Consider the following 41923-nt stretch of genomic DNA (forward strand, 5'->3'; position numbering starts at 1 on the left):
CGGTGCGGTCGGCTACGCGCGCGGCCCCACCCACCGCAACCACCAGGGCCAACCCGAGGGAGCTGCTCGCCCCACGACACGGACCCACCACCAGACCGGCCCACCTGGCAGGCTGAGCCCGTGACCGTCATCAAGATCAACGCCATCACCGTCCCCGCCGAGTCCGGCGACGAGCTCGCCCAGCGCTTCGCCGCCCGCGCCGGCGCCGTCGACGGACAGGAGGGCTTCGAGGGCTTCGAGCTGCTCAAGCCCGCCGACGAGCGCACACAGTGGCTCGTGCTGACCCGCTGGCGCGACGAGGAGTCCTTCCAGGCGTGGGTCAGCTCCCCGGCGTTCGCCGAAGGGCACCGTTCGGCGGCGGAGCGTGCCGGCGGCGATGCGCCCAAGCCGGTCTCGACCCACAGCGAGATCTGGAACTACGAGGTCGCAGGCGGGTCGACCCCGGCCTGAGCCCCGGCACCCCGAGACCCGCACCAGGGGCGAGTCAGGGCGTCACCCGATGTGGTCGGGGCCCTGGTCGAGCCACAGTGGAGGCACACCACAGACCGCTGATCGAAGGAAGTGCCCCCATGAACGACATCCGCCAGAGCTTCGCCCGCCAGGGCCTGGTCCGGCCCAGCCAGCACCGCATCCTGGGCGGCGTCAGCGCCGGCATCGGGCGACGCATCGGCGTCGGTCCGTGGACCGCTCGGCTGCTCGTCGTCCTGACGATGCTGGTCCTGCCCGGCAGCTCGATCCTGATCTACCCGATCCTGTGGATCCTGATGCCCACCGAGGAGCAGGCCGCGGCGTACGGCGCCTACGCGCCGCCCGAGGGCCCGGCCGTGCCGCCGACCACTGCCTGAGCCTCGCCCGCGGGCTCCTCGATCCGCGTCGGCATGAGCAGTCCGGTCGCCAGGAGCGCCAGGGCGATCACCGCCGAGCACAGGAACACCGCCTGGATGGCGGGAGCGATCGTGCCGGCGGGGAGCGACTCCAGGTCGAGGGCGCCGCCGCCGGCGGCACCCGCGACGCGGCTGTTCACGATGGCGCCGAAGGCCGCGACTCCCACGGCACTGCCCATCGAGCGGGCGAACATGTTGGCGCCCGTCGCCACGCCGCGGTGCTGCCAGCCGACGGACGACTGCGCGACGATGACCGCCGGGCTGGCGACGTACCCGAAGCCGATGCCCATCACGAAGCACGGCAGGGCGAGCTGCCACAGGCCGCTGTCGGCGTCGACCAGGGTGAGCAGCCCGGCGCCGACCACCGTGATCGCGGCGCCCATCGAGACCGTGGCCCGGAAGCCGATCGTCAGGTAGAACCGGCCGCCGGTCGCGGCGGCGATGGGCCAGCCGATCGTCATCGACGCCAGCGCCAGGCCGGCCACGAGCGCCCCGTGGCCGAGCACGGACTGCGCGTAGAGCGGGACGTACGACGTCAGCCCGAGCATCAGCACGCCGACGATGAACGATCCGGAGGCGGCTGCATTGAGCACGCGCCGCTGGAAGATCCAGAGCGGGAGCACCGGCTCGACCGCACGGGACTCGACCACGACGAAGAGCGCGAGCAACGCGGCAGCGGCGCCGAAGATCCCGACGCCGAGGGGCGAGTCCCAGTCCCACCGCACGCCACCCTCGAGGAGGCCCAGCAGCAGCAGCGTGCCGCCGGCGGCGAGCAGGCCCGCGCCGAGGTAGTCGATGCGGTGCCTGCGACGCTCCACGCTCTCGTCGAACCGGCGCCACAGGACCCACGCCGCGGCGGCGCCGAGCGGAAGGTTGACGAAGAAGATCCACCGCCACGACAGGTAGTCGGAGAAGACGCCGCCGAGAGTCGGCCCGATGATCGAGGCCGTCGCCCAGACGCTGGCGATGTAGCCCTGCACCTTGGCGCGCTCGGCCAAGGAGTAGATGTCGCCCACGATGGTCATCCCCATGGGCTGGACGGCTCCGGCGCCGAGGCCCTGGACGAGGCGGAAGACGATCAGGGCCGGCATGCTCCACGCGATCCCGCAGAGCAGCGAGCCGAGCACGAAGAGCCCGATCCCCAGGAGCATCACCGGCTTGCGACCGAAGAGGTCGGCCAGCTTGCCGTAGATCGGGACCGAGACCGCTTGGGCCAACAGGTAGATCGAGAACAGCCACGGGAACGACGTGAACCCGCCCAGGTCGTCGACCACGGCCGGGACCGCGGTCGCCAGGATCGTGGCGTCGATGGCGACCAGACCGATGCTCAGCATCACGGCCAGCAGGATCGGACCGCGCTCGCTGCGCAGACCGACGCTGGCACGGGTCACCCGCGCCGGCGGCGTGGGCTCGGCGGTCGCGGTGGGTTCGGGGGCGGTCATCGCCACGGCAACCACGGATCGCCGCGGGTTGTTCCGCGATGGGCTGACGCCCCAGGCGCGATGGTTCCCGACGAAATGGCCCCTGCGGGGGCGTCCGGGGGGCCATTTCGTCAGGGACTGTCCCGACTCACGCCCCGATCGCAGCGACTACCCCACGGAGGCGGGAGCGGTCGACTGGGAGGGATCGGCCGCGCCCCCCTCGTGGCCAAGGGCATCCACGGCGCCGACGGCCGGCCGACCTGCCTCGGGCCCCTCGCGGAAGCCGTAGCGCTCCCACCACCGGGCCATCGGGGCCGGAGCCCACCAGTTCCAGCGGCCGAGGAGCTTCATGGTGGCGGGCACGAGCAGCGCACGGACGATCGTGGCGTCGATGAGCAGCGCCACGAGCATGCCGATGCCGAGCATCTTCATGAACACGATGCCGCTGGTCCCGAAGGCACCGATGACGACCCCGAGCAGGAGCGCGGCACTGGTGATGATCCGACCGGTCTTCTGCACGCCGGTCGCGACGGCGATCGTGTTGTCGCCCGTCCGGTCCCACTGCTCACGCACACGGGAGAGCAGGAACACCTCGTAGTCCATCGAGAGCCCGAAGAGGATCGCGAGCATCAGGATCGGGTTGGTGGCGTCGAGGAAGCCCTGCGACTCGAAGCCCAGCAGCCCCGAGAGGTGACCGTCGCTGAAGATCCAGGTGATCACGCCGAAGGCGGCACCGATCGAGAAGAGGTTCATCACGATCGCCTTGATCGGCAGGACCACCGAGCCGAAGGCCAGGAAGAGCAGCACCATCATGATGGCGACGACGATGAGTCCCATCCACGGCAGGTGGGCCGCGACGGAGTCGATCAGGTCGACGGTGTCGGCGGTCAGGCCGCCCACCAGCACGTCACCGGTGCCCGGGCGCACCTCGCGCAGCGACTCCACGATGGCCTGGGACTCCTCGGACTGGCTGTTGCCCAGCCAGGCGGCGCGCAGGAGGGTGACGTCGCCCTGCGTGGCGACCGACTGGACACCCTCCACACCCTCCACGTCGAGCACCGCGTCGCGGTAGGTGGCGACGTCGTCGGCCGAGACACCCGACAGCAGCAGGCTGGCGGTGGACTGCTCGGGGCCGAACTGCGAGTTGAGGGTGTCGAACGCCTGGTGGGCCGGCGCGTCCTGCGGCAGCACCCGGTAGTCCACGCTGCCCCACTTCGCGCCCAGGAAGGGCGAGGCGATCGCCAGGAGCACGAGGACGGTCGCGACCATCACGAGCACGGGACGGCGCATCACCGCGTGGGCGAGTCGGCCCCAGCGCTCCTCCCCGGTGGTGGTGGAGACCGCGCGGCCACGGCGCCACGGCAGCCGCCCGCCGTCGACCCGCCGGCCGAGCACGACGAGCAGCGCAGGGAGCATGGTGAGGGCCGCCAGCATCGCGATCAGCACGGCCGCCATGCCGCCGTACCCCATGGAGCGCAGGAAGGTCTGCGGGAAGATCAGCAGGCTGCTCATGGCGGCGGCCACGGTCAGGCCGGAGAAGAGCACGGTGCGCCCGGCGGTGGCGAGGGTACGGCGGATCGCGGTGCCGGCGGCGTCGGGGCCGTCCGGCAGGAGGGCAAGCTCCTCGCGGAACCTGCTGATCACGAAGAGCGCGTAGTCGATCGCCAGCCCGATGCCGATCAGCGAGACCACGTTGACGGCGAAGATCGAGACCTCGGCGACCTCCGCGATCAGGCGCAGCACCGCCAGCGAGCCGATCATCGCCAGCAGCCCGACGAGCGCGGGCATCGAGGCCGCGACCAGGCTGCCGAAGATGAGCAGGGCCAGGAGGATCACCACGGGGAGGCTGATCAGCTCGGCGCGCTCGAGGTCCTCGGAGGTGATCTCGTTGACGTCGTTGTAGACCGCGTAGCTGCCGGCGAGCTGGACCGACAGGTCGGCGCCGACCTCCTCGAGGGTGGGTGAGATCTCGTCGTAGCTGACCAGGAAGTCGTCCTGGGTCTCACCCTGGAGCGAGATGAGCACCTGGACGCTGCGCCCGTCCTCGCTGATCAACGGCGCCGCAGCCTCGGACGGCAGGTCGTAGGGGGTGACGACCGAGCTGACGGCGTCGTCGGGCAGGGCGTCCACCACCTCGCGCACGGCGCTCTCGAAGGCGCCGTCGGCGGCAGTGAGGTCGCTCCCGGCCGGAGCGGCGTAGATCGCCACGACGTCGACGGTCTGGTTGCCGAACGCCTCCTGCTCCAGGCGCAGCTCGCGGGCCGACTCGGTCGCCGGGTCGTCGAAGCCTCCCTGGCTGAGGGAGTCGAAGACCCCGATGCCGTAGGCCGCAGCAGCGATGGTCACGAGCACGCCGACCACCAGCACCCGGCGCGCCCGGCGGGCGACGATGCCTGCCCAACGATCGATCATGAGAGTCTCCTGCGTGTCCGACGAGGCGCGTCCCGTGACGGGCCTTCATTCAAGTGAACGGTGTTAATCGTAAACGGTGTAAACTCTCGTCGTCAAGCCTTCCGCGACGTCGACCGACGTCCGCTCCCCACCCCGCAGTCGAGGAACCCGTGCCGCACCTGGTCGATCCCACGCTCACCCGCCGCGAGCGCCAGCGCGAGTCGACGTACGTCGACATCGTCGCCGCCTCCCGCGAGCTGCTCGCCGAGTCACCCGAGCTGTCCTTGCGCGCCGTCGCAGCAAAGATGGGGATGACCGCTCCGGCGCTCTACCGCTACGTCGCCAACTACCAGGAGCTCGTCGACCTGGTGGCCTTCGAGATCGACAAGGCCGCGACCCTCACCTTCGCGGAGGCAGCCGACGCGCTCGATCCCGACGACGCCCCGGGTCGACTCGTCGCGGCCACGACCGAGTTCCGCCAGTGGGCGCTGGGCAACCCCCACGAGTTCGCGATCGTCTTCGCCAACCCGGTCGCCGAGGCCGCGTGCGTGCGCCGCGACCTGCTCACGCTCGCCAGCTCCGGCCTGCTGATGACCGACCTGATCCACGACGTGTGGCGTCAGCGCGGCTTCGCCATCCCCGCGATCGACGACCTGCCCGACGTCGTGCGCGCGTCCCTCGAGGACCCGCTGATTCCCGCCAAGGTGGAGGACCTCGCTCGCGAGGATCGGGGGCTGGTGTGGGTCTACATGCAGGGCTGGACCCAGCTGTACGGCGTCGTGGTGCTCGAGGTGATGGGCCACATGGATCCGCGCGTGATCGAGTCCGGCGAGATGTTCATCGACGTGATCCGCCGCTTCGCACCCACGATCGGCCTGGCCGAGGAGATGCCTCGGTTGGAGACGCTGATCCGAGAGCGGTTGGGTCGGGCACCGGGATAGCCCTGACGCAGGTCAAGGATCTCGGTGCCGAGACCTTGATTTCCGCCCGGGACTATCCGCTCCGGCCCGCCAGTACCTCGTCGACCCACACGGGGACCAGCTCGCCGGCACGACCGTGCCGGGCCTCGTCGAAGAAGTGGGTGCCCTCGCTGGGCATCAGGTTGAGCTCGAGCGTGCGGGCGCCGTGGCGCGCGGCGTACTGGACGAAGCCGGCGGCGGGATAGACCGCGCCCGACGTACCGATGGAGACGAAGAGGTCGGCCCGGGTGAGCTGAAGCTGGATCAGGTCCATGCCGTAGGGCACCTCGCCGAACCACACGACGTCCGGGCGCAGCTCGCTCACGCCGCAGCCGGGGCACGGCGGGTAGTCGCTCAGCTCGCGGGTCCAGCTCATCCGCGCCCCGCAGCCGCGGCACAGCGCCGAGCGCAGCTCACCGTGCATGTGGTGCACATGGGCGGACCCACCGCGCTCGTGCAGGTCGTCGATGTTCTGGGTGACGAGGAAGAAGTCGTCTCCGAGCACGTCCCCCAGGCGACCCAGGGCCCGGTGGGCCGGGTTGGGCTCGACGCCGGCCAACGCAGCGCGTCGGTCGTCGTAGAACCCGTGCACCACGGAGGGCTGGCGCTCGAACGCCTCGGGCGTAGCGACGTCCTCGACGTCGTGGCCCTCCCACAGGCCGTCGGAGTCGCGGAACGTCGCCACCCCGCTCTCGGCGGAGATGCCGGCCCCGGTCAGTACGACGATCCTCACACCGCAGTCCTACCAGCCGCGCAGGCCGTGACGCTCGGCCACCTCAGAATTGGCCTCGCTGCTGCTTGCCCCCGGCGACCGCCGCCACCACCGACGCGATCGCGGCGACCGTGCAGATGCCCGCCGCGATCCAGTAGCCGATGCTCATCATGTCCTCGAACTCCAGGGACACCGCGACCAGGATCGCGACGTGCGCGAGGCACAGCGCCACCCACGGCACGGTCGAGACCGCGACGTACGAGGACGCGATGACGAACGCCACCGGGGCGAGCACGACCCAGGCGATCCCGACGGCGTACGCCGTCTCTCCCTGTCGGTGCTGGAACTCGATCATCGCGACGGCGTCGCCGTCGATCGTGATCAGCAGCGCAGCCGTCACCGCCGCTGCTGCCAACGTGGCGGCGAGCGAGAGCACGCGGACGGGGTTGGTCATCAGCACGACGACCTCCGGGGAGCACCGAGAGTCATGCGGCCCAGTCTGCTCCACGACCGCGAGTCACACAGGAGGATGCACGAAGGGGGCGTGTGGACCCCGCCACGTCGGGTGCTCAGTTGATGGCCCGCAGCTCCGGCTCGGTGTCCGGCTCCTCGAGAAGTCCGTGCTGGACGCCCCACACGACGGCGTGCGACCGGGTGGGCGCCCCGATCTTGCGGTAGGCGCCCCGAATGTAGGTCTTGACCGAGTTGAGGCTCAGGTAGAGCGTCTCGCTGATCTCCTGGTTGGAGTAGCAGTTGGTCACCAGCCTCATCACGTCCACCTCGCGCGGCGAGAGGTCGGCCACGGCGGCATCGCCGTGGAGCCGGTGCCGGGGCACGACGACCAGGCGTGGCGCCGAGGGACCGGGGGCCCGGTCGCAGGCGACGGGCAGCGCGGTCATCGTCCGACCACCAGCGCCAGCACGAACGCCACTGCGGGGCCGGCGAAGAGGAGCCCGTGGCCCCAGAGCTCCTCGGACAGTCGCGAGACGGAATCGGACGTGGTGCTCGTCGGGTGGGTCATGACGTTCACGTGCCCCGTGGTCGCCACCGAGAAACCCGATGAACGTTCAATCACCCCCAGGGGTGAGTGGCCTCGTAGCCCCGCCGGCTCAGGGCAGGCCGAGCCCTTGGGGACGGCGACCCTCCCCACGTGTGTCGCACCACGACAGCTGGTGGCTGACATATCGTTCCATCTGAAGGCCAGCGGGGTTTCGTTTCCTGCGGGTTCAGGCGCCGAAGCGCTTGCGATCCAGCGTCTTGAAGTAGCCCTTCTTCAGCGCCCGCTCGGCGCTGTCCTTCGGCGTCGAGAAGAAGCCGCGCTCGGACGGAGACAGCCCAGAGGTTTCGATCTTCCGCCGGAGTAGGGCCAGCGTGCAGCACAGGTCAGCTGCCTGAAAGAGGCTGTAGTCAGCCGGAACCACCTTGCGCACCTCGACACTCAGGTGTGCGTTGAAGACGCTGTTGACGAGGTTCGTGATCTCTTTCTGACCGTTGTCGTAGTAGATGACGATGCGCTCCCAGGAACTGAAGAACTCGGAGTTCGACCGGATCAGCATGCCAAGCTCGCGTGACATCGCGCTCACGAGCCGGTCCGTGTCACCAAGCTCGCGCTTGCTGAACACCCACGAGTGGTGCGTGACCTCGCACGTCCGGACGAAGTCGACAAGCACCCGGAAGATCGATCGGCGGGATGGCATGTCGAGCAGCCGATAGTCGTGCTCTCGACGGATCAGGGGACCAGTGTGGATCGCGTGGTCTGCCGGCAAGCCACGCGTTACCAACGCGTCGTGAATCTTGTCCAAGTGCCCAGCGATGTCGTCGCTCTGGTCGTGGAAGACGAGGCTCAGCACGTAGAACGGCGAGTGCTTCTCGAAGGGGCCGAAGTCGCCGGACTCGTCGATGAAGATGCTCAACTCACGCACGACAAGGCCCCTAGAAACGACTTGAGGCGGGAAAACCCGCCTCAAGAGGGTGGCGGGGGATGTCCCCGCCTAGAGGTTGGACCAGGGCCTCTCGGCCAGCCCAGGTGCACAACTGTAACACCGGGCACCGTCAGCGCCCCACCAAACCGCACGCCCAGTCCGGTTGCGCTTCACACCCACAGGGCGGCGCAGCCGTGGCAAAGCCATGTGAAGCGCAACCGGACTGGCAAGTCACTTCTGCTCCCGCGCCGACTGACCCCTTCCCGGCGCTCTGCCAGCCGCATGTGGACCGTTTCACCAGGGATCGTTGGACCCTGCCAGCGCGCGTGGCCTGCTCGAAGAATTTCCTCAGCACGCAAGGGTACGCGATCAGGGCATGTCGTCGCCGATGTCCCCGGCCGTTCCATTTGGCCTCGAACTCAGCGCGCACGTCGTCGGCCGGAATCGCACGCGACGGGTCCGCCTTGGCACAACGCCTGGCCGTGGCCCGGCTGGAGACGGCGGGACTCAAGGTGAGGTCCTGAGCCGCCCGCACGGACGCGTCAGGGACTGATCCGCTCGCGCCAGTAGCCGGGTCGCCGCTTGGTGCGCGATCGCAACGATCGCCAACTGCTCGCCGGCGACGAAGTAGACGACGCGGTACGGGAAGCCACTGACTCGCTTGGACCGCACTGTTGGCTCCCGCTCCCAGCCCGGCCAGGCGCCCCAGGAGTCCGGTGAGTCGACCGCAGCATCGATCGCCTCGCGGACCGCGATCTCGAAACGTGCGCCGACACCGAACTCACGCTCGTCGTACAACTCGACATCAGCGACGAACTCCGCCCTCGCCTCCGGGTGGAAGTTGAAGCCACGGATCATGCGTCGCGCGCGCCCCGGCGTGCAGCTCGTCGATCCGCAAGCTCAGCAAACACGTCCTCGCCGGGAACCATCCGCACCTCGCCGCTGACGACCTCGTCGACGCGCGAGGCGATCTCTGCCGTCCACGACTCGTCCACAGACTCTTGACCGACCGCCTCGAGAGATTCGAGCAGCCGGAGCGCCACGTCCTCGCGCACCGAAGGAGGCAGGGACATCCCCGCCTCGAAGAACTCCGACGCACTTAGCGACATGCCGGGCAGTCTACGGTCCAGCTCGGACAGCCGAAAGGGATCGATCCAGCGCGTTCGGCGCCTGCCTTGAGCGGCTGTCCGCCCTGGCCCCACGCCCGGTCCAGACCGGTAGGCGGGGATGACGCAGATCGAACACTCCGACTCCTGATCGAGGGGCCACGACTGGAGGTCTCAGAATTCTTGCGGACTTCTTGCGGACTAGAGGCTCCAAATCGACCCTCAACATCGCTTTGACCTGCAGAAACGCTATCGATTCAGTAGTACCAGGGGAAGCGCGGCACGCTCGGCGGCTGCTGGTGGTCATTGACGGTATCGTCCGGCTGACCTGCGACGACGTGCCGGGAGTCGTTGGCTGTGCTCGGTCGCGGCTGGTCGTCCTGCCACATTTTCGCCACATCGAAAGCTCCCGGCATCGCGCTAGTGGCGAACCGCCTGACAGCGCTCCTTGAGCGCCCATAGACTTCCCCGCTCGGGCTGAGTCGGAGGGAGCATCAATGAAGGACGAGGTTGCGGTCGCGATCGCTGCCGGAATCATTGAGCGGCGCGAGTTGCTTCAAAGCCTCACGTTGGACCAACAAACGACTCTCCTCGAGAAGCTCTTCATGGAGTTCTTCGGCGACCTCCATACGACGCTACAGAAGTGGGCTGCATTGACCGGCCAGACCGCCCAGGTCGACACCGGTTACATCGCGCAGTTTGTCGCGTCGATCGTGCTGAAGGAGCCCGGGCAAGGCTTCCGGGGCAAAGGCGACGACCTTGCCGATGGCAGCGAAGTGAAGTCTGCGGCGATCATTTCGGGAGTTGACCGGCCACGTTGGAACCACAACATGGGCACACCAGCCCAAGACCGGACCAGGAGCAGCAAGGGGAAGGTCCTCGCGAGCGACGAGTACCTCGAATCGCCTTACCTCTTCTACCTCCTCGCCGACAGGTCGGCTTCCGACACGCACCGGCCACGAGCGATCCGGATTCGTGGCTGGCTGATCGATGCGGAGAACGACAGCGGTTGGCGCGACCTTCTCAGGCTTTATCAGAGCCAGAAGGCAGACGGGCAGTACAACCTGCAGCTGCACCCACCGGTCGCGTACGACGACGACATCGTCGTGAACACCCTCGGCAATCTGGACTTCTCCGAGGTGCTCGTCTTCGACGCTCGCGTCCTTCGTTCGGCCGATGACGCGTCCCCGCTGGTGCAGTGGGTGAAGCCTTTGGAGGACGACATCCTTCCCCAGGTGGGCAGGACGCGAGCCATTGCGTATGGGGGCAGGGGATCACGCCCGAGCAGGCTCACGGGTGCCAGCGATCTCGTTGCCGACATCGCGGTGGTCGCGCATCTGTTCCCGGATGTGCTTGGCGATGAACAGGCCGACAGATTGGCCATAGCCTCCGCCCGCGAGGTCACTGCCGAGGCAGAGACGGCCGACGATGACTAATCCGCGCTGATCCCGTAGCGCCTGAACAGAGTCGAGCGCCCTTCCTCGACGTTCCTCATCGCGTCCTGGACTTCGGCTCCCAACGCATCGAGTTCGACCTGGCCAAGTCTCGGCACGACGAGTCCGAGTACATCGCTTGCGCTGATACGTCGCCGCGAACTGGAGGTCCCGCGTCCGAGCGGCTTAAGTTGCGCCTGGACGTCCGGGTGGTAGAGCAGCCCCAGAACAGCGTAGGGATTGATCTGGGACCGGAACACGCCAAACTCGCTTGAGCAGACGACACGCTCTCTGGCTGTCGGGATGACAGCCGCACGCAACTTGGATGGGTTCAGCAGCGAGACCAAGACCTCCCCGGCATGTGCCATCTGCCCAGGCGTGGTCGGCTCATACTGCTCCGCGTCCGGCCAACTCACGACACCAAGCGCGTCAACGTGGAGGACCGAGACGAAGGTGAGCCCGACATCGCTGCGCTTCTGACTTTGCTTCCGCCGCGCGGTCAGGTACTCGCCGAGCGACGCTCCTCCCTGCTGCTCAAGCCGGGAACGAGACGCAAGCGCGGCCGGATCAATGCGGCTGGGATCGAGACTCACGAGGGCTTCTGACGCGATCGAAGCGACCAACGGTGATTCACTGATCTGAATGAGCGGAGCGGGCGAATCGCCAAGCGTCAGTGCCTTCTCAATCCCAGTGACGACCTCGGGAATCTCCGTACCTGCAGGATCCGCTGCGGCCTTCCCAGCCTGCCGAATGAACCCCACATGCTCAACCCGCGCCAGAACTGTACGCGAGACTTTGGAGCGCTTCTGGATGAACAGTGCGCTCGTCTTGGCCACTGTGCCGCTCAGAGCAAAAGTGCTAGTCGGCAGGCTGATATTGGCAGCCACAGCGAGGTCGCCGGCCCGGTCGATCAGCTCATCGAAATGCCGCCCGTCGACTATGCCATCTGGCAGGACGATGCCAAGGACACCATCTGGAGCCAGCAGGTCTAGTGCGCGGACTGTGCATGCGAGAGCTGGATCGATCGTCCCTTTGCTCCCAAGCGACGGAATCGCCGTGGTGGTGCGGCGCAGCCCTTCCGCGTTGTCGTACTTCCCCCCACCGAACGGTGGATTGGTCAGGATGAGTTGAAGCGAGCCTCGCAGCCGGTCCAGCGCCGGAGCGGTGACCGAGTCAGAGACAGGAAAGACATGGGGCGTCGATGCTCCGTACAACATCAGGTTGATCGCGGACTTGGCGATCGCTGTCGGCGACTGGTCGGCTCCCATCAATCCCGAGTCGAGGAGGGCGGCCAACGTTGCCGCATCGGCCCGCGACTCTGCCGCCTCGAACGCCGCGACCAGGAATCGACCGGTGCCACAATAGGGGTCTGCGATGAGCGGCGAGACTCGGTCCCATCCCGACAATGGATCCCGCAGACCGAAGGCAATGTCGGCCATGGCACGCGCGATGCCACTCGGGGTCAAGAAGGTCCCCAACCCGCCTGAGTGGTCGTAGCGGCCACTCAGGAAGGCGTCAAAGGCCGTGCCGAGGGGATCCGCGACCCCTCGCTTCTCGTCGGAGACGACCTCGTCAACGAGGCGAACTGCGTGATGCAACACCTCTGCCTGTGTTAGGCGGAATGGCTCGTCGGCTGGCCAGAGCGGCTGGGCCTGTCCTGTCGAGTCCTTGGCACCAAGAATCGGGCTGAGGTTGGCCTCGACGAACGCGAGCTTCGTGAACTCAACGATGCGTTCCGGGGCGATCTGACCCCGGAAGAGGTCACCCACGGGATGGCCGTCGATCGTGGCCGAATCCCCGGCTCGGGTGGCCCACAGGCGGAGGAAGAGGAGCTTGGACACCTCCTCGATGGCTGCGTTGGTCGGACGAATCCCGCCCTTCGCATACAGGAGTTGATGAAGCTCATCAAAACGACGGGCCAGAGCCAACTCTGCATGCCCAAAGTCGCCCGCGACGCCTAGCATCGGGACGTCGTATGTGGTCACCATGTCTTCTCCCGTCGTGTGCCAATCGTTCCCGGAACTCTAAGGCTCTCCGGGGACATCCACCTGCGGCGCACCGACGGCCTGTGGACAACCGCGCCATCGAGCGACGCTGTGGACGCCTCGTGGTTCGTTCGGAGGTCAACGAGGTCTTGTGCTGCTCGGAAAACTAGGTCAAATCCCAGTCGCGCAGAACCGCAAAAAGCAGGCGTTCAAGGCTGAGTCCGTCGCCACCGAGAGCGATCGTCGCGTCGACAGCACTTTCAAGCCTTCCGAGGAGTTCCGCCTTGGTTCCAATCATCGGCGAGTCCAAGACCGATGGGGTGGAATCGGTCGAGGTCGAGGAGCCGGTGTTCGAAGTGGCTCGCCTTGTCAAAGTCGGCGGCGCCATCCGCGAGTGCTGCTAGGCAAGAGCGGGCTTCAGCGAGGGCGACGGCGTACGCGAGTTTCATCGACAGGAGGACATCGTCGATATCGAAGCTGGAACCCCCGTATCGACCGGCCATTCGCTGGCCGTCGTTGAACGTTGCTGGCCGCTCGATTTTCCGCCCGACAGGCTCAGAAACCCGCCCTTCAGACCCTCCAACCCGTCGGCACGCATGCTACGAAGGATCGTGTTGGGTCGCCTGGGGACGGGCGGCCCAGAGTCGATTTTCAGGGTAGTTGTTGGACGTTGCTGGCAGTGACTGTGGCCGCGTCCGGGACCGGATTTGGGGTGGTCGGGGTGCGTGGTGGGATGAAGTTCTACCGCGGTAGCGCCGCTGCGGCACGCTCATATGTCGAGGCCGACCACTCCCGTGCCGATGACTACTACCTCAGCGAGGGTGCCGGGGTCGCGTCCCGTTTCGTGGTCGATGTGAGCGAATCGGTGAGCCTCACCGTGGGCCAGGCACCGGATCTCGATGGCGAGACCTACGAGCGGTGGGTCGGCGGGTACGACGTCGACACCGGCGCCGCCAAGGGTCGGCTGCGAGACGATGCGAACGCGTTGCGGTTCGTCGAGGTCACCGTCAACGGTCCGAAGACCTGGTCGCTGGCGGCCGCTCTGATTCCGGAGATCTCGGCCGCCCTCGATGCCGCGCAGGACCAAGCGGCCGCCCAGATCATCGGCTGGGTCGCCGAGCACGCCACAACGAGGGTCGGGCCGCGTGGGCGTCAGGTCCAGGTGCCCGTCGAACAGCTCGAGGCTGCGGTGATCCGTCATCACACCTCGCGTGCTGGTGACCCGCACCGCCACCTGCACCTGCAGATCAACGCCCGCGTCTTCGCCAAGAATGCGTGGCGCGGCATCCATTCGGTCGGGGCGCGGGACTCGTTGGAGGCGATCAACGGGATCGGGCATGCAGCGGTCGTCACCGACCCCGGGTTCCGGGCAGCACTCGCGGCCCATGGGTTCTCCCTCGACTCACCCACCGGCGAGATTGCCGAGCTGGCTGCGTACGCGGGGCGGTTCAGTGCTCGGGCGGCGCAGATCGGCCGCAACGTCGAGGCCTTCGAGGCGTCGTGGCGTGCGGCGCACCCCGGCCAGGAACCCGGACCGAAGCTCCGGCGGACCTGGGACCGTCGGGCGTGGTCCCAAGCGCGACCCGACAAGGTGATCCCGACCGATGGGGCGGCGATGGTTGCGGCGTGGAACGACGAGTTGCGCGCGCTCGGGTACCGCGCCAGGTCAGCACCGGTCAGGCGCATGTCGGTCGCGACGCCGAGTGTGGGAGGCCTGGATCGTGACGCGGGTGTCGAGGTGGTGCTGACGCGGTTGGGGGCGAGGAGGTCGGCGTGGAACGCAGCCGATGTCCGGGGGCAGGTCGAGCAGTGGATCGCCGCGACCGGGATTGTGGTCGAGGCTGCGGTGCGGATCGAGCTGGCCGAAGACCTCACCGCCCGCGCCCTGTCTGCGTGCACCCCGTTGCTGGACCGTGACGACGTCCCGGAGCACGTCCGGGCCCTGTCCTCCCCGCAGGCGATCGGGGTCGAGGACCGCATCACCGAGCTGCTGGGGGTGCTGGCCCACAGCCGCGGATCGGACGCCGACCTCGACCCGCGGGTGAGCGCAGGCCTTGACCCGGCACAGCAGAACGCCGTCGCTGCCCTGACGGGCACCAAGAACCTCCTCGTCATCGAGGGTGCAGCCGGGTCCGGAAAGACCACCACCCACACCGCCACCAAGACAGCACTCGCGTCGCAGGGGCGTCAGATGACTGTCGTGACACCGACCCTGAAAGCCGCCGAGGTCGCAGCCGCTGAGATCGACGCCCCCGCGTTCTCCGCGGCGTGGTTGGTGCATCAGTGGGGGTGGCGCTGGGACGGCGACGGCCACTGGTCCCAGGAGTTCCAGGTCCCCACCGACCCCGCAGCACACCTCGACCTGGGCGACCTGCTGGTCATCGATGAGGCCGGGATGCTCGACCAGGACACCGCCCGAGCTCTGCTCGAGGTCGCCCAGGAGTCTCAGGTGCGGGTCGCGTTCCTGGGGGATCCTCACCAGCTTCCCGCGGTCGGGCGTGGTGGGGTCCTCGACCTCGCCACCCAACACGCTGGGGCTGATGCGACGGTGTGCCTCAACGTGGTGCACCGCTTCGCCGACCCGACCTATGCCGACCTCAGCGTCGCAATGCGCCGCGGTGACCCGGTCTTCGATGAGCTCTGGGAGGACGGCCACATCGTCCTGCACCCCAGCGAGGCCGAACGGACCCAGATGATCGCTGCCGAGGCCGCGGAGGCGATCCTGACCGGTCACACCAGTAGGGCGCTGATGGCTGACACCCGTGAGCAGGTCGCCGCCCTGAACGCCGCGATCCGAGACCGCCTCGTCGCAGCCGGTCTTGTGGATGACCACACGGTGGTGACGACCCGGGCCGGGGAGCGGCTCGGGGTCGGTGACCGGGTCGCGACCCGACGCAACGACGTCCAGTACGGGCTGGCGAACCGTCAGAGGTGGACCATCACCGCCATCACCCCAGCCACCGGCTACGTCCTCACGACCTCGAAAGACGATGGCCCGGCCCTGGAGCTGACCCTGCGTAACGACCACGGCATCACCCGACAGGTGCCGTCCTGGTACGCCCAGGCATGGGTCGAGTCGGCCTACGCCACCACCGTCTACGGCGCCCAAGGTGAGACCACCCCCGTCGGGCACCTCGTCCTAGGACCAGGCACCACCGCAGCATCTGCCTACGTCGGCATGACCCGCGGGCGGCACGACAACACCGCCCACGTCATCGCCGAGACCCCCGCACAAGCCCGGACCATGTGGGAAGGCGCCTGCTCACGCGAGCGGGCTGACCTCGGCGTCGCCCACGCCCGACTTCAAGCCCTCGATGACATCGACCGCTACGGCCCCATCGGACACCCCTCGGTCAAGAAGGTCGCGCGGCAACCAGAGACCGGGCGCAAACGTGCCCTCGACCCTGCCCACGACACCGTGCCCAGTCGTTCGCCGAGCTCCTCGAGGTCTGGTCCCAGCATCGGGTTCTGACCCGCCCGCGGTCGGGAAGCCCGCTTTTCGGGCCCGGCCGGCAAATTCGTCGAAAGTTTTTTCACCTGTTGGACGGGCGGTCGCTGACCTGCACAAACAGCACCGAGGGGCCATCGCCCGTCCTGCGCCCGTCCCCGGACGGGCGCACCCAGGAGGGGCGTTTATTGGTGCGCACCGTGAGGAGAGTTGACCCAGCAGTGTCCACTCAGGGCCAATCGTGCGCTTGCAGTAGACCCAACCACATTCAAGGAGCCGTCCCATGACCAGCCAGCCCCACCCCGACCAATCCACCCCCGAGGAGTACCTGCGCCGCCTCACCGAAGGCGACGAGATCCTCTACCTCAAGGAAGCCGCGGCCCTGGTCCGCAAATCCGAAGGCACCATGCGCTACTACCGCCACCTGGGGATCGGCCCCCGAAGTTTCCGCCACGGCCGCAACGTCGCCTACTGGAAGATCGACCTCGTCCTCTGGCTGGCCGAGGAGGCCGCACAACCAGCCGGCCGCTCCGACGGTGCCCACGCGCACGCCCGTCCACAGGTAGGCCGGTCGAGCAGGACTACAACCCGGACCCGCGAGACAGAGTGAGCCATGGCCTGGAGCAGTGAGACAGGGAGCTAGCCATGGGTTGGGTATGGAAGCAAGACCAAGCGTGGCGCGGCGCGTATCGCGACGAGGCCGGCACCCAGCACACGAAGTCGTTCAAACGGCAGACCGACGCCAAGCGATGGGTCGCCACCGAAGAAGCAAAGGTCGTCCGCGGCGACTGGGTCAACCCCGCAGCAGGCAAGGTCACCTTCTCGGCCTTCTACGCAGACTGGGCACCGCGCCAGGTCTGGCTCTCGTCCACGCGCGAGAACGCTGACCTAGCTGTCGCAGGCACTACGTTCGGCGAGATGCCTCTGCGCTCGATCCGTCGCTCCCACGTCGAGGCGTGGGTCAAGCGGATGAGCGCCGTTCTGGCCCCGACGACGATCGACACGCGAGTCACCATCGTGCGCGGCGTGTTCCGTGCAGCGGTCGCGGATCGCCTCATCTCCTCTGACCCGACCACCGGTGTCGTGTTGCCGCGCAAACGCAAAGCCGAGGCAGCCATGGGCCTGCCGACCAACGCCGAGGTCGCTCTGCTGCTCAATGCCGCAGAGCCCCCCAACCGGCCTCGGTCCCGACCTGGCTTCACCGCCTACGTCGCTCTCTGCGCCTTCGCAGGACTCCGTCGGGGCGAGGCGCTGGGCGTCCAGGTAGGCGACATCGACTTTCTCGCTCGTACCCTGCGCGTCGCCCGTCAGATCCAGCGAGCCAAGGCGGAGGACATCAGGGCCGGAAGGAACCTCGTGGAGGCGGTCGCCGGGATCACCGTGCTTACCCGAGCCCCCAAGTACGAATCCGAGCGAACGATCTATCTGCCGGATGAACTGGTCGCGATCCTGGCTGAGCACGTCAGCCAACACACTCCCGTTGGCAAGCCGTTACGCTGGTTCTTCGACGAAGGCGGCAAGCCCTGGCACGACAACCTCGTCGACTACCGATGGCGCTCGACACGGACCGACGCGGGACTCGCGTTCAAGCTCCACGAGCTGAGGCACTACTTCGCCAGCGGCCTCATCGCCGCCGGGTGCGACGTCGTCACCGTACAGCGCGCGATGGGCCACGCCTCGGCCACTACAACGCTGAACACGTATGCCCACCTCTGGCCGAGCGCCGAAGACAAGACGCGCGCGGCTGTATCCGGGATGGTGGCCGCAGCGCTTGCTGCTACGGCTCGGGTCAAGGGGCAGGCCTGAGGGCCTTGCACCCAGTCCGATCCATCAGGCCGCGAGGAGGCGGCCGACGTTGACTCCGACTTTGCTGCCCGACTTGGTTGCCGCAAAGACTACGCCAGCCACCGTCAGAGCCGCCGCGAGAGTGACCCCGAGCCGCTTGTCCAACTGCTCCGAGAGGAACCTCTTGTTTTCGGTGTCCTTCAGGTGGGCCCGCTCGTGCACGTCGCGAATCTCGTCAAGAACGCGCAACCGCTCCTCTGAGCTCAGGTCCCTGTCGAGTTCGCTTCTTAGTGTTGCAAGGACCGCGAGGTCGATCTTGTGGACCATCTCCATGCTGCTTGCGTTCGACGCGACCAGGCCGTCGAAGGCCGACGCAGCGTCGTCGATTGCCAGTTTGGCGAAGGCCGTGACTTCGGGGATCTGACCGACGAGCTGCAGAGCCACCTCGCTATCGATCTCCGGAATCGCTGCCAAGAACCGCAGGAACGTGTCCTTCGAGAGATTCCTCCACGACTCAATCCCGAGAACCTCCTTCACCTCGATTTCGTTGCTGTACCGCATGTTTCCGCCTGCTTCCTTCGCTAGTTGACGCCGACCCAATTAGTCGGCTTGAGTAGAACTTAGTTCACTAAATTCTACAGTGTCAATGCAAGATCGAGTCCCCGGGCTATGCTGTGCCAATGGCGGACTACTCATTGGAAGCTCTTGGTCATGTGGTGAAGCGTCTCCGGCGCGAAAAGGGCCTCACACAAGAGGAATTGGGCCACGCCGCTGAATACGGCAAAGGCGCTGGTGTCTCGATCTCCAGGCTCGAAAACGGGCGGCTGGAGCCAACGGACAAGTTCGCGGGCATTGCTCATGCGCTCGGCCTCAGCGTCTACGAGCTGCGGGCGCGAGCAGCACACGAGACCGCCGCGCTTCAGACTGCCTCCGCTGATGGTGCACGGACACACGATGTCCGAGTCGCGGCGATCTTGCATGCGAGTGAGCGGAGAAGGCAGCTAGCCCCCGCGCTCGATGCCTTCAACGACGCTCGCCAAGTCGCCGAGACCAACTTCTTGATGAAGCTTCGAAACGCCGCGACCCTTGTGGTCGACGCGCCTCCGCACGACGAGACTCATCTCGGGCAAGGGAGCGAGGCACCATCAGACGAGGCGGAGGCCGAAGCGTCCTTCCAACTCAGGTTCACTCAGTACGGCGTGTCCAAGGCGCTGGCCGAGCCAGACGGCGGCGCTGCCGCTGGCGGTGTAGTAGGCGGCGCTGCGGCGTACCTCGCGTTTACAGAGGCTGTAGCCCTTGGAACCGCGCCGCTGGGCGCTAGCATCCCGCGCCTCGCCGCGGCTTCAGCGGCGCTTAACGGTCTCAGGGCAGCGATGGGAGTTGGGAGGTCAGCGCGTGTCGTCGGCCCGGGTGGCGGAGTGAACCTTCTCACCGCCGTGGCGGCGGGAGCAGTCGTCGCAACGATTATCGAACGCCAGGCGGCGGCGAAGCACAAACGCAAGGCGCAGGAATCGGCCGCCAAACTAGACGCAGCCGAGGCAGAAATCGCAGCGAACCAACCCAACGTCGAGGCGTTGCTTGACGTGATTCCTCGCGCAACCGAACTCCTCGAATACATCGCAGTGCACGCCAGCCACGCACTGACGCGATGGGGCGGGCTGATCGGCGACGACCCCGTTGGGTGGGTGAAGCTGTCACGGACGGAGCAGCAGAGCTACGACGACTTCGTCGCAGTTGCGGCCGCGCAGCTGTCTGTGGCCTCCATCGACTTCCAAGAGCTCGCGACGAGCCGAGGCAGCGACTTGGAGCAGGCCACAGCACTGGCAGACCAGATCCTCATACAGTCGCGGCGCGCGATCACAACGCGCGTTTGACGCGTCGGCGGCACATGCAGTGCCGGCTAATCGCGCCGACCGAAGCTCTTGCCACATCTCTGCCACACTTCAACCACCAACAGGCCTCTGAACTGCGCAAACCGCCCAACTCAGTAGTACCAGGGGAACGGAGACCAGTCCGGCTCCCGCTTCTCGAGGAACTGGTCGCGCCCCTCGGCCGCCTCGTCGGTCATGTAGGCCAGGCGGGTCGTCTCGCCGGCGAAGATCTGCTGGCCGACGAGGCCGTCGTCGATGGCGTTGAACGAGTACTTCAGCATCCGCTGTGCGGTGGGCGACTTGCCGTTGATCTTGCGTCCCCAGTCGAGGGCGGTCGCCTCGAGCTCGGCGTGGGCGACCGAGCGGTTGACGGTGCCCATCCGGACGCCGTCGTCGGCGGAGTACTCGTCGCCGAGGAAGAAGATCTCGCGGGCGAACTTCTGGCCGACCTGACGGGCGAGGTACGCCGAGCCGAAGCCGCCGTCGAAGGAGCCGACGTCGGCGTCGGTCTGCTTGAAGCGCGCCTCCTCGGTGCTGGCCAGGGTCAGGTCGCACACGACGTGGAGGCTGTGGCCGCCACCGGCGGTCCAGCCGGGCACCACGCAGATCACGATCTTCGGCATGAAGCGGATCAGCCGCTGGCACTCGAGGATGTGCAGCCGCCCCAGCTTGGCCGCGTCGATGGGGTTCGGGGGCGCCCCGGCGTCGTCGTGCCCGGCGGTCTCGTACTGGTAGCCGGCGCGTCCGCGGATCCGCTGGTCGCCCCCCGTGCAGAACGCCCACTTGCCGTTCTTGGCACTGGGCCCGTTGCCGGTGAGGATCACGCAGCCGACGTCGGCGGAGACGCGGGCGTGCTCGAGGGTGCGCAGCAGCTCGTCGACGGTGTGCGGGCGGAACGCGTTGAGCACGTCGGGCCGGTCGAAGGCGATCCGGACCGTCCCGTGCTCCCTCGCGCGGTGGTAGGTGAGGTCGGTGAGGTCCTCGAACCCGGGCACGACGTCCCAGGCGGCAACGTCGAATGTCTCGGAAACGCCCTCGATAGCACTCATGGTCGCTGAGGCTACTGGCCGCCGGCCCGGCGGAATCTCCGGCACCACCCGGGCGTTGGGCTCGGCATGACACTTGAAGGCGAGTACGAGCCCAGCCCCAGCGAATGGGTCCGCGACCAGGTCGCGCTCTACGAGCGCACCGGCGGCGCGGAGGGCAACACCATGCGCGACGTGCCGATCGTCGTGTTCACCTCCCGTGGCGCCAAGTCCGGCAAGCTCCGCAAGACGCCCCTGATGCGCGTCGAGCACGACGGCGTCTACGCCGCGGTCGCCTCGCAGGGCGGCGCCCCGGAGCACCCGTCGTGGTACCACAACTTCGTGACCGACCCCCGGGTCGACGTCCAGGACGGGCCCGAGCCGGGCGAGTACGTCGCCCGCGAGGTCACCGGTCAGGAGCGCTCCGACTGGTGGGCCCGCGCCACCGCCGTGTGGCCCGACTACGACGACTACCAGGCCAAGACCGACCGGCAGATCCCGGTCTTCGTCCTCGAGCCCCTCACCTGAGCCAGCCGTGAGACGACCGTCACCTTCTGCCGGTGACGGTCGTTGGAGGGTCATGCGACTGCGACCCGCCCTGTGTCTGTCCGCGCTGCTGACGGCGGCGCTGATCGCGCCCCACGCTCCCGCCTCGGCTGAGGGGCCCACGCCGAGCGACCCGGCGTACACGATCCGCGACACCCGCAACATCGCCGACGCCTACGGTCGGATCACCGGACCCGGCGGCCAGCTGCAGAACCCGGCGTACCTCACCGCCCTGTCGACCGAGGTCCCGGCGACGAGCCTGGCGCAGCTGCTGACCCAGGTCGCCAGTCCGACGCGCCTGGCCCTGACCGCCGGGCAGCTCTTCCCCGGCTGGAACGTCGGCAACCCGCTGCGCGCCGACTGGAAGGGCACGCGGGGGCGGATGCGCCCGGTCGCCTTCACCAACAGGTACGGCGCCCTGCTGCGCGGTCACGTCTACGCGCCGCTGAGGGGCGCCAAGGATCCCTACACCGGCAAGCGACTGCGCGGCCCGTACCCCGGCGTCGTGCTCACCGAGGGCTCGATCCAGGGTTCCGAGGGCATGTACGAGTGGCTCGCCCAGGACCTCGCCGAGCGCGGGTACGTCGTGCTGACGTACGACGTGCAGGGACAGGGCACCAGCGAGACGCTGCCGCACGAGGGTCCGGTCAACGCGCTGCCCTTCTGCAACCCCTTCGCGGAGCCGAACGCCGACGAGATGCTCGGCTGCCCCGGGGTCCCGTCGCAGCAGCTGGGCAACTTCGTCGTCGGCACCGAGGACGCGCTGGGCTTCTTCACCTCCACCCCGAAGCGGCGCCACCGGGGCGTCGAGACGGGTCAGTCCGATGCCTTCAACCCGTACTGGAAGCTCTTCGACCGCTCCCGCGACCGCCGTACGGCGACGCCTGGCCGCACCAAGCGGATCGCGATCATCGGGCACTCGCTGGGCGCCGCTGCGGTCTCGAAGGTGCAGGGCACCGACAAGCGCGTCGCCGCCGTCGTCGCGCTGGACAAGCTGGCCGGTGCTGCCTCGACCGGGCCGATCGAGGGCACCGGCAACAAGCCGGTCGTGCCCGCACTCGCCGTGCAGTCGGAGTACGGCTTCACGGTCAGCCCGTGGTTCCTCAGCGGCGGCTCGTCGCTGGTGCCCGAGCCCTCCCCCGACGGGCCGGACCCGATGCGTGAGCGGGCGAGCGGCTTCGAGTCGTGGCGCGCGGCGGGCGTCGACTCGCTGCTCGTCGTACCTCGCGCCTCCACCCACCTGGAGTACACCGACATCCCGCTGGTGCTGCCGGCCAGCCGCTACGGCCAGGGCATGACCAGCGTCTACGTGCAGCGCTGGCTGGACCGGTACCTCAAGCACCGCGGGAGCTCGAAGCGGTTGCTGGCAAAGCGGTTCCGCTACCTCGAGCCCACCGGCGGCGGTGAGTGGTCGCCCGTACGCCTCCAGCGTGATCCGTTGCTGAGCTTCTACTACTGCTCGGCGTACTCGCTGGGGAAGCGGAGCGACCTGGACATCACCGGCGTCGGGTGCTGAGGCGCGGGGATCCCGGGCATGTTACTGACCGCTGTGACTACTACCTGACCCTTACAACCGCTGGGCAGTAGTCACAGCGGTCAGTAACATCACCCGCCGGGCCTACTGGCGGCTGATGGACGCCGCCAGGCCGGCGAGGTGGCCGAGGCGGGCGATCTCGGAGTCGAGGAAGTCCGGGCCGCCGCGGCGGGCCACGATGACGATCTCGTTGCCGTCGATCTGGGCGCCGGCGAAGAGGGTGTCGGTGTCGTCGGAGCCCTCGGGGGCATCCAGGCGGCAGGGGCGCTCGATCTCCACGAACTCCAGGTCGGCGGGGGCCGCGCCGGTCGCTACGAGCACGCCGTTGGAGCGGTGGATCCGGGCCGCCCAGTCGACGCGGAAGGTCGCGGGCAGCAGGTCGATCAACCGGTCGAGCGCCTGGGCGGGCGCGGAGGTGAGCTCCTCGACGGCCTCGAGGTCGAGGACCAGACCACCGGAGGCGTAGCGGCTGATCCACACGACGCGTACGCCGTCCAGCGCGTTGCAGGCCGACACGATGGTGTCGGGCATGATCCCGGGCACCGTGTCCAGCATGACGTCGTCGAGCGCGGTGCCGTCGAGACGCTTCTCGACGATCTCGATCGCCTCGATGTCCCCGCCGGCCTCACCGATCGCCGACGCCAGGCGTCCCAGCGAACCGGGGACGTCGGGCAGCTCGACGCGCAGCAGGAAAGGCACCCGCCGAGGCTATCGCTTCTTGATTGCCGCCTGGTTTCACGTCTCTCAAGGCGGATCTGCCACGCTCCGAGCACCTCGGAGACGCTCCACGAGCCCCGTCGCCCGCTGGGCCGGCGTGGTCACGGCGGAGCGTACGGCGGCCTCCGAGCCCACCACGGTCACGTGCCGCTGGGCCCGGGTGACGGCGGTGTAGAAGAGCTCCCGCGTGAGCAGGCGCGAGTCGGCCTCGGGCAGCAGCACGGTGATCCGCTCGGCCTGGCTGCCCTGGCTCTTGTGGATCGTCATCGCGTGCATGGTCTCGACCGCGTCGAGACGACCCGGAGCGAAGTCGCGCAGCCGCTCGGAGCCGGAGATCCAGGCGCGGAGCCGGCCGTCGGGCAGCCGGACGGCCGCACCGGTCTCGCCGTTGTAGATCTCCAGGGTGTGGTCGTTGGAGGTCACCAGCAGCGGGCGACCGACGTACCACTCGCCGTAGACGGGCTGACCGGTCTCCTCCGTGACCCAGCGCTCGACCTGCCGGTTCCAGTGTCGTACGCCGTGGGGCCCCTCCCGGTGGGCACAGAGCAGGCGGTGCCGGTCCAGCGCGGCCACGGCGGCCGCCGGATCTCCCGCCTCCGCGGCGGTACGCACCGCCAGGGCCGAGGCCACCGCCTCGGAGCGCAGAGCGGGGCCGGGGTCGGTCGTCTCGACGAAGTCGACCTCGTCGCTGGGCGCCCGCAGCCGCTCCAGCACCGCGTCGGCGTCCCCGATGCGCAGCGCCTCGGACAGCTCGAGGATGTCGCGGGTGGAGCGGAAGTTGGTGGTGAGAGAGACGACGGGACTGCCCTGTCCCGACGCACCGGCAAAGCCCTCGAAGCCCTCGAAGCCCGCCACGATGTCGGACAGGACTGCGCCCGCACCGACCGACGTGAGCTGGCGCGGGTCACCCACGAGCACCAGCCGGGAGGTCGGCCGGACCGCCTCGAGAAGCCGGCCCATCATCGTCAGCTCGACCATCGAGGTCTCGTCGACCACGACCACGTCGTACTTCATCCGGTTGGACCGGTCGTGCCGGAAGCGGGTCTGGTTGTCGAAGCGCCAACCGAGCAGGCGGTGCAGCGTCATCGCCTCGGGCTTCCCGACACGATCGCGGTCGGCCGGGTCGAGCCCCGCCAGCTCGCCGATGACGGCCTCCTGGAGCCGGGTCGCCGCCTTGCCGGTGGGGGCCGCGAGGGCGACGGAGAGCCGCTCCCCTCGCGCGTGGGCCTGGTCGGCCAGGAGCACCAGCATCCGGGCGACCGTCGTGGTCTTGCCGGTGCCGGGCCCGCCGGTGAGCACGGTCGTGGACTGACGCACCGTCTGGACCACGGCGTCGCGCTGCTCGTCGCTGAGGTGGGCGTCGCTGATCCGCGGCAGCGCGGCGGCGAGCGCCGCCTCGTCCACGACAGGAGCCTCGGCGCGGACCCGGGCGAGCAGGTCGGCGCAGACCTGGGTCTCGAGGCGGTGGTAGCGGTCGAGGTAGACCAGGTCGCCCTCGAGACGCAGCACCCCTGCCTCCACCAGGGCCGAGCCGGCGATCTCGCGCGCCCAGACCTCGGGCTCCGGCCAGGCCGGGCCGGGGGCCAGCGCCGCGACCGTCGTCAGGTCGACGCAGACCGAGCCGGCGCGCACGGCCCGGACCGCCAGGGCGACCGCAAGCACCACCGAGGCGTCCCGTGCGGCGTCGAGACCTCCCAGGTCACCCAGCCGCGAGGCGACGTGCACGTCGGAGGCCTCGAGGACCCCGGCCAGGTTGAAGTCGTGCACGAGGCCGGCGCCCGCGGCTCCGGCCGCGCCCAGCGCCAGGCGTCGGTCGAAGTCGCCGACCGGCTCGAAGATCTCGGTCATGCCGGGAGCCTCCCGTCGAGGAGGTCGGAGAGGTCGTCGAGCAGGGCCACCGGCGGGCGCCAGGTGAAGACCCCGCACGGCTCGCCGTCGACCCGTGGCGTGGACGGACCGCACATCCCGCGCAGGTAGAGGTAGACGACGCCCCCCAGGTGGCGCTCGGGGTCGTAGCCGGGCTGGCGCCAGCGCAGGAACCGGTGCAGCACCGCCGCGTAGAGCAGGGCCTGGAGCGGGTAGTCGCTGTGCTCCATGGCCGCGTCGAGGGCTGCGGGCCGGTAGGCGTGGGCGGTGAGCGGTTCGTCGCGCGGGCCCAGCCAGTTGGTCTTGTAGTCGACGATCACGTAGCGCGGTGCGGCGCGGTCGCCGAGGCGCAGCACCACGTCGACCGAGCCCGTGAGGTAGCCCCGCAGCGGCTGACCGCCCAGGGCCGGCACCTCGAGAGCCTCCGCGTAGCCGCGCACCGGGTCACCCTCGTCGAGATGGCGGCGCAGCAGGGGGGCGAGGTCGCCGAGGAGCACTCCGGCACCGTCGGCGGCGAGGTCACCGCCGGAGAGGGGCAGCTCGAAGTCGAGCTCGCGCAGCCGGTCGCGCAAGGGGACGGTCCGCAGCGTCGCCTCCCCGTCGGCTGCCTGCCCGTTCGCTGCCTGCCCGTCCGCAGCCCCGTCGGCAGTCGCTGTGGCGGGACCGAGCGGCGAGTCGCAGACGGCGACCAACGCGTCGGCCAGCACGTCGCGGTCGACGTCCACCGGCCACCAGACCAGCTGCTCGTCGATGTGGTCGAGCAGCTCGCCGCGGAAGTCGGACGCCTCGGGGTCGGCGTGCTCGAGGACGGCGTGCACCAGCGAGCCGAAGGTCGCGCCCACGGGCAGACCCGCCATCGGCGAGGGCATCGCGAGCGCGGAGCCCCCGGCTGGCTCGTCCTCGGGCGCCGCCACCGGCACGTCGGAGTCGGGCTCGTCCTCCTTGGCGCTCATCTCCGGCTCGCTCGTCGCCACGAGGCCGCCGGGGCCTGCCCCGGGAGCGACCTCGACATGCGTGAGGGCGGAGTACGACGTGCGCCGCCACGTCGTGTCGACCGAGCGCGAGAAACGTCGTACGTCGAGCGGACCCACCACCGGCAGGTCCGGGTCAGGACCCAGCGGCGCGTGCAGTGCGGCCTCGGGTGAGGGACCGCCGCGTGCCGCCCAGGACGAGAAGAGCGGCACGACCTCGTCGTCGGAGGGCACCGCCGGTCCCGACGGCACGACCGCCGACCCCTGCTCGCGCAGGAGCAGACGATGGAGTGGCGAAGCCACGGCGTTCTTCGTCGGTGCCCACCAGCACACGACCTGGGACTGGGCGCGGGTGATCGCCACGTAGAGCAGTCGCAGCCACTCGCCGGCCTCCTCCTCGGCCCAGCGACGGACGCTCTCGCCCCAGCCCGATCCGTCCGACCCTCCGACGTCGAGGCACCGCACCCCCTCGGCGTCGTGGAAGAGCGGGCGCGTCGGCTTGGGCACGAACCGGTCGCTGAGGGAGGGCAGGTAGACGACCGGGTACTCCAGGCCCTTGCTGGCGTGGATCGTCACGAGCTGCACGGCCGCGGCGTCGGAGTCGAGGCGACGGGTGCGCTCGGTGCCGCGCCCGTCGCGACCCTCGCGCACCTGGTCGCGCAGCCAGGCCAGCAGCGCCACCAGCCCGAGGTGCTCGGTCTGGGTCACCTCGTGCAGGGCCTCTCCGATGTGGCGCAGGTCCGTCAGCCGCCGCTCACCGCCGACCTCGCGCAGCACGCGTGCGGGCAGACCACCGGCCGAAGCTGCCTCCAGGACGGCCGCGACCCCGCGACGGGAGACCAGCTCGGCCCAGTGCCGCAGGGTCTCGGCGACCTCGTCGGTCAGCGCGTCGCCCCGCTCGTCGATCTCCCTCGCCGTGTGGCCCAGGAAGCAGGTCAGCGCAGCCGCCCGCACTCGAGCGCTGCGGTGGGGCTGCTCGAGGCCCTCGAGCAGGGTGAGCCACTCGACGGCGCCCGCCGTGGCGAAGACGCTGCCACCGCCGGCGATCACCGCCGGGACCCCGACCTCGAGGAGCGCCTCCTGCGAGGCCTGCAGATCCGCGTGCCGGTAGCAGATCACCGCGACGTCGCGGGGCTCCAGCGGCTCCCCGTCGAAGGTCGCGCCCGAGGCCAGCAGTCGTCGTACGTCGAGCGCCAGGTCGCGCGCGACGTGGGGTCGCACCTGCCCGACCGTCAGCGACGTGCCCGGTCTCTTGCCGAAGGAGTCGCGTCGTACGGCGCGCAGGCGCAGCGGCGCTGCCGCCGGCGCCCCGACCAGCCGGGACGCGTCGTGGTGGGCACTGACCTCGTGCACGACGATCCGGTCGTCCCCCAGCTCAGCCCCGACCAACAGCTCCTGGAAGGCGTCGAGCAGACCCTGGTCGCTGCGCCAGTTGACCGCCAGCGTCTGGTGGGTGCCGGCGGTGGCCGCCGCCTCCAGGTAGGTCGTCACGTCACCACCGCGGAAGGCGTAGATGGCCTGCTTGGGATCGCCGATCAGCACCATGGTGGCGGCCCCGCTGAAGGCCCGGTCGAGGACCTGCCACTGCACCGGGTCGGTGTCCTGGAACTCGTCGACCAGGACGATGCTCCAGCGCTGCCGCATCCGGCTGCGGGCCGGGGAGTCGTCCGGGGCCAGCGCGTCGGCGAGCTGCTGGAGCAGGTCGTCGTAGGACAGGATCCCCAGGCGTCGCTTGCGGACCTCGAGCTCGCGGCGGACCTGGGCTGCGAAGCCGACCCGGCGGCCGGCGGTGCTGCCCCGGTCGTCGTCGGCCGGCTTCAGGCGGGCCTGGGGATCGTTGACGACTGCCCGGGCGATCGCCAACGCCTCGGCGTGGTCGAAGAGCGGCGGGTCGGGGGCGTAGGCGAAGGCGCGCAGGTAGAGGTCGTCGACGACCTCGCGCACCAGGTCGTCGAGGTTCTCCACGAGCCGGGCCCGCGCATCGGTGTCGCCGGCCACACCGAGAGAGCCGAGCACCATCGAGCAGAACTGGTGCGTCGTGGCGATGGTCGCGGCATCGAAGCCGGCCAGCGCGGCGCTCACCCGGGCGTGGCGGCGTCCACGCTCGGCTTCGTCGCAGTCGAGCAGCAGGCTCAGCAGATCGGAGCCGTCCGCGCTGACCGTCGGGTCGCCGCCCAGCACGCACTCGGCCTCGACCAGCTGGGCGCGCACCCGCTCGCGCAGCTCCTGGCTGGCGGCCCGACCGAAGGTCACCACGAGCATCTGGTCGAGCTCCGCGAGCCCCTCGGCGACGTAGCGGGTCACCAGAGCTCCGATCGTCCAGGTCTTGCCGGTGCCGGCGCTGGCCTCGAGCAGCGTCGTGCTGCCGGGCGCCGGCAGGGCGTCACGGATGTCGAAGGCGTCGGCCGACGTGCGGCGGGTGCCGTTCACGGCCTCACCACTCACGGGTCGGCTCACAGACTCGCTCACAGGGGCCCGACCTTCTCCGCGATGGTGAGGATCGGCTCCCAGACCCGCCATGCGTACGACGCGAGCCCGGCGTCGAGCAGCACCTCGAGCGGCGCGTCGTCGCCGTACGCCCTGCGGTGGTAGGCGTCGGCGTCCTCGCCCTCGATGCCGAACTGGTTGTGGGGGTCGGTCACCCACGCCCGACGGGCGAGGTGCTCGGGCGAGACGTCGTCGCCCATCAGCTCACGGACGTGGCCCTCGGCCCAGGCTGCCGCGGTGGCGATGGGGATCGGGAGCGGAGCGCGCAGACCGAGGTCGCGCAGCTCGACGAGCTCGCGCAACCAGTCGACCGCACGGTGGTCGAGTGGGCCGGCCAGGGCTCGCTTGGGTCCGGCCCGGTCCTTGCCGACGGCGTGGGCGGTGTAGCTCTCGTCGGGACGCGCCGCGCTCAGCGCGAGCAGGTTGATCCACGAGGTCAGTCGCTGGCGGGGCTTGAGTCGGGAGTAGCTGACGTCGACGAGCTTGGGTCCGAAGATGCCGCTGACGGTGCCGGAGAGGCGTCGGCCGCCGCCCAGGTCGACGTCCACGTCGACGCTGCGCGAGGATCCGGCCCGCAGCTCGGCCGTGCGGTTGATCAGCTTCTGCGCCTCGTCGGCCACGTTGCGCAGGGCGAGCCCGGCCAGCTGGCCCGGCGGCAGCGTGCCGCGGAGCTGCTCGGCCAGCATCACCGCGGTCGCGTCCTGGCCCGCGAGCAGCTCGCGCAGGAGCCGGTCGCCGACACCCCACACCTCGAGGCTGTCCAGCTCGACGGGGATCGCGTCGCTGAGCGCGTCGGGCGCGAGTGGCGTGGACACGTCGAGCCGTTGCCGCAGGAACGACCGGGCCGGGTGGCTGAAGAACGCCGTCAGGTCAGCGAGGTTGACGTCACCGCGCGGCGCCTCGGCCAGTGGCTCGTCCAGCAGGCGCGGTGGGGTGACCCGCTCGGCCACCGCGGCGCGGGCACCGGCGAGGGCGTCCACGTCGAAGCTGAACGGACGGGCCTCACCCCCGGCCAGCAGGCCGCCCGGGGTGAGGTTCTTCGGGTCGTGGGGCTGCAGGGGGTGATGGACCAGGATGGTGTCGCGAACCGGGTCCGCCATGGTGCGGTCGGCGGCGTCGAGGATCTCCCCCAGCGGTACGGCGGGGGGCCGCGGCGCCCCGGAGTGCTCGTTGGCGCCGGTGTAGGTGATCACGACCGTCTCGCCGGCGGCCAGCAGCGCGTCGAGCAGGAGCTGACGGTCCTCGCTGCGTGCGTCGCGCTCGCCGGTGAAGGGGCGGCGCGCCAGGACGTCGTCGCCGTCCACGACGGTGGTGCGCGGGAAGACGCCGTCGTCGAGTCCGACCAGGCAGACCACGCGGTGCGGCACCGAGCGCATCGGCACCATCGTGCAGACCGTGAGGGTGCCGGTGCGGAAGTTGGCCCGGGTCGGACGGCCGCCGAGCCGGGAGGCGAGCAGGGCGCGGACGTCGGCGAGGCGTAGCGGCACGCCGGCCGAGCCGGAGGAGGAGTCGGCGGCGCGGGAGAGCTCTCGCTCGAGCTGCGGCACCTGCCAGGCGGACTCGTCGTCCACGTCGGTCAGGCTGCGGGTGCCGAGGCTCAGGGCCTGCATCCACGCGGCGACGTCCGCCGCAGCCGTGAGGTCGTCCAGGCACCGGCCCAGGCGGTCGAGCAGCTCGGCCAGTCGACCGGCGAGGTCGATGTCGTTGCTGCCGACGTCGTCGACGGGCAGGCCGCGTCCGAGGTGGCGGTGGTCGTCCGCGCTCATCGCGACCCCGAGCAGGATCCGGTCGAGCCCGGCCCGCCAGGTGTTGTGCTCGAAACCGCTCATCTCGTAGCGCGCTCGCTGCGCGGCGTCCAGGCCCCACCGGATGCCGGCCTGCCCGACCCAGGTGGCGATCCGGTCGAGGTCGTCGTCACTGAAGCCGAACCTCAGCCGCACCGCCGAGTGGGCCGCCAGGTCGAGGACGTCGGAGGCGGTGACCCGGCCACCCGCCAGCTCGACCAGCGACGCGGCGACGGCCAGGAGCGGGTTGGTGCTGGTCAGGGCGCGGTCAGCGAGACGGACCCGCAACCGGTGCGCCGGATGGCCTCCGCCGTCGGCGTCCTCCACGACGTCGGCGAGGCCGAAGCCGGCCGAGATGAGCGGGGCGAAGGTCTCGATGTCGGGACACATCACCAGGATGTCCCGCGGCTGCAGGGTCGGGTCGTCGGCGAGCAGACCGACCAGCACCTCGCGCAGCACGTCGACCTGCCGAGCCGGTCCGTGGCAGGCGTGGACCTGGAGGCTGCGATCGGCCGGGTCGTGGGCCCGGGCGGCCCGCTCCTCGGCCGAGGGCGCGTGATTGCCGCGGAGGTCGTGCTGGAGATGGCCGAGCAGCGTGCGCGAAGCGGCATCGTGGCTGGGGAGCGCCTCGTCCTGTGCCGGGACCGTCAGGGTGCGGCGCAGCTCCCGGGTGTCACGCCCGAGGGAGGCCAGGAGCGGATGGCCCACCCTGCCTGCGGAGTCGTCGACGTCGCGCGCCACCACGCCGCCGGCATCGGCCAGGTCGTCCCACAGCTGCGGTGATGGCTGCGGCAGCCACAGGTGCACGTCGCGGGTCGTCGCCAACGCCTGGAGCAACGCCACCTCGGTCGCGGGGAGCCGGGTGTGGCCGAACAGCGACAGCCGGTCAGGAAGGTCGAGCCCGTCGCCGCCCGACTCCAGGAGCGACAGCGTCCGCTGCCAACGCTCGTCAGGCGCCTCGACGTCGACCCGCTCGAGCAGGCGGCGCCACAGCTCGGGCTGCCACCTGAGGTCGTCGGCCAGCTCGCCCCCCGCACCGTCGCTCGGGCGCCCCTCGCGCCAGTCGGTGACCAGCTGGGGCCGCTGGACGGCGTACGACGCGAAGAGGCCGGCCAGCCGACGCGCCACCGAGTAGCGCCGGTCGCGGCGCATCGCCCGGTGCTCCCCGTCGAGTCCGTGACCGAGGTGGCGCGCCAGGTCGGCGCACCAGGGCTCGTCGAGGGAGTCGTCGATCGTGGCGAGCAGCGGCCAGACGAGACGATCGGGATCCCACACGTCGTCGCGCTCACGGCCGAGCAGCAACGAGACGAGGGAGTGCGGGTTGAGGAAGCGGACCCCGGCGCAGACCCCGTCGGCCCGACCCGGCCCGACGCCCAGGCGGTGGGAGAGCCGCTGGGTGAGCCACCGCTCGATGCCCTTCGCCGGGACCACCACGACCTCTTCGGCGAACGGATCCTCCAGCGGGCGCGCCAACAGCTCGCCGAGCGCGTCGGCCAACAGGTCCGTGCGCGGCGCACGATGGAGGTGGAGGGTCATCGCGACGACCCTAGACGGAGCCGCCGACGGTCGCCGCGACCCGACGACCCCTACCCCGTCCTCGCCGGGTCCTCGTGCCCGCACGGGGTCGAGGGGGTGCGATGATCGAGGCATGGAGACCCTCGCCATCATCCTCAGCGCGGCCTTCGCCGCGGTCATGCTGATCTCGGCCTCCGGCAAGGTCACCAAGATGGAGCCGGTCGTGGCCAACCTCTCCAAGGTGGGCGTGACCTCCGGCATGTTCCCGGTCCTGGCATCGATCCAGGTCGTGGGGGCCGTCGGTCTGGTCGTCGGCATCTGGGTGCCCGCGATCGGCGTGGCCGCCGCCATCGGCTTCGTCCTCTACTTCGTGGGCGCCTGCCTCTATCACGTGCGTGCCGACGACACAGCGGGAGCGGCCGTGCCCGCGGGGCTCGCGGTCGTCGCTGCGGTCGTCGCCGTCGTGCGTGCGATCGCCTGACCCGGGCCCCCCTCAGAGCTCGTCGAACTCCCGGTCCGCGTCCTCGATCTGACCCTCCAGGGCCGCCACCGCGTCGGGCTTGCCGTGGAAGCGGCGGTAGGAGTAGACGATGAGGGCGGCAGCGATGAGGCCGGAGGCGATCTGGGTGACCGCTGTCGCAGTCCCACCCGGCAGCCAGAGCGTCCCGCCCAACGGCCACCAGTCGGGCTCGGCGGGCGAGGCGATCCACAGGGCACCGGCGGCGAAGAGGAGCAGCACGCCGGTCACGGAGATGGCGATGCGCGGCACCGTCTCGACGCTCTCGGCGGCACCCTTGAGGGCGCGGTACTTGATCGGGTCGAGCCGACGCTCGGCCCACTCGTACTGCTGGGACAGGATCGCCAGCGCGCCGAAGATCATCAGCAGCCCGGGCCCGGGCAACGCCAGGGCCGCGATGCCCGCGACGAGCAGCGTCCAGCCGACGACCTCGAACCCGACCCTCTTCACGACCTTCATGGGCCGAGCATCCCAGAGTCCGACAACTTCTCGCCGGCCTTCTCCGGGGAGACGCCGGTCAGCCGACGCCGGTGGCCGCGGCGCACGCGGCGGTAGGTGTCGAGGACGAGAGCCAGGGTCACCAGGCCGGAGAGGATCTGGCTGACGCCGGCCCACCACCCTCCTGGCAGCCACGTCCAGGACGGCAGCAGCCACCAGGCAGGCTCCGGCGGCGCCCACAGCCAGACCAGGCCGGAGGCGGCCAGGGCGAGCGATCCCGCGACGGACCACGCCGCGCGCCACGGGGTGGAGACGCCGTGCCGGGCCCCCTCGACAGCGCGGTCCTTGAGGCGGTCGACCCAGCGAGCCGCCCAGGTGTACCGCTCGGCGAGCAGGGCCAGTCCGACCACCATCACGAGCAGTCCCGGACCGGGCAGCGGGAACAGCACGATGCCCACGGCCGTCAGCACCCAGCCGAGCGTGGCGATCGTCCACCCGCGCAGCCGTGCCGACATGCCGCGAGCCTGCACGGACCGGGCGACGCCGAGGTGAACGCTCCTCGACCGGCAGGTTCAGCCGCCGTACGTCGCCAGGTAGGCCCGGCCCTCGTCGTCCAGGCGCCCGTGCTCCTGGGCCACCCGCGCCCAGCGCACCGACATCGTCATGAAGCGCATCGGGTTGTAGACGTCCTCCTCGCGGGAGAAGAGTCCGTCTCCGGCGTAGGTCATGATCGTCATGTTGGACTGCTCGAGCGCCGACCCGTCTCCCGGATCGGGCATCAGGTTGCGCACCTCGCAGATCAGCCGCGACGACGCCTCGTCCACCACCTGCCAGGCCAACGGGAACCCGGTCATCACCGAGCCGGGGAACGAGGTCATCGTCGACACCGACCACTCACGGATCGCCTCGCGACCGCGGAACGTGCCGAACGCGTGCTCGACGTACGTCGCGTCCTCGGTGAAGTTGAGCGCGAAGTCGCTCCAGTCTCCGGTGTCGACATAGCCCTGCACCCGGGCGTGCAGCGCGGCGTACGCCTCGGTGATCTCGGCGGCGGTGAAGGACGTCACGACTGACATCCAACCAGGCTTCGACGCGCCCGTGGCGCGGAGGCGCCGACGTCGCCACGCCGACGTGTCGTCCGGGTCATTGTCATTTAAGTTAGTAGACATTAGTGTCTCGCCTTACTTACTAGCGACACACTTCCCAGAGAGGCACCACCCTCATGCGCAAGCTCCTCGTGCTCGGCTTCGTCGGGCTCCTGGCCCAGCTCATCGACGGCTCCCTCGGCATGGCGTACGGCGTCACGTCGTCGACCCTGCTCATCGCCGCCGGCGTCGCCCCGGCGGCCTCCTCGGCGGCCGTCCACTTCTCCGAGATCGGGACGTCGTTGGTCTCCGGGTTCTCCCACCACAAGCTGGGCAACGTCGACTGGCGCACCGTGAGCATCCTGGCGCTGCCCGGCTTCGTCGGAGCGTTCGCCGGCGCGACCCTGCTCGCCAACCTCGACGGCGACCTGGCCAAGCCGTGGGTGGCCGGGATCCTGCTGGCTCTCGGCGTGTACGTCGTGTGGCGCTTCCTCGTGCTGGGTGGGCGGCGCCCGGTCTTCAAGAGCCGCCCGTCGGTCCGGATGCTCGCGCCGATGGGCCTCTTCGGCGGCGCCCTGGACGCCGTCGGCGGCGGCGGGTGGGGACCGGTCGGCACCACGACGCTGCTGTCGTCGGGTCGGCTCGAGCCTCGCAAGGTCGTCGGCTCGATCGACACCTCGGAGTTCGTCGTCGCGATCGGCGGGTCCCTGGGCTTCCTGCTCGCGCTCAGCAGCCAGGACATCCCGTGGAGCTACGCGCTGGCGCTGCTCGCCGGCGGCGTGATCGCCGCACCCGTGGCCGCCTGGCTCGTCAGGAAGCTCGCCGCCCGGGTGCTCGGTGTGGCTGCCGGCGGACTGATCATCGTGACCAACTCCAAGACCCTGGCCGAGGCCTTCGGTGCGAGCGGTGCCCAGGTCGGCGCGATCGCCGGCCTCCTCGCCGTCCTGTGGATCGCGGGCATCGTCTGGGCCGTGCGGATGGAGCGGATCAGCCGCGCTCGCGAGCGCGACCTCGTCGCTACGTCCGGTGACTCCGAGGCCGTCGTACCGGTGTAGGTCTGGTCAGCGTTGCCGATCCCGGCCGATCAGCACAGGATCGGGATCGGCAGCGTGCAGCCGGGCTCGCCGTCAGGCTCACCGGGGCGCGACGCGTCGGCGTCCTTGATCGTCGGCTTGAGGTAGCCGCGCACCTTGCGCGACATCGAGGCGCTGATGTGCAGGTCGTCCCACCACGTGTGGGTCTTGCCGACCTTGCCGTGGCACACCTTGCCCTCGCAGAAGTAGGGGTTCACGTTGATCAGGCGGGCGTCCGAGGCGAGCGGCGCCATCGTCTTCTTGAGGTAGCGCTTGGTCCCGACCGAGTCGGCCAGGGCCTTCTTGCGCGCCACGTTGCAGGAGTACGGCGAGTTGCCCTTGCTGCAGCGCTTCCTCTTGTCGGGCACCGTCGCGACCTGGCCGACCACGTCGACCTCGGCGCCCATCGAGGCCAGGGTCTGCATCAGGCGCGGAGTGGCCTTGCGGCTGGCACGGGCCATCTGGCCGGTGTAGGTCTGGTCCTTGTCCTTGATCGCCTGGCGGTAGCGCTGCCAGCTGGCCGCGAGCAGCACCCGGTGGCCCTGCTCGGCGCCGAGGACGCCGCTGAGGTAGTCCAGGGCGAGATCGTTCGACTGGTAGCACTTCGGGGCGGCCTGCCCGGGCGTGAGCTGGTTGTCCATCGGCGGGCAGCCGCCCATCACGATGGCCACCAGGTTGACGTCCGTCTTGCCGGCGGCCCGCTTCAGGCCCGGGATCATCTGCCAGGCGTGGGAGTCGCCCCAGAGCAGCACCGTGGGGCGCTGCTCCTTGAAGGCGGTGAGCCGGCACACGGTGGGGTCCTGTGGGATCAGGTCCGCGCGAGCGACACAGGATCGCGGCATCTTGGCATGGTCGTTCTTCGGCTTGACGGCGTCGGCCGGGGAGACCGAGAAGGCGACCAGGAGCGACGAGAGCAGGGCGAGGACCACGGCGGGGAGCAGGGTGGACCCGAGCGGGGGGAGGGAGCGCTGGTTCATGGTGGCCCCATGGTCGCATCCGATCGTCGGATCGTGCAGTCGAAGGAGGCGATCTTCTGGACTTCTCAGGAGCCTCGCGAGGCCGTCAGCGGGTCCGGTCGGCGTACGCCGTCGCAGCGACGTGGACGGCGTCGAGATAGCTCCGCGCGTTGTTGTAGCTCAGGATCCCGGCCGTCCAGCCGGCCGGGGTGGTGAGGTCGCGCTCGCCCGCGCACAGGTACCGCGCGGCGGCGTACGCCGCGTCGTCGAGGTCGTTGGGATCCGAGAGGCCGTCACCGTCACCGTCGGACTGCCAGGTGACCCACGTGGACGAGATGAACTGCATCGGGCCGAACGCGTGGTCCCAGACCTTGTCGCCGTGCCAGCGACGCGACTCCCGCGTGGCGGGGATCGCCATCACGTTGCCCACGCCGTTCAGTGCCGGGCCGAGGATCGGCTCCGACGAGCGGCCGTCCAGGAGCAGGACCCGGCCTCCCAGGAGCCCGTGCTGCGACTCGACCCACCCGATCCCGGCCAGCGTCGTCCACCCCAGCCCGCACCCGCGTGGCGCCATCAGCTCGGCGCGGGCGTAGGCGCGCAACGCCGTGACCGGAACCCCGCTGGCGGTCGAGGTCTGCTCGAGCCACGTCTCGTCGATCACCGGTACGCCGGTGGCGGCATCGCCCCCGGAGGCGGCCTCGGGCTCCGACTGCACCGCCGGCGCCGCGGGCACCGCCGACGGCGGCTGCCCCGGTTGCCCTGCCGCCGCCGGCGTCAGGTCCATCGTGGCCGGGCGGGAGTAGAGCGTCTGCTGGAGCAGGTAGGCCAGCCCGGACAGGGCGACGAGAGCGACCGTGAAGGCAACGGCCGCGCGCAGGGGGCGAGCGGTCACGGTGCGGCGCTGACCGCCGGCGTCACGTCGCTGGCCACCGGGGTGGAGTCCTTGGGGCGGGCCTGCTCGCCCGACTCGAACTGGTCGATCAGGCCTCGGATGCTCGGAGTGAAGTACGACTTGAGCTGGCGCGACAGCGCGGCGCTGATGTGGTTGTCGTCGAAGAAGTTCACGACACCGTCGGCCTCGGCGTAGCACGTGTCCTCGTCGCACAGCGACGGCGTGACGTCGATGAAGCGGGAGTTCTCGGTGAAGCCGCTCATCTGCTCGCGCAGCCAGCTCACCGTGGCGGCCTCGCCCTCGATCGCGAGGTCGCGGTCGACGTCGCAGGAGAAGGGCCGGGCCCGTGCCTCGCAGAGCGGGGCGTTGCGCGGGATGAACGGGGTCGGTCCGACCACGTCGATGTCGGCGTTGATCAGCGACAGCTCCTCGAAGAGGCGCGGCGCCCCGTCCTCGAACAGCTCCGAGATGCGCTCGATGTAGGCGTCGTTGCCACCGTCGGGCCGCTCGTCGAACTCGACGACCTCGTCCGGGCTGTGCCGGTACGTCGGCCAGCTGGCGCTCGTGATGACCCGGATGGGCGGCTTCTTCCGGCCGCTGCGCTTGGTGACGAACTTGAGCGCGAGCTCGTTGTTGCGCGCGCAGGCGAGCCGGACGTCCTCGGGAGCCTTGAGCGGGGGGCAGGCACCCATCACGAAGGCGACCAGGTTGACGTCCTTGTCGGCTGCAGCCGCCTCGATCGCGGGGATCAGCATCCAGGCGTGCGAGTCGCCCCACAGCACCACCGTGGGCCGCTCCTCGTCGAAGGGCACCAGGTCGCAGCGGTTGGGCTTGTCGGGGATGAACGAGCTCTCGCCGAGGCACTCCGAGGGCATCTCCGGCACGTCGTTGAGCTGCTGGGCGACGGTCTCCCACCGCGGTGTGGTGGCCTGGTCGTTGGCGAGCGCCAGGGCGCCGGTCGAGAGCGAGGCGACCGTCGACATGGCCACGACGCCGCTGATGATCACGCGACGCGAGCCCCAGGTCTTCGACTTCGTCACCGCCCCGGAGCGCTTGTAGAAGAGCCCCTCGATGTAGCGGTAGCTCAGGTAGGCCAGCAGCAGCCCGAGCATGACGAGGGCGATCCGCGCCCACAGGGGCGGCGGCGCGAGGTTGAGGGACTCACCGAGCACCAGCAACGGCCAGTGCCAGAGGTACCAGCCGTAGGAGACCAGGCCGAGGCCGACGAGGAGCTTGGTCGACAGCAGCCGGGTCACGGCCGTGGGCCCGCCGACACCGGCCCAGACGAGCAGGGCAGCAGCCACGCAGGGCAGCAGCGCCCAGTAGCTGGGGTAGCCGTCGACCGGCATCGGCTTCCACAGCACGAAGGCGATGATCGCGGCGCCCGCGAGGCCCATCACCTCTCGCAGGTCCTCTGCGGGTCTGACCTTGCGCACGATCAGCGCCAGGGCGACGCCGAGCAGGAACTCGAAGGCGCGGGTGATCGGAAGGTAGTAGGCGGCGTCCGGGTTGCTGCTGGCCCAGGTGATGGCCAGCCACAGCGATGCCCCCGCGAGCGCGACGCTGGTCACCAGCAGCGACGCGACGGTGGGCACGCGCAGCACCCGCGCGAGCACGAAGGCCAGGATGATCGCGAGCGGGAGAGCGAGGTAGAACTGCTCCTCGACCGAGAGCGACCAGGTGTGCAGCAGGACACCGGTGCCGGGCTCGAGCCCGAAGTAGTCGATGTCGTCCTGCTGCCAGAAGAAGAAGTTGGACACGAAGCCGGCGGCCGCAGCGGCGGACTTGGCCGTCTGCTGCTGCGACCCGGTCGGCGTCGCGACGAGGTAGCTGAGGATCAGCACCCCGATCAGCATGGTGGCCTTGGCGGGGATCAGCCGGCGCGCGCGGCGCGCGTAGAAGGCACCCCACTTGATGCCGCCCGTGCGCTGGTACTCGTGCATCAGCAGCCCGGTGATGACGTACCCGGAGACGACGAAGAACAGGTCGAGGCCGATGTAGGCGCCCTCGAACCCCGGCACGTGAGCGTGGAAGCCCATCACCATGATCGCGGCGGCGCCGCGGATGCCGTCGATGTCGGGCCGGTACTCCGAGCGGGTCCGACCCTTCTTCTCGTTCTTGTCCGGAGTCGACTCGGCCGTCTGGGGAGACCGAGGGCCCTGGGGGGAGGCGCCATCGGTCGTCGAACCACTGCGCGCGGGCAGGGTGAACGACGCCACGGGTGCACCTCCTCGGGGGTCGGGTCGGCCAACGTGTAGACGCGGTGATGCCCCAGGTCGCATGAGGCGTCACCACAGTATGCGGCGTCCCCCTCGTTCGGCGTGAGCCAACGTGTCTATTGATACGCCGGGCAGCGCTCGAGCCACGTCTCGCGCCACCGCGCCGCGCCCCGACGGCGCCCGCACGCCGTACTCTTCGGCCGTGGACACCAGGCGCGGCGACAGCACCGCTGCGGAGCGTTCGCGGCGCCGTACGCCGTTCGGCTCGCGCCTCCTCGGCCCCGCCGACCAGAGTCCACGTGCCCTGCGGATCCGGGTCCAGCTGATGCTGACCTGGCTGCTGATCTCGACCAACGTCATCGGCGCGGTCGTCGTGTTCGTCATCTCCAGCTTCGTGGTGCCGGCCCCGGCAGCCACCCGCGGCACCGTGGTCTCGCTGGCCATCGCCGTCCCCGTCTACGTCGTCGCCGCCGTCGTGATCGGCGCCTGGGTCGGTACGGCGACCACGCTGCGGGCGCTGCGGTGGGCCACCGAGGACCGAGCACCCACGGACGACGACCGGACTCGCACCCTGCGCGCACCCCAGCGCCTCACGGCCCTGCAGGGGCTGCTCTGGGGTGGCGCCGTGGTGCTGTTCACCGTGCTCGCGCTCGCCATCCAGCCCAGCCGAGCGGTGACCACCGCGCTGACCGTCGGGATCGCCGGTGCCGTGGTCAGCTCGGTGGCCTACCTGCTGACGCAGTTCACCCTGCGCCCCATCGCTGCCCGTGCGCTCGCCCAGGTGCCGCTGATCAGCCGCCCGCGGGGCGCCGGGGTGGGCGACCGGATGGTGATCTTCTGGGGGCTCGGCACCGCGATGCCGCTGGTCGGGCTGATGATCGCCGCGATCGTGGCGCTCGCCGGTGACGAGACATCTCTGACGCGGCTCGCGGTCGTCGTGCTGGTGCTCTGCAGCGTGGTGCTGCTCTTCGGGCTCTTCATCACCGTGCTCAACGCCCGATCGGTGGTGGCGCCCGTCGTCTCGGTGCGTGACGCGCTCCTGGCCGTCGAGCGCGGCGACCTCGACCACACCGTGCCGGTCTACGACGGCACCGAGCTCGGACAGCTCCAGTCCGGCTTCAACCAGATGGTCGCGGGCCTGCGCGAGCGCGAGCACCTGCGCGACCTGTTCGGGCGGCACGTCGGCCAGGACGTCGCGCGTGCTGCCGCGGAGATGCCCGGCGGCGGCGTCGAGCTGGGCGGTCAGACCCGGGAGGCATCGGTGCTCTTCGTCGACCTCGTCGGGTCCACGACGTACGCCGCCCAGCACAGCGCCGAGGAAGTCGTCGCCGTGCTCAACCGGTTCTTCGGCGTGGTCGTGGACGAGGTGGACCGCCACGGAGGCCTGGTGAACAAGTTCATCGGGGACGCCGTGCTGGCCGTCTTCGGGGCCCCGGTCGAGCACGACGACCATGCCGGGGCAGCGCTCGGCGCAGCTCGGGCGATGGCACGGCGGCTGGCCGAGGAGGTGCCCGAGGTGGGTGCCGGCATCGGGGTCTCGACCGGGGAGGTCGTGGCCGGCAACGTCGGGCACGCCAGCCGCTTCGAGTACACCGTGATCGGCGACGCCGTGAACTCCGCCGCACGCCTGACCGACCTCGCCAAGGACGTCCCCGGTCGCGTACTGGTGGCGCGCGCGAGCGTCGACCGTGCGCTCGGCGAGGAGCCGTCGCACTGGCGCACGGACGGCGAGCTCACCCTGCGCGGACGGGCCACTCCCACACCGGTCTCGATCCTCGTAGGCTCCGACCATGACTGATGCCGGGACCGTCGTCCGCTCCTGCCTCGACGCCCTGGAGGCCGGGGACTCGGCCACGGCGCTGGCGCTTCTCGACCCCGACGTGGAGTGGCGCAACTCCGGCCTCCCCACGCTTCGGGGACGACGAGCCCACCGCGCTCTGCTGGACATGGCCAGGCGTGGGATCGGCTTCGAGGTGCGCTTCCACCACCTGGCCGTCGACGGGCAGGTGGTGCTCACCGACCGCACCGACGTCCTGACCTACCGACGCTTTCGGATGGAGTTCTGGGTCTGCGGCACCTTCGAGGTCCGCGAAGGCCGGATCGTCGTGTGGGACGACCACTTCAGCATGACGAACTTCGTCGGCGCCTCGGTGCGGGGGTTGGTGCGGGCGGCGCTGCTGGGGCGCGCGTAGTCGACCGGGTCTCGCCTTCGGGGTGGGTGTGGCGCCCGCGCTCCTCGTCTCATCCTGCTCTTCGGGGTTGGTGTGGCGCCCGCGCGCGTAGTCGACCGGGTCTCGCCGTCAAGGATCGCCTGCGGCGCCCGCTTCGCGGTGCCTGCGGCATCCGTTGACAGCGAGCCTCTCCCGGTCGACTGTTCGACG

Annotated in this window: 36 protein-coding genes; 14 read left to right on the forward strand and 22 right to left on the reverse strand. The window is 69.8% G+C overall.

Features of this window, described 5'->3' with window-relative positions; all coding sequences use genetic code 11:
* Positions 1-120 precede the first annotated feature (120 nt).
* Both Q1K33_RS11770 and Q1K33_RS11775 read left to right on the forward strand, forming a co-directional pair.
* Complete coding sequence (locus tag Q1K33_RS11770; RefSeq protein ID WP_300404120.1) at positions 121-450, forward strand: antibiotic biosynthesis monooxygenase; 330 nt, start codon at positions 121-123, stop codon at positions 448-450.
* A 119-nt stretch (positions 451-569) separates the two neighbouring features.
* Positions 570-845 carry a PspC domain-containing protein gene (locus tag Q1K33_RS11775; protein WP_300404122.1) on the forward strand — a complete coding sequence of 92 codons (276 nt, stop codon included), beginning with the start codon at positions 570-572 and terminating at the stop codon, positions 843-845.
* Here the strand turns inward: Q1K33_RS11775 and Q1K33_RS11780 are convergent.
* Both Q1K33_RS11780 and Q1K33_RS11785 read right to left on the reverse strand, forming a co-directional pair.
* Positions 800-2326 carry an MDR family MFS transporter gene (locus Q1K33_RS11780; RefSeq protein WP_300404124.1) on the reverse strand — a complete coding sequence of 509 codons (1527 nt, stop codon included), beginning with the start codon at positions 2324-2326 and terminating at the stop codon, positions 800-802. The two genes, Q1K33_RS11775 and Q1K33_RS11780, sit on opposite strands and share 46 nt — an antisense overlap.
* Before the next feature lie 147 nt (positions 2327-2473).
* Entirely contained in the window at positions 2474-4717 is a 2244-nt protein-coding gene (locus tag Q1K33_RS11785) for an MMPL family transporter (protein ID WP_300404126.1), read from the reverse strand.
* 149 nt (positions 4718-4866) lie between these two features.
* On the opposite strand from Q1K33_RS11785, the gene Q1K33_RS11790 reads away from it, so the two are divergent.
* Positions 4867-5637 carry a WHG domain-containing protein gene (locus Q1K33_RS11790; RefSeq protein WP_300404128.1) on the forward strand — a complete coding sequence of 257 codons (771 nt, stop codon included), beginning with the start codon at positions 4867-4869 and terminating at the stop codon, positions 5635-5637.
* Positions 5638-5689: 52 nt separating this feature from the next.
* Here Q1K33_RS11790 and Q1K33_RS11795 read toward each other — a convergent pair whose 3' ends face one another.
* The 7 genes from Q1K33_RS11795 to Q1K33_RS11825 form a co-directional block, all read right to left on the reverse strand.
* Positions 5690-6388 (reverse strand): NAD-dependent deacylase, encoded by a 699-nt coding sequence (locus Q1K33_RS11795; protein WP_300404130.1) that lies wholly within the window; start codon positions 6386-6388, stop codon positions 5690-5692.
* Positions 6389-6431: 43 nt separating this feature from the next.
* Entirely contained in the window at positions 6432-6821 is a 390-nt protein-coding gene (locus tag Q1K33_RS11800; RefSeq protein ID WP_300404133.1) for a hypothetical protein, read from the reverse strand.
* Positions 6822-6936: 115 nt separating this feature from the next.
* Positions 6937-7266, reverse strand: a complete 330-nt coding sequence (locus Q1K33_RS11805) for a LuxR C-terminal-related transcriptional regulator (RefSeq protein ID WP_300404136.1) — start codon at positions 7264-7266, stop codon at positions 6937-6939.
* Positions 7263-7388, reverse strand: coding sequence for a hypothetical protein (locus Q1K33_RS11810; RefSeq protein ID WP_300404138.1), 126 nt, complete (start codon positions 7386-7388; stop codon positions 7263-7265). The genes Q1K33_RS11805 and Q1K33_RS11810 overlap by 4 nt, the downstream gene beginning before the upstream one ends.
* A 205-nt stretch (positions 7389-7593) precedes the next feature.
* Positions 7594-8289 carry a DUF3800 domain-containing protein gene (locus tag Q1K33_RS11815; RefSeq protein WP_300404140.1) on the reverse strand — a complete coding sequence of 232 codons (696 nt, stop codon included), beginning with the start codon at positions 8287-8289 and terminating at the stop codon, positions 7594-7596.
* A gap of 507 nt (positions 8290-8796) precedes the next feature.
* The gene (locus tag Q1K33_RS11820; RefSeq protein WP_300404142.1) at positions 8797-9147 is read right to left on the reverse strand and encodes a type II toxin-antitoxin system RelE/ParE family toxin; all 351 of its coding nucleotides are present in this window, start codon (positions 9145-9147) and stop codon (positions 8797-8799) included.
* Entirely contained in the window at positions 9144-9362 is a 219-nt protein-coding gene (locus Q1K33_RS11825; RefSeq protein ID WP_300404144.1) for an addiction module protein, read from the reverse strand. Before Q1K33_RS11825 ends, Q1K33_RS11820 begins: the two co-directional genes overlap by 4 nt.
* Positions 9363-9892: 530 nt before the next feature.
* Between Q1K33_RS11825 and Q1K33_RS11830 the strand changes: the two genes are divergently transcribed.
* On the forward strand, positions 9893-10831 hold the full coding sequence (locus tag Q1K33_RS11830) for a MamI family restriction endonuclease (RefSeq protein WP_300404146.1): 939 nt from the start codon (positions 9893-9895) through the stop codon (positions 10829-10831).
* Here the strand turns inward: Q1K33_RS11830 and Q1K33_RS11835 are convergent.
* Complete coding sequence (locus tag Q1K33_RS11835; protein WP_300404148.1) at positions 10828-12813, reverse strand: N-6 DNA methylase; 1986 nt, start codon at positions 12811-12813, stop codon at positions 10828-10830. The genes Q1K33_RS11830 and Q1K33_RS11835 overlap by 4 nt on opposite strands.
* A gap of 733 nt (positions 12814-13546) precedes the next feature.
* Here Q1K33_RS11835 and mobF point away from each other — a divergent pair.
* The 3 genes from mobF to Q1K33_RS11850 all read left to right on the forward strand — a co-directional run bounded on the left by mobF (position 13547) and on the right by Q1K33_RS11850 (position 18067).
* Positions 13547-16285, forward strand: a complete 2739-nt coding sequence (gene mobF, locus Q1K33_RS11840) for a MobF family relaxase (protein WP_300404150.1) — start codon at positions 13547-13549, stop codon at positions 16283-16285.
* 259 nt (positions 16286-16544) lie between these two features.
* Entirely contained in the window at positions 16545-16871 is a 327-nt protein-coding gene (locus tag Q1K33_RS11845; RefSeq protein ID WP_300404152.1) for a hypothetical protein, read from the forward strand.
* A gap of 35 nt (positions 16872-16906) precedes the next feature.
* Positions 16907-18067: a site-specific integrase gene (locus tag Q1K33_RS11850; protein ID WP_300404154.1), complete on the forward strand. Its 1161-nt coding sequence runs from the start codon at positions 16907-16909 to the stop codon at positions 18065-18067.
* A gap of 24 nt (positions 18068-18091) precedes the next feature.
* Here Q1K33_RS11850 and Q1K33_RS11855 read toward each other — a convergent pair whose 3' ends face one another.
* Positions 18092-18607 carry a hypothetical protein gene (locus Q1K33_RS11855; protein WP_300404156.1) on the reverse strand — a complete coding sequence of 172 codons (516 nt, stop codon included), beginning with the start codon at positions 18605-18607 and terminating at the stop codon, positions 18092-18094.
* 119 nt (positions 18608-18726) lie between these two features.
* Here Q1K33_RS11855 and Q1K33_RS11860 point away from each other — a divergent pair, with 119 nt between their 5' ends.
* The gene (locus tag Q1K33_RS11860) at positions 18727-19920 is read left to right on the forward strand and encodes a helix-turn-helix transcriptional regulator (protein ID WP_300404158.1); all 1194 of its coding nucleotides are present in this window, start codon (positions 18727-18729) and stop codon (positions 19918-19920) included.
* A 110-nt stretch (positions 19921-20030) separates the two neighbouring features.
* On the opposite strand, the gene Q1K33_RS11865 is transcribed toward Q1K33_RS11860, so the two are convergent.
* Positions 20031-20966, reverse strand: coding sequence for a 1,4-dihydroxy-2-naphthoyl-CoA synthase (locus Q1K33_RS11865; RefSeq protein WP_300404160.1), 936 nt, complete (start codon positions 20964-20966; stop codon positions 20031-20033).
* A 66-nt stretch (positions 20967-21032) separates the two neighbouring features.
* Between Q1K33_RS11865 and Q1K33_RS11870 the strand changes: the two genes are divergently transcribed.
* Both Q1K33_RS11870 and Q1K33_RS11875 read left to right on the forward strand, forming a co-directional pair.
* The gene (locus Q1K33_RS11870) at positions 21033-21470 is read left to right on the forward strand and encodes a nitroreductase family deazaflavin-dependent oxidoreductase (RefSeq protein ID WP_300404162.1); all 438 of its coding nucleotides are present in this window, start codon (positions 21033-21035) and stop codon (positions 21468-21470) included.
* A 52-nt stretch (positions 21471-21522) separates the two neighbouring features.
* Positions 21523-23004, forward strand: a complete 1482-nt coding sequence (locus tag Q1K33_RS11875; RefSeq protein WP_300404164.1) for an alpha/beta hydrolase — start codon at positions 21523-21525, stop codon at positions 23002-23004.
* Between the two features lie 102 nt (positions 23005-23106).
* On the opposite strand, the gene Q1K33_RS11880 is transcribed toward Q1K33_RS11875, so the two are convergent.
* From Q1K33_RS11880 to recC, 4 genes are read right to left on the reverse strand one after another with little or no spacing between them, the layout of a single operon-like run.
* Positions 23107-23721 carry an ACT domain-containing protein gene (locus tag Q1K33_RS11880; RefSeq protein WP_300404167.1) on the reverse strand — a complete coding sequence of 205 codons (615 nt, stop codon included), beginning with the start codon at positions 23719-23721 and terminating at the stop codon, positions 23107-23109.
* A gap of 45 nt (positions 23722-23766) precedes the next feature.
* Positions 23767-25587 (reverse strand): exodeoxyribonuclease V subunit alpha, encoded by a 1821-nt coding sequence (gene recD / locus Q1K33_RS11885; protein WP_300404169.1) that lies wholly within the window; start codon positions 25585-25587, stop codon positions 23767-23769.
* Positions 25584-29006, reverse strand: coding sequence for a UvrD-helicase domain-containing protein (locus Q1K33_RS11890; protein ID WP_300404171.1), 3423 nt, complete (start codon positions 29004-29006; stop codon positions 25584-25586). Before Q1K33_RS11890 ends, recD begins: the two co-directional genes overlap by 4 nt.
* 35 nt (positions 29007-29041) lie before the next feature.
* Positions 29042-32383, reverse strand: coding sequence for an exodeoxyribonuclease V subunit gamma (gene recC / locus Q1K33_RS11895; RefSeq protein WP_300404174.1), 3342 nt, complete (start codon positions 32381-32383; stop codon positions 29042-29044).
* A 112-nt stretch (positions 32384-32495) separates the two neighbouring features.
* Here recC and Q1K33_RS11900 point away from each other — a divergent pair, with 112 nt between their 5' ends.
* A complete protein-coding gene (locus Q1K33_RS11900) occupies positions 32496-32843 on the forward strand; it encodes a DoxX family protein (RefSeq protein WP_300404177.1) in 348 nt (115 codons plus the stop codon).
* A 12-nt stretch (positions 32844-32855) separates the two neighbouring features.
* Here Q1K33_RS11900 and Q1K33_RS11905 read toward each other — a convergent pair whose 3' ends face one another.
* The 3 genes from Q1K33_RS11905 to Q1K33_RS11915 are packed head-to-tail and all read right to left on the reverse strand — an operon-like array spanning position 32856 to position 34384.
* Positions 32856-33338, reverse strand: coding sequence for a PGPGW domain-containing protein (locus Q1K33_RS11905; protein WP_300404179.1), 483 nt, complete (start codon positions 33336-33338; stop codon positions 32856-32858).
* Positions 33335-33832, reverse strand: a complete 498-nt coding sequence (locus tag Q1K33_RS11910) for a PGPGW domain-containing protein (RefSeq protein ID WP_300404181.1) — start codon at positions 33830-33832, stop codon at positions 33335-33337. The genes Q1K33_RS11905 and Q1K33_RS11910 overlap by 4 nt, the downstream gene beginning before the upstream one ends.
* Before the next feature lie 57 nt (positions 33833-33889).
* Positions 33890-34384: a nuclear transport factor 2 family protein gene (locus Q1K33_RS11915; RefSeq protein ID WP_300404183.1), complete on the reverse strand. Its 495-nt coding sequence runs from the start codon at positions 34382-34384 to the stop codon at positions 33890-33892.
* Between the two features lie 155 nt (positions 34385-34539).
* Between Q1K33_RS11915 and Q1K33_RS11920 the strand changes: the two genes are divergently transcribed.
* The gene (locus Q1K33_RS11920) at positions 34540-35457 is read left to right on the forward strand and encodes a sulfite exporter TauE/SafE family protein (protein ID WP_300404185.1); all 918 of its coding nucleotides are present in this window, start codon (positions 34540-34542) and stop codon (positions 35455-35457) included.
* A 29-nt stretch (positions 35458-35486) separates the two neighbouring features.
* Here the strand turns inward: Q1K33_RS11920 and Q1K33_RS11925 are convergent, their stop codons facing one another.
* From Q1K33_RS11925 to Q1K33_RS11935, 3 genes are all read right to left on the reverse strand, one after another.
* The gene (locus Q1K33_RS11925) at positions 35487-36452 is read right to left on the reverse strand and encodes an SGNH hydrolase domain-containing protein (RefSeq protein ID WP_300404187.1); all 966 of its coding nucleotides are present in this window, start codon (positions 36450-36452) and stop codon (positions 35487-35489) included.
* An 85-nt stretch (positions 36453-36537) separates the two neighbouring features.
* Positions 36538-37323: a lytic murein transglycosylase gene (locus Q1K33_RS11930; protein ID WP_300404189.1), complete on the reverse strand. Its 786-nt coding sequence runs from the start codon at positions 37321-37323 to the stop codon at positions 36538-36540.
* Positions 37320-39542: an acyltransferase family protein gene (locus Q1K33_RS11935; protein ID WP_300404191.1), complete on the reverse strand. Its 2223-nt coding sequence runs from the start codon at positions 39540-39542 to the stop codon at positions 37320-37322. The genes Q1K33_RS11930 and Q1K33_RS11935 overlap by 4 nt, the downstream gene beginning before the upstream one ends.
* A gap of 202 nt (positions 39543-39744) precedes the next feature.
* On the opposite strand from Q1K33_RS11935, the gene Q1K33_RS11940 reads away from it, so the two are divergent.
* Complete coding sequence (locus Q1K33_RS11940) at positions 39745-41340, forward strand: adenylate/guanylate cyclase domain-containing protein (protein ID WP_300404193.1); 1596 nt, start codon at positions 39745-39747, stop codon at positions 41338-41340.
* Positions 41333-41734 (forward strand): limonene-1,2-epoxide hydrolase family protein, encoded by a 402-nt coding sequence (locus Q1K33_RS11945; protein WP_300404195.1) that lies wholly within the window; start codon positions 41333-41335, stop codon positions 41732-41734. The genes Q1K33_RS11940 and Q1K33_RS11945 overlap by 8 nt, the downstream gene beginning before the upstream one ends.
* Positions 41735-41923: the final 189 nt, after the last annotated feature.

The organism is Nocardioides sp., assembly GCF_029937575.1.
GTDB lineage: Bacteria > Actinomycetota > Actinomycetes > Propionibacteriales > Nocardioidaceae > Nocardioides.

Bases quoted from the DNA above. Each gene is read 5' to 3' on its own strand.
- Q1K33_RS11775 (WP_300404122.1), top strand. From the start codon at position 570: ATGAACGACATCCGCCAGAGCTTCGCCCGCCAGGGCCTGGTCCGGCCC.
- Q1K33_RS11780 (WP_300404124.1), bottom strand. From the start codon at position 2,326: ATGACCGCCCCCGAACCCACCGCGACCGCCGAGCCCACGCCGCCGGCG.
- Q1K33_RS11785 (WP_300404126.1), bottom strand. From the start codon at position 4,717: ATGATCGATCGTTGGGCAGGCATCGTCGCCCGCCGGGCGCGCCGGGTG.
- Q1K33_RS11800 (WP_300404133.1), bottom strand. From the start codon at position 6,821: ATGACCAACCCCGTCCGCGTGCTCTCGCTCGCCGCCACGTTGGCAGCA.
- Q1K33_RS11805 (WP_300404136.1), bottom strand. From the start codon at position 7,266: ATGACCGCGCTGCCCGTCGCCTGCGACCGGGCCCCCGGTCCCTCGGCG.
- Q1K33_RS11810 (WP_300404138.1), bottom strand. From the start codon at position 7,388: ATGACCCACCCGACGAGCACCACGTCCGATTCCGTCTCGCGACTGTCC.
- Q1K33_RS11820 (WP_300404142.1), bottom strand. From the start codon at position 9,147: ATGATCCGTGGCTTCAACTTCCACCCGGAGGCGAGGGCGGAGTTCGTC.
- Q1K33_RS11825 (WP_300404144.1), bottom strand. From the start codon at position 9,362: ATGTCCCTGCCTCCTTCGGTGCGCGAGGACGTGGCGCTCCGGCTGCTC.
- Q1K33_RS11830 (WP_300404146.1), top strand. From the start codon at position 9,893: ATGAAGGACGAGGTTGCGGTCGCGATCGCTGCCGGAATCATTGAGCGG.
- mobF (WP_300404150.1), top strand. From the start codon at position 13,547: ATGAAGTTCTACCGCGGTAGCGCCGCTGCGGCACGCTCATATGTCGAG.
- Q1K33_RS11845 (WP_300404152.1), top strand. From the start codon at position 16,545: ATGACCAGCCAGCCCCACCCCGACCAATCCACCCCCGAGGAGTACCTG.
- Q1K33_RS11850 (WP_300404154.1), top strand. From the start codon at position 16,907: ATGGGTTGGGTATGGAAGCAAGACCAAGCGTGGCGCGGCGCGTATCGC.
- Q1K33_RS11855 (WP_300404156.1), bottom strand. From the start codon at position 18,607: ATGCGGTACAGCAACGAAATCGAGGTGAAGGAGGTTCTCGGGATTGAG.
- Q1K33_RS11860 (WP_300404158.1), top strand. From the start codon at position 18,727: ATGGCGGACTACTCATTGGAAGCTCTTGGTCATGTGGTGAAGCGTCTC.
- Q1K33_RS11865 (WP_300404160.1), bottom strand. From the start codon at position 20,966: ATGAGTGCTATCGAGGGCGTTTCCGAGACATTCGACGTTGCCGCCTGG.
- Q1K33_RS11870 (WP_300404162.1), top strand. From the start codon at position 21,033: ATGACACTTGAAGGCGAGTACGAGCCCAGCCCCAGCGAATGGGTCCGC.
- Q1K33_RS11875 (WP_300404164.1), top strand. From the start codon at position 21,523: ATGCGACTGCGACCCGCCCTGTGTCTGTCCGCGCTGCTGACGGCGGCG.
- recD (WP_300404169.1), bottom strand. From the start codon at position 25,587: ATGACCGAGATCTTCGAGCCGGTCGGCGACTTCGACCGACGCCTGGCG.
- recC (WP_300404174.1), bottom strand. From the start codon at position 32,383: ATGACCCTCCACCTCCATCGTGCGCCGCGCACGGACCTGTTGGCCGAC.
- Q1K33_RS11900 (WP_300404177.1), top strand. From the start codon at position 32,496: ATGGAGACCCTCGCCATCATCCTCAGCGCGGCCTTCGCCGCGGTCATG.
- Q1K33_RS11905 (WP_300404179.1), bottom strand. From the start codon at position 33,338: ATGAAGGTCGTGAAGAGGGTCGGGTTCGAGGTCGTCGGCTGGACGCTG.
- Q1K33_RS11910 (WP_300404181.1), bottom strand. From the start codon at position 33,832: ATGTCGGCACGGCTGCGCGGGTGGACGATCGCCACGCTCGGCTGGGTG.
- Q1K33_RS11920 (WP_300404185.1), top strand. From the start codon at position 34,540: ATGCGCAAGCTCCTCGTGCTCGGCTTCGTCGGGCTCCTGGCCCAGCTC.
- Q1K33_RS11925 (WP_300404187.1), bottom strand. From the start codon at position 36,452: ATGAACCAGCGCTCCCTCCCCCCGCTCGGGTCCACCCTGCTCCCCGCC.
- Q1K33_RS11945 (WP_300404195.1), top strand. From the start codon at position 41,333: ATGACTGATGCCGGGACCGTCGTCCGCTCCTGCCTCGACGCCCTGGAG.